The sequence below is a fragment of the Spirosoma profusum genome (assembly GCF_014699005.1).
Lineage (GTDB): Bacteria > Bacteroidota > Bacteroidia > Cytophagales > Spirosomataceae > Spirosoma > Spirosoma profusum.
Window position 1 is genome coordinate 1 of the sequence record NZ_JACWZY010000035.1, and the last position, 57671, is coordinate 57671.

The window sequence follows — 57671 nt, forward strand, 5'->3', positions numbered from 1 at the left end:
TGAGTCAGTATGAATTCGTTTGGCAAAACAAAGTTCATACTTCATTGGGGGTATTTTGTTAAACCTTAAACAGGTTCTTTATTTAAAATCCAACAACCAATCGCAGACTTGGAATTACTTTTTTGAAAAATCCATTCATGTATACTTCTGTTTGAACCTTAAACAGCCAATTCTGGTAAACAGTAGAGCCAAGTTTAATGGTATTCGAATCGAAGTAATTTCCAGAGCGATAAACAGGAACGCCGACGTAGAAAGAAGCGATATGCCGGTTGAAATTAGTGGTTCGGCTGCCTTTGTCCTTTCGGTAAAACGAGACGCCTGCATGAACAAAATCGTTTCGGAACGTCTGAAACGAATTGTCGGCCAGCGGCTGGAAAAAGAAATTGGACGTATAGCCCACGAAATAGCCAACCTGCTGAAAGCGATTGGGAACAATTTCCAGATCGACATTAAATGAAGGAACCCACTGGTTGCGAATCAGCCCAACGCCAATACCCGGGTGAAAGCTAAGAAACGGCTCTCCCTTGAGTCCTGGATTTCGAAACGTTGGCTTATTATCAAAGCTTTGCATCAACGTAAGCGCGTATCTGGGATTGGTCAGGTCGTGCTGTTTGTACTGGCGTATTGATTCAAGCGCCTGCTGCACTTTCGAATTAACGCCACCTGAGTTCAGCAATCGATTGATATCCTGCAGGCTATTGACCATTAGATACACCGCAAAATCAGTTGGAATGGCTTTCGTTGTAGCTGATACCCAGGCAATTTGTAACGTATCCTGCTGCGTCTTCACCTCAACCGGATTTTCGCCATCCCGAAAGCGGAACGACGTAGCAGGCTGGGGCGTGTAACGTACCGCCAGATCCCGATTGTCCGCATTCAGCTTAAGCAGCGCATGAATGGCCCGCGTAGGAGTCAGGATAGTATCCTCAACCTTTCGGTAATCGGCCACAAACAGACGTAGCACGGAGTCAATATTCTGGTGCGCCCGCGCCTGAACGTACTGATCGAAGCCAATAATCATCGTGTTACGTTGTCCCAGGTCAATTTCAACGTGACTTATGCCAATAAATTTCCGTCGGGCACCCGGTTCAGTTAAGTGATTTCCGGTTGATTGAGACAAAGCGATTTCGGCCGTGCTCAGCAGAAGCACGGTAAATAAGCAAAATAAACGCATGGTTATTGGTTCGATTTAGTCGTTAAAGGCATGATTAAAGTGGGCTGGCGACTGTCTGCTACGTTGCTTTCACGTCGTCCAGTACCCATCCGAACAAAATTGTCAGTGTGGTAGAGCTGCGGGGCGGCTTCTTCCTCAGCCCGTAATTCATTCTCATGCATCACCTTAAACCGCCGTTTCGACGTAGTGCGTGCTACGTTCGGTTTTGGTGGTTCAGGTAGCTTCTCCGCAATCGTCGCTACGTTCGCAACGGTTACAGCGTCAGGCAGCGTAGCAAGGGTCTCTGCTGGCGAAGTTGCTGGTGCTACGTCGATTGATTGAGTTGAGGCAGTTGGCTGGTCAGTACTATATTTTCGTTGCTTTTTGGGCTGCGATTTTACCGCGAAAATTGGTTTCGACGTAGTAAATTCTACTTCAGAATCAGGCTTTTGGGCGGGTGTTACCACCTTGCGCTTAAATTGATACGTAGCAACCTGCTTCTGAGTACTGTTGGGTTGATTCCACGCAAACCAACTCCAGATAAGTCCGCTCAGGCAGGCTGCAGCAACCCACCACGTCCAACCAATCCGGCGACGTACCGGCGTTTGCTGGAGTTCTGGACGTAGCTGTGCCCACAAACGCTCCGGATCGAACGACGAACCGGGTGGTGGCGCATCAGGAAGTTGACTCAGCGTTTGCCGAATCCATTCGTCAGGCGTTTCGTCGGTTTTCGGTTTCATAGCCATTTTGAAGTAACCAGCTTTGTAATAAAGCGCGTGCTTTGCTCAACTGTGATTTTGAGGTGTTTTCGGAGATACGTAACTGCTCGGCGATTTCGCGATGCGTATAGCCTTCAATAGCATATAAGTTAAATACAGTTCGATAACCGGGCGGCAATTCACGGATTAATGCGTAAATACGTTCGGCATCCAGTCCGGCATCGGGTAAAGGCACTACGTCGGGCACAACATCTGCATCGTCATCAGCGTGAAAAAGGGGCAAATGCCGGTTCGCACGCAGATGTTGCAAGGCTTCATTCACTACAATCCGCCGAAGCCAAGCCTCCAGACCATTATCGTCCCGATACATAAAGGCATCTATTCCCCGAAACGCTTTCAGAAAGGCGCTCATCAACACTTCTTCGGCTTCCGGTTCATTCCGAACGTAGCGCAGACTGACACGAAACAATCGATTGGCGTACTGATCGAACAGCCGTTTCTGGGCAAAAGCATTACCGCGCTGGCACTGTTCGACAAGTTGTTGCGACATAAATCTCTGCTACGTTCAATGACAGAAATGCCGGTTTGTGGAAAAGGGTTGCCTGAGACGAAAAAAAGCCACCGTTCAGGAGGCAGTGGCAACTTATTAACATGCATTACTGGTTTTTTGTCATCCTGACGCAGGAAGGATCTTAAGATATCCTTATTCTCAGGTTTAGATACTTTAAGATCCCTCCTGCGTCAGGATGACAAAAACCACTAACTCACGCTAGTCCATCGGCACGGCTTCAAGAATTTTTGGCTCACGCGCATCATAACGTGCCCGCGATTGCCTGATCTGCTGGCTATGATCGTTAGCCCATTGCCCCAATTCAATGACCTGAACCAGTAAGCTGTATCCCAGATCGGTTAATTCATATTCCACTCTCGGCGGGATTTCAGGATACACCCGGCGGGTAATCAGCCCGTCGCGTTCCAGCGAACGTAGCGTAACGGTTAGCATCCGCTGCGAAACGCCGTTGATACGTTTCTTCAATTCGTTGAAACGTAGCACTCCAGCCGCTCCCAGATGAAAAATGGATAGGATGGACCATTTATCGCTGAAACGATCCAGAATAGTTCGGGTTGGGCAGTTTTCGGATGGGCCGTCGCCATCACCCAAAATATTTTTCAACTTTTCTTGTATGATATCTTCCTGATTATCAACAATAGTTCTGTTCATGTTCCTGACGCACTAATAAATGCCTTCTTGTGTAGACCTCGGTTACTAAATAGTTTTGAGTTACCAAAAGTAACTAAAGAACAAATATAAACTGTAAAATCATGATTGCAATAACCGGAGCGTCGGGCCACTTAGGAAAAGCCACGCTTGATTTTTTAACTGTAAAAACGAATGCTGATTCACTTGTTGCCCTTGTCAGGAATCCTGAGAAAGCTACTGACTTAGCCGCCAAAGGCATACACGTTCGTCAGGCCGATTATGGCGACTACGCGGCTTTAGTCGCTGGTTTGGTGGGTGTCGATAAACTGGTGTTGATTTCGAGTGACGCACTGGGCGACGAGCGTGTTCAGCAACACACCAACGTAATCAACGCGGCCAAAGAAGCGGGCGTTACGCATATTTTCTACACCAGCGCCCCGAATCCGTCGCTTGATGCGCTGTTCACCCCCGCTATCGACCATTTTCGGACCGAAACCCTGATTAAAGAATCGGGGCTGACCTACACCTTTTTCCGGAATAACCTGTATCTGGACATTCTTCCACTGGTCATTGGCGACGCTCCGCAGTCGGGTAAGCTTTATTACCCGGCTGGCGATGGCAAAGTCAGTTTTGTGCTACGCGCCGACATTGCCGAGGGTTTAGCCAACGCGCTGACGAGTGAAGGCCACGAAAATAAAGTCTATGAAATCGGATCACCCACTGCCTGGACGTTCGGCGATATTGCCGCAGCCGTGAGTGAGTCGGATAAATCGGTCGAATACGTCGATATTCCAGCCAGCGCCTACGAGGCTGAACTGGCTAAACACTTACCTGCACACGTAGTCGGCGTGTATGCCGGCATGGCGAAAGGCATTAAACAAGGCGATTTCAACGTAGCAGATTCATCGCTGGAAAAACTCCTGAACCGTCAGCCAGTCACTCTGGAGACGTACCTGAAAAGCCTGAACGTAGCGGTTTAAGCTGAGCGTTTGTGGTTTATTACTTTCTATCTTGACTTCCCGGGAACGTAGCGTTTTCGGGAAGTTTTGCTTTGTAAAATAATTTGAGGCTCAAAGAAACAATCTGAAAAAGAGTGTTTTTGTCCTGCTGAGGTTCTGTTACAATCGTAAATTGATAAAGTGCTACGTTGCATTTTCTTGATTGCAAGATCCCCTTAATTCGCGTATTCCTGCTTATTTTCACGAAATCGTCCGCTGACACTTCATTTACTACACTCATCTTCGATGTACCGACGTAACATTCTACTAACTCATCTATTTTCAATCCTGACAATCGTTCTGGTTGTAGTTACTGCTCAGGGGCAACCGTTTAGCAAGGCCGACGTAGCACGTTGGCAGCAACAGGCTAAACAAATCACCATTACGCGCGATACGTGGGGCGTTCCGCACATCAGCGGCAAAACCGATGCCGACGTGATTTTTGGTGTACTCTATTCGCAGTGCGAAGATGACTTTGCCCGCGTCGAAATGAATTACATCGATGCGATTGGGCGGCTGGCAGAAGTAGAAGGTGAATCGGCATTGTATCACGATCTGCGGGCGAGGCTGTTTCTGGATTCGACGCAGGCCATCGCGATCTATAAAAAAAGCCCGGCCTGGATGAAAAAACTGTTGAATGCGTTTGCAGACGGCACAAATTATTTCCTCTATACGCATCCCAATGTAAAACCCCGCTTGCTGACTCGGTTTCAACCGTGGATGCCATTGATGTTTAGCGAAGGTAGTATTGGCGGCAATATTAGCGTGGTATCGACCGAACGGCTGAAAGCGTTTTACGAACACAACAAATTCACCTCGTCTATCAACGATTTCGACAAATACGAAAATGACCCCGTTGGCTCGAATGGTTTTGCGATTGCTCCGTCGAAAAGCGCGACGAAAAATGCGATGCTGCTCATCAATCCACATACATCGTTCTACTTTCGGTCGGAAGTTCATTTAACCAGTCAGGAAGGATTGAATGCATACGGAGCTGTTACATGGGGGCAATTCTTTATTTATCAGGGCTTTAATGAGTATTGCGGCTGGATGCACACCTCTAGCGGAGCCGATTCGATGGATGAGTATCTGGAAACTATCGAGAAAAAAGGAGACGCTTATTTTTACAAGTATGGCGCGGCTGTCAAGCCCATTCGAACGCAAAAAATACGCTTGCCGTACAAATCAGACGCGGGTAAGCAGTACAAAAATTTCACGATGTACTGGACTGAACACGGTCCGGTAGTAGGAGAGAAGGATGGCAGATGGATTTCGGTTGCGATGATGAACACGCCCCTGAATGCGCTTGAACAATCGTACCTGCGCACGAAAGCCAAAGGCTACGAAAGCTACAAAGAGGTGATGAAACTGAACGGTAATGCCTCAAACAACACCGTCTTTGCCGACCGCGATGGAAACATCGCTTACTGGCATGGCAATTTTATGCCCAAACGCGACCCGAAATTTGACTGGAGCCAGCCGGTGGATGGAAGCAGCGTGGAAACTGCCTGGAAAGGATTACACCCGGTCGAAGAGATCGTACAGGTACGTAACCCGGCTTCGGGCTGGATTCAGAACTGTAATTCAACGCCGTTTACGGTATCGGGTAGCAGCAGTCCGGCCAAAACTAATTATCCGGACTACATGGCTCCCGATGGCGAGAATTACCGGGGTATCAATGCGGTACGTGTGTTAAGCCAAAAGAGTAATTTTACACTCGATACGTTAATTTCAGCCGCCAACGACCCACGTTTGACTGGTTTCGATGAGTTGATTCCGGCGTTGATTTCAGCCCATCAGCGCGTTGCGAGCGAATCTGGTAAGGACGTAGCAGAAGCGATTCAAATTCTGAAAGACTGGAATAAATGCTACGGTACTACGTCCGTCGGTACTACGTTGGGTATTTTCTGGGGCGAGAAAATACAGAAGCTGGCCCGTGGTCGCGTTCCGGCCAACCAACGACTGGATTTCCTGAGTTTTACCACGTTCGTCATTGAGAAAACAACACCTCAGGAAAAAGTTGCTACGTTGACCGAAACGCTGGCTGAGCTAACCCGCGATTTCGGTACGTGGAAAACGCCCTGGGGCGACATCAACCGATACCAACGCCTGACCGGCAATATTCAGGAAACTTACGACGACCAGAAACCCAGCATTCCGGTTGGTTTCACGGCTTCGACCTGGGGTTCGTTGGCGGCCTATGGTGCGAGAACGGCTCCAAACACCAAAAAGAGATATGGCTACGTTGGCAACAGCTTCGTGGCAGTGGTAGAATTTGGCAAAAAAGTAAAAGCTCGCTCCGTCGTAACGGGCGGTCAGGACAGCCGCCCCGGCGATCCACACTTCACCGATCAGGCTCCGTTATATTGCGAAGGCAAGTTCAAGGACGTACTGTTTTATCCCGAAGACATCAAACGGTACGTAGCGAAAACGTATCATCCAGGCGAGAAATAACAGGCTAGTTAGTCAGACTGGCGAGTAACGGCTTACCGGCTAATGCCTGCATCAACAGGAACGTAATGAACAGGAAATAGAAAGCTGCCAGCAGAATAACATGACTGGAACGGCGGGCAACGTAGTAGGCAAACAGCGGAAGCAACTGAAGCGCGTGCATCCCGAAAAAGTGCGCCACACGCAAATCACCGTAACGCGTACTCCAGTTCATGACGGGTAAGCCGGGACCACCATCGGGCGCGCCAATCGTGTGTCGCAGTTTAGCCGCCATTACAAACCCTTCGAAAGCAAAAATGACAAATAGCAGGATTCCAAGCCGGATCCCCCACAGATACGCAACGTCGATCTGTTCGGGCTTGTGCCTGAAAAATAAATAGCCAATATACGCTGTCCAGATTGTAAGAATCGTAATGGCAGCACCCATCACATCGAAAAGCCGGGCATCTGCAAACGACGAAATATTAAAGTGCGATAATTTGCCCAAAGCTGCCTGGGCCGTAATGATTAGCAATTCGATGAGCATCGCATTGATTACCACCCAACTATAAATCCGGACTTTGTTACGTTGTGGAAGCAGCCCAGTAAACCAGCCCATTGTCCAGGTAAAAATGGCAATCGAGACAAAAAATTTGCCGGGTTTAATAAAGGCATTAATGCCCAACACTTCCGTGTGAGTAATTAGTGTTAGTATCGTGCAAACGATGGTACCCAGCAGACAAAACCAGCCAAAATAATAAAGCAAAGAATTCCGGCTCTTGAGCGTAGTTAAAAACGAGTTCATAGCTATTCAGCAGTTGTCAGGCCGATAAAGTTCGGGTACGTATCAAACGTATCAGCCAATACAGGAGAAGGCCAACGGGGCCAAGCATGAAGCAGAAAAACAGCGGAATTACCGTAAACCAATGCGGAATACCTTTCTCTTCCGCATCCCGAATAATGACCGAGCCGGCCACCAGATCAAAAGCCAGATAATGCACCCAGCCAGCGAGCATAACCCCATTACTACCCGTAGAAAACAAGTTTTTAACCCCCGGCAATGAACCAAATGAGCTAAAATCGATGGGACCATCGCCAAACAAATAAATGATATAAACCACGCCTAAACAAACCGGAATCAGGTAAGATCGCATCAACCATTTAGTTACAAACCAGCGGGGCGCAAATGCCATGAGCAGCCATTGGGGTAATACCAACGTATTAGCCAATTGAAAAACGACATCGGGAGACATGGTGATAAGGGGTTTGGTGTAGCGCGGGTGGAAGCCCGCATTTTTAGTTACAACCTGCGGGCTTCCACCCGCGTTACGTTAACAGCGGCAACGTAAACAGTAGCGCTCCAAGCGCAAACAGGGCAGTTAATACGTGAATAAAGAGCTGATTATAGGGTAACAAAATAAACTGTTCAAGGGTACGTCCTAGCCAGAATAGGGCCATGCCCGCCAGAAAAACTTGTCCTATTTTCGTGCTGAGTAATTCATCGGGAAGCCAGAAACAGAGTACGGTACTGAGCAGAAAAACATGAATCAGTCGCAGGTTTGAAATCTGAATGATGGCTCGTGTTGATACGCTGCTTGTTTTTAGGTCGTTTTTCCAGTCGAAAATCCTCCAGAAGAACGCGTGAAAAATCGCGAACCCGAGGCTATGTACACCGCACAGATACACCATCACCGTCCCACTCATGCTACGTTAGTTTGGTACTTTCGCCTGGCCCAGCACACGTAGCAGATTGCCGCCCCAGATTTTGGCGATATCCGCTTCCGAGTATTTGCGACGTACCAGCTCAACGGTTAGGTTTTCAATTTCGCTGACATCTTCCAGGCCATTCACCCCGCCACCACCGTCGAAATCAGAGCCGATACCTACGTGGTCGATACCTGCAATTTTGACAATATGGTCAATGTGGTCAACAATGTCGGATAAACTGGCCCGCTCCGATGCGTACACTTTCGACACGGAATCGCTTAGGGCCGTGATACGTGCTTCCATGTCGGCCGACGGTACTTTTCCAACGCGTGACATGCGTATTTTGGTTTTGGCCGCCCGGTGCGCATCGGACGGCTTCTTCAGATAATCACTCACAAAATTCACCTGAACCACTCCGCCTTTCGCAGCAATCGCCTTAATCATATCGTCGGTCATGTTACGTGGAAAATCGCAGATAGCCCGGCAGTTGGAGTGCGACGCAATCACTGGTGCTTTCGAAAGGGCCAATGCGTCATAGAACGTACTATCTGCTACGTGCGATACGTCGATGAGAATACCCAGCCGATTCATCTCGGGCACCACTTTTTTGCCGAAATCGCTCAGACCGCCATACATCGGGCCATCGGGGTCGGTCGAGGAATCACCGATGAGGTTATTGGCGAAGTGCGTCAACGTAATGTAGCGGCAGCCGAGGTCGTAATACGTTTTAAGGAGCGACAAATCGTTCCCAATCGGATAGCCATTTTCCATCCCGATAAACACCGCCCGTTTGTTCCGTTTCTGAATCCGATACGCATCGGCGGGCGACGTAGCGAGTTCGGCCTTATCGGCATGTTTTTTCAAGGCCTGATGAATAAGCGAAAACTGGTTCAGCGCGTTACGTTTCGCATCGGCGTGACCTGAGTCGGTACGTGGCCCCTGCGACGTATAGACGGCAAAAAACATGGCATCCATGCCTCCCTGCTTCATGCGTGGAAAATCAATCTGCGAAGCATCGCGTTTGGTATCATGTGCCGTCCCCACATCGAAACCGGCTTTCTGCATCATGATTGGCGCATCGGCATGAGTATCGAGGGTCAAAACGCGCTGGTGAATTTTGCGGGCTTTCGCCAGAACAGGGTCTTCTTTGCCCGGTGACGGTGCTACGTTCGCGTTGAGGCCAAGTAATACGTAGAAGATGTAGGGAAGCATAATCAATCAAGTTGTAGCAAGGAAACAGCCTAAAGTCGAAACTACGCATTGGGCGCTGAAATGACAAACTTTCGGTGAACCTCTACCGTTATGGCATTACCTTTGCAGAACTAAAGAGCGAAAGAGTGAATGAGTGAAAGAGCGAGCATCCAGCGTCTTTTATTCGCTCTTTCGCTCATTCACTCCGCTTCGGCGGTCCGATTTCGCTCTTTAACAATGGCAGTTGTTCCTTATAAAGATAAAGATACGTCGAAGCGCGAGCAGGTGGCGGAGATGTTTGACAACATTTCGCCCAAATACGATCTGCTAAATCACGTATTGAGTGGTGGTATCGACATTCTCTGGCGTAAACGGGCCATCCGTGAACTGAGGCAATTCGCGCCTAAAACTATTCTGGATGTTGCTACCGGAACGGGCGATTTTGCCATCGAAGCCCTTACCTTAAAGCCGCAGAAAATCGTTGGCGTCGACATTTCGGAGGGAATGCTGGCCATTGGGCGGGAGAAAATGAAGAAACGCGGTGTTGATTCGATTATCGACCTTCGGCTAGGTGATTCAGAACGTTTGCCCTTCGCAGACAATGAATTCGATGCCGCCATCGTTTCGTTTGGTGTACGCAACTTCGAGAATCTGCAGACTGGCCTGACCGATATGTATCGGGTATTACGTCCGGGCGGTGTTTGCGTTGTGCTGGAGTTCTCGAATCCGCGACAGTTTCCTTTTAAACAATTATACGGGTTTTATTCCCGGACTATTCTGCCGCTCATTGGGCGTGTAGTAAGTAAAGACTCATCGGCCTATACGTACCTACCCGAATCGGTGCAGGCTTTTCCCGACGGGCCCGACTTTCTGCGCATCTACGAAGCTGCCGGATTTACCAATACGAAATGGATACCCCTTACCTTCGGCATTGCATCGATTTACATAGGTCACAAGTCGGCTCGGCCATGACAAATCGCTCCGCGATTTCAAGACTGAAGCGAAGTCTGACGATACTCCTGTTTTTGCTGGTTCATCTGACAACGTATGGGCAAAACTATAAATACGTAGTAAAGCACCTGGAGCGGTACGACGATAAACTCATCCATTACGGATTTTTTTTTGCAGCACCAGTTACTCGTTTCACTGTCAAGTACAGCCCTTCGTTTATCACTGCTGATTCGGCGTATCGCATCTATTCACCAAACAAGGCTAGTTTTCGAGTGGGCTTTGTGGTCAATGCGTTTTTGAACGACCGCTTCGATTTACGACTGACGCCCTCTGTCTCGCTCTTCAGCCGGGAAGTGCAGTATGATTATCCGGGCGGAACATCCAAAACCGAAGTGCGCGAATCGACCTGGGTTGATTTACCTCTGCTGTTTAAATACAAGTCGGAACGACGTAATAATTCACGGATGTACCTGCTGGCGGGTGGTTCCTTTAGCATTGAGACAAACGTACGTCGGAAAGAAAACCAAGGCGCTAGCCGACTCAGTACGGGTACCACAGATTTGGCCATTGAATATGGGATTGGTTTTGAGCAATTTTTTGAGTTCTTCAAGTTTGCACCAGAACTACGTTTTTCTCATGGCCTTTTGAACCTTTATAATCCGACCAGCAATGCAGCTGGTATCGGTATTAGTCGGTTATCCACTCATACGGTTACGCTTTACCTGAATTTTGAGTAAGCTAGGCATAGCTTAATAGTCAGTGGATTATAAAAAATAAGGTTTTTTTTACGTAATCTCTTGCAAAAAGATGTCGCAGTCTGCTATATTTGCACTCCCAAACACGACCGCGGGATGGGAGAAAAAGGGAGTTTAGCTCAGCTGGTTCAGAGCATCTGCCTTACAAGCAGAGGGTCGGCGGTTCGAACCCGTCAACTCCCACCTGATTATCAAGTACTTACGAGATAAAACTTGTAAGTACTTTTTTATTTGCACAAGATTTGCACAAGAATTTTCGAGGGTGACTAAAACTACAAATCGCGACGATTTTTCTGCTATCAACGGTTCATCTATGATAAGGAACTAGGGTGAGGCATTCTTTTCGGCTGAACCCGCTAATCTTAAAATCCTGTGGGCCTTACGGCCCGTGCGGGTTCGATTCCCGCTTATGATACTGATTATCAATAGATTACGCAAATTTCCACGTAATCCATTTTTTGTTGGTACAACATAAGTACAACAAATTGGGGATCAAGATTAATCAGCTGTGATCCTTTTTATACTGCATCACACATTCCTTCGCTTTATCTGCATACATTTCACCCATGGGAATCTCTTGTCTATTTGACAGAGTAAGGATTTTTCTTGACTTTTGAAGTCCATCTATATACTTCATGTTAGCAATAAAACTCCGATGCACTTGTACAAAAAGTTCATTTGAAAGCTTTCCTTGGAACGATATTAGTGACTGATGAACACGAAAAGGGTTTAGGCGTTTGGTCGTAAAAATCTCTACATTGCTACCTTTTGCTTCTACATATATAATTTCTAGTTGGCTCAAAGGATATTCTTTGTAGGCACCATCTTCCAATACCTTGATAGTTACTAACTCATAATTCTTTAATGGTCTTTGCTGTACGTAATTGAAACTATTAATTACTTTATGAACAGAACGCATAAAGCGCACATAATCATACGGTTTCAGTAGGAAATCAGCTACTGCATCGTGCTCCCAGCCATAAACGCCGTATTCACTTCCTGTTGTTGTCATTACAACCTTGATGTGTGAATATGCGGATTGGTTTAGCGCCTCAAGTATCTCCAACCCTGAAATTGGTTTCATCTTGATATCTAAGAATATCAGATCCACATTATTAAGATTCATAAGTGCCTGAAGAGGATTTATGAATGTATTCTGCAATTTTAATTGAGGAGTATCCTTTATAAAGCCTACTAGGTGAGTGATGTCTGATTCATCATCATCAATAATGATAGTCTGAATTTGTTTCATAGCAATTCTTTTAGAGATCGATTACCAAAATAACAGCATAGTGCATTGATCCGTCGAGGATCGTCAATTTATGTGCGCCTGGATATTCTATGTTTAGGCGAGAGCGAACATTTTGTAGGCCTATGCCAGTTGATGATTTTTGGCCTTTATCGAGCAAGGTCTTTTTATTTTGTACGCTAAATGTCACTTTGTATGATTCTACAACGAGATGAATTTCTACTGGATTTTGAGGATCATTGATTTCACCATACTTGAAAGCATTTTCAACAAATGTTACCAACAATAGTGGGATAATCATGATAAAATCGTAATCTCCCTGCTTAGTAAAATTAATAAACAATGGCTTATATGATGTCTGCTTACTAAATTTGATAAAATTTTCAATATGTTCTAATTCAGATTCTAAATGAATTACGTGGCTTGATTCATCTAGTTTGTTGGGTTTTGCTGCATCAAGAGTATAACGAAGAATGTCAGATAACAAGAGAATAGATTCAGAAAATCCTTTTGATAAGGATTTACTTTCTGCGTACAAGAACTTAAGGCTAGCAAAAAAAAAATGGGAGTTAATCTGACTGTTTAACAGTTGAAGTTGAAATTTCATTAATTCGTTAATCTTTGTATTTAACTGCTCTTTACTTGTCAGTAGTTGAATTTGATCCATCAGCATTTCATTTATTTGTTTACTTAGCTGTTCTTTTCGAACTATCTCACGTAGTTTCTCTCGATTAAGTTGATTTGAACGTTCTGCCGTTGCAGCTAAGAATCCGCATAATGCTAAGAATATGTTCATAGGAAGTATTTCTTTATTGATTACAGCTTCAGTGAATTGGGTATTCAGTTCTGGACCAACAATGCTTTCCAAATAGGTAACGCAAACAACAATAGAAGTTAAAATCAAAAAGAAATTCTCCTCATCTCTTCTATAACCTTTATTAATCTTAATCTCTTTTCGTACTTTAAATTGTTTACGCATTGTTTTATAAACATATTCCCGATTAAGACGAAGCAGCATCACTCCATAAAGTATTATTAACGAAAGCCCAAAGTAAAAAAACTTCTCAATTAATGTTTTACTGAAATGATTTTCATTGAAAATCCATATAGTCAAATAAATCCAAAAAACAATGTGAAAAATATAATCTGGATTATGGCTTAGCCATCTATTGATTCTTTTACAATGAGTAACATACCATCGAGCCCAGTAATTGGATTTTGTTCCAAACTGACAACCGATATAGGCAATATTAATTATGTATAAACTACACCCAATTAATATGAAGCTTATCGTTAATGGGTTGATTATAAAATGTAACCATTCAAAACTTCGTGAGCATACTGTCTGAATAGGATCAATTATATATTGGTCAATTATCGGTAGTTTTAAGAATTTTTGATTTGGCGCCTGAATACTTAAATTCAAGATACCTTCATGTATTATGAAGTGAAGAAGAATACCGGCTAATGACCACACAATGACAGGGCCAAAAGCATTCCTAAATATTTTTTCAATCTGTTCCCGTTGTATCAACGGATGGAATGATACAATAAAAAAAAAGAAGTTGTGAATAATAAATAGTCCTGTAATAGAAGCTAATAACCAAGCAACAAGCACATTAACTTGTTCCTTTTGTAATAATGAAAATACTACATATGTAATTATTGATATATGAATAAATAGTATTAATATCAATAAAAACTGTAAAGCTATTTTGGTATGGATAGTTATCGATTTCATAAAACGGTCGAAAATAAATATTTCGAACATGTTTAGCTACAACTTAATGCAGATACCTTCATATAATCCACGAATTGTCATTTTGCTTCTCAAATAATTGCCGAATCCTCTATTTCAGGGGACTTATGGACGAATAAGCTATTTCAGATGATGAAACGTATTATGTGGCCTGCTTCAAACCGTCTGCATAATGTGTTTTGGAGTAATTTGAAACCTAGCGAGGTTTGTGTCAACGAATTAGTCAACATTCTAATGGAAAGACGATTCAAAACTTAATAATTTAATACAACCCAATGAATCCATTGTATTCCGCATCGCCACCTAAAAAAGCCAGTAATCGAAATGTTGGTTTGATTGACTTTAAGTATCGTTTACCGCTTCTCATAAGTCAACTTAATCCCTGAGGATTCCATATGTGGCACCTCATTGACATTGAATAGAATATCACCAACATGGTTAGCTTCCCTTGTATCAAAAGCAGTCTGAATAAAAACGGATTTAAGAGTACATGTAATATTTTCAAAATTTAACATTTTATCGCTATGTATTTTCACACAAGACTCGAAGCAGAGTCAACAATCAGCAATGATCCCAAGGATAAGAAAGCTAAGCGCGAGATACTCTTCGGAACTGCGCAAACAGTCTTTGGTTTGGTTACCGGAAACCCTGTTGATATCGCCAAAGGGTTCTTCAAAAGCATTCGCCCATTCTTTCGTTAAAACTTGTATCAACTCAACTACAAAACTCCAGCGAGGCTTTTGTATAGCTTGTATAGCAATGAGTTATTTTAAGTGTTTCTATCTTTCACATAAGCTTTTGCTTGACAAGCTTAGTACTTTTAGTGTTAATTAAACAATTTACAGCAAATAATTATGAATCTCTTCAAGTCAGAATGCCCCAATTGCGGAAGTTCAGCTCTACTAGAAATTCTGCCCCATGGCTCAGATGCTGAAAAAGCTGTTCACACAGTTGTTCACCATGCTGCTCATCACGCAAATCACCTTAGACATGTTGCAAACCGAAATCCTATAGCTGCTGTTGGTGTTTTAGGACTCGCAGGAATTGCGCTTTTAGGCAATGCGTTTGTGAGTAAAAAATTTAAATGCAAAAGGTGTGCTCATTCATTTAATGGTTAAGTTTAGGACCGTATTGCTGATATGGTCTAACAAATTAAGACACTGCAAGTGCTTACTTTGCAGAGTCGTGAAAGAACAAAACGCAACACACCAGCTTCCCTTTAAAACGAGTTTGCTCGAGGGATCATTCGTAGGAATTCAAGACTGAAGCTCTACGAATGATCGCCAATGAGCGTAGTATACTCCAAGTTGCTTAGGCACTGGACGTAGGGGTGCTCAACAGATATACGTTAGTGGCTTGGCAAAAACAAAATCCGCTGAGGGAGAAGTAGATGGAAAATAGTCTGCACACTCACAATGAGGGTGTTTTCACCATAGTTAATGAAAGCGGAAAAGCAGTTCTTGGAGGTATCTTCATGTTAATGTATTTATTAATACAAAAACCAGCTAATGTGTGAAGTATACCTTGCATATTACTCGGTAGAAAATTTTCAAAAGCGAAACGAAAATACAACACTTTACGATTATGCATCAATTTAACTGGTTACGCGTCATAAAACAGCCCTTGATTCATTCTAACTGGAGGTATTGTCTATCTGTAACTCCGTTTCTACTATTGCTGGGTTGTGCTTCAAAACGAGAAGAGCCTGTCAGTAATAACAAGCCACAGAATTTCGCTGGCAGTAAACAAGAATACGGCATAACCAGCCAAGGGGAGAAACTACTTCTGCCTAACAAAACTGAGATATCACTTATGTTTGATTTCAATGGGCATGGGGCTTTAATAGAAACTTCTAAGAAAAAAATATTTGGCCTTATTGATGGAGGGCTTATAGTAAAAGATATTTTATGGGAGATTAAGGACGACAGTTTATATATCGAAGAAATTGTGCCAAGTGGGGAAAACAGAAATGATGCCATTGGTTTTAAAAGAACTGTCATAGGAGATAGTCTCATCTTAGAAAATGTAGCCACGCTATACACACTGAAATATAAAAATGTTATAATGCACAAAGCTGCCAAAAAACCAGATGAAGGCGAGATTGTATCGACGCTTGTAAATAATACTTATATTTCCATTATAAAGCAAGACTTTAATGATGAAAATAGTGCTGAAGAAATTAAAGATAAAGTTTTAGGTAGCGGTCTTAGCAATGATATTATCAAGGGTTTTGAAGCTGCGGCTGGTCAATTTACTAAGTCAACTATAAGCTTTTATCAAGATGGCCTATATATAAATCGAGATGAATTAGTTGACCCGGAAAAAGTACTCGGTGGAAATAGGTTGAGTACGGCTTATGCAGGAGCGTGGAGTGTAAAGGGGAAAGATTCTCTTTACTGCTGGCCAAACGGAAAAGAGATGCCAGGTGAGCTTGCTAAGTCCTACCGTTTCAAAATTGTGCCTTTTGACAAAGGGATTATATTAATAAATGGCAGCCCAAAAGCGGGAGTACTTTTTGTTTATAAAAAAGTGGAATACATTCCTGTTCAAATGCCAAAGTCTTGAATTGTGCTGTGGTTGAGTTGCTGATTAGTTCTGTAAATCCTTTGCGGCTCCATAACCATTGCTGGCAGGCTAACTTTATCTATTTTAAGATCAAGAATTGGCGATGGTGTTATCGCTCGCACATGTTGAATGACTATTCAAGGTATTATTTAACATGGGAACCTAAGTGACTTTTTTTTATCAAATATATTTCTGCTAGTAGAGCTATTTTGCTCTAAAAAGCCTATGGAGGTCATTTGTCTAGAAGATGAAGCTTTTTATGTGTTGGTTGAACAGGTTGTTGCTCGATTAAAGGAGAGGCAAGGTCAGGAAAAAGAAAAATGGCTTTCCGATGAGCAGGCCATGCAACTTCTCAATATCAAATCCAAAACGACCTTGCAGAAACTACGGGACGAAGGGCGGATACGATTTTCGCAACCCCAGAAGAAAATTATTCTCTATGACCGAGAATCAATTAGGGCCTATCTTGAACAGAATGCCAAAAACACCTTTTAGCGATGGAAGACGAGGAAAAAGTAGATCCTGATTACCTCAAAGGGTTTAACGAAGGTTATACGATTGCCCAATACATGCCGGAGCTAGCTCAGAAATTAGCTGCAATTGATAACGACCAAGTACGACTGGCCGGCTTTCAGGATGGGCGCAAGCAATATCAACTCGAACAAACCAAAGACCGTTTGCCATCTTGGCTCAAAGGCGACCGCGCTTCTAAAAATCCCAATCCACCGACGAAAGCCAAAGATCGGGACATCGAACCCGACAAAGATTAATCGTATCGGTCCGAGGAACGCGTATTGGGGGTATCCCAACTAGGCATTGCACGAACCAGCTCCGCATCATATCTGGAAGGACATGGCCAAGATGGTGGTTGGATAGCTTGCCCGAGCTCACGGATAACAAATTAAACTGGTCGCGGATGACGAGTGGGGAAGGACGTTGCAGGATTTTACGTTGCTTGGTAAGCCCAGCCAATACCCGTTACTTGAAAACCGGACGTTAAAGCCTGACCGCATGGTAGTAATGGTTGTCTCCCTCGTCGTCAAATTCCTCGCTCAGCGAAAGTCCGGATGCACTTAGCAACGCCTTGTATCGCTCCGCGCCAAGCGATATCGATTCAAGTTCGGTAATGGCATCGTCCCATCTCAATTCTTGAGCAGGTGCCGTAAAGAGCAGCTTGCCGCCAGCCTGCAGCGCATTGGCCATTTTTTGAATCGCCACTTCCTGTGTTTCTACCGGCAAAAGGAATACGAGCCCCCAAGCAATTATGGCATCGAACTGCCGATTGAAAAAGGAGGAATCTTCGACGGCTTCACAGGCGACGGGAACAGTCGGGAAGTTCTGCTGGAAGAGTTGAAGCATCGACGGTGAGGCATCAATCCCATAAACGGTCAACCCTTCATCGACCAATGCCTTCGTAATGGGCAGGCCTATCCCACAACCCATATCCAGAACGGTCGCATTTGGCGGTAGTGACCTTGCCCAGTGCCGAACGGATGGCGCACCGATTCCATCAATGCCCTTGGAGCGACAGCGAATGAATGTGGCCGCGTTGTGTTCGTATCCGTTTGATTTGTCCATTGGAAGTTAGTCAGTATGTTGAGAAAAACGTCTGATCACAAAGAGGGCGCATTTGTTCTGTGTCTGTTTTCATGACACAAGGGTAGGAAATAATAGAAAGCGCGTCTGGAGGGGTTGGTCGGACGGATACGATTAATCGAGCCTTAGTCACGCTCCATATCTTTCCCGCGATCAGGTGATTTGTCGGTCTTTTCGCCCACTTTGCTATAACTTAAGCTCTGCGAAAACCGCATCGACATGGAGATGGGTTTTGTGTCGGCTTTTGTTTGTTCTTCTTTTTTAGGCTCCGTTTTTGACGCTTTAAACATAGTGTCCATATAGTCCTGCGACCGCTCCATGTCTTTAGGCTTGCTGTGATAGCTGTTTTTCTCCTTCGCATCCATCCGTTTGAACGGATTGGGATACAGTGACTCACGAGCCACGTCGCGGACCTGACGAGCCGTTTTGGCATCGGCTTCTCTGACCTCCTGTTCAACCTGAGTAAACGTATCGGCTTTCAAATCCGCTTTTTGCTGTTCTATAGAACCGATTGTCCGCTCACGATTAAAATAACGGGGTTGTGTAAAACCCGGCGGCTGTAATCTGGGGGCTGGCTTACTGTTTTGAGGCACGCTTTGAATCTGTTGATCGAGCTGTTGAATCCGCTCCTTTGTCGCAGCCACTTTCCGGCCCAAATGGGCGTATTCGGCTGGATAGTTCTTATCCTCACCATTTTTCTTTTCCATACCTCCTTAAAGCTTGACGTTCACAACGATTATGCTAATATAACCAGAAGCCTGACCACTTTGGCGACGAGGTTCGAAAAATGAACTGGCGGCAAAAGATCATTGACGAAAACTATCAGGGCAATGCCGACCGCTTTGAGGCTGATTTCGCCGATGCCGTGCTGGAAGGGCGTAAAGGCGCAGTTCGTTGGGATGATTTGGTCACTGATGCAGTGATACTCCCAGACCTGAAACAGAAAGCCCAGGATCTGATTGATCAGTATTTAGGCTACTTGCCTGGGGATAGTGTGATTATGCCCTTCGAGCCCTATCTACGGGCGCTGCTTAACATGTATTGGCAGCATCAACTCCATGAAGACGATTTTATCGAGCAATTGGAAGCGCATCTCAAACTTATCCGCAATGCCGACATGCGGCATAATACGTGTCTCACTTACGATGAAGCTATCTATCAAAACTATGATAAAACATTTGCGCCTTATGGCTATGCGGTGAAAAGCAGGCTAACACGATTTTTGGGATATGAACCAAAGCTCGAACATTCGTTGATCGCTGAAATGTGGATGCGCAATGTCATGGCTCATGATGAAATTCAGTTGCCTGAGACAATGACACCGGTCGACTGGAAAGCTATTACGTTGATTAAATATCGTGAAGTGTTATTGGAACGAGGTCAGACTGCGGCTGACGCTTCGCCGTTTCTATGGCTGGCGACAGAATAATTTTTACAAGGATTATCCGCCCATAGAAGACAGTTGCTTCTCATTTTGGGCACTCTCAAAACTGTCTTCATGAATAAACTCGACTACCACTTTTTTTTGTTCCGAACCAATGCATGAAGCAAAGAGGATAATTTCTTATCCAGAAATTTGTTCAGGAGTAAACGATCATTAACCCCTGTACACCAACCGCTCTTTTTCAATATTTCTTCATCTGTAAATCCCTGTTATACAGGGCCTCCCGAATTGCCATTAACCGAATTTTGAGCTAAATCTGTTCAAAAGTAATCCATCGTTTACTGCTGAACAGAATCACGGTTAACCCACTATGAAACAGGCCATTGCCTACTACCGCGTGTCTACTCATCGGCAGGGACGAAGTGGATTAGGACTCGAAGCTCAACAAGTTGCGGTAGCCAATTATTGTCGGCTCAACGGATACGATCTGATTACTGAAATTATAGAGGTCAAATCCACCCGCAAACAGCAGCATAGGCTTTTACAAGCACTGGACCAGTGCAAACACCTAAAAGCCACATTGATGGTGGCTCGATTGGATCGGTTAGGACGAGACGTTGAAAAAATTGCGCGACTAGTCAAATCCGATGTCGAAATCGTAGTAAGCGATAACCCCCATGCCAATCGGTTTACCATCCACATTCTGGCTGCAGTCGCCGAGGAGCAACGGCAGCGCATTAGTGAAACCACTAAAGATGCTTTGAAAGCTGCCAAGAAACGAGGGGTCGTCTTGGGCAAACATGGGAAGACATTGGCGAAGCGAAATAAAAAGGCGGCCGAAGAGTTTGCGCACCAACTTTCACCTATGCTGCGGAAACTCAACAATCGGGGCTTTACCACCGTGCGGGCGCTGGCTCAGGAACTCAACAAGCAGGGTATCCCGACGTTTCGCGGCGATAGCCAGTGGCACCCCAGTACGGTTTGTGCGTTACGAAATCGACTTAAACAGACAGAAACAATGAAAACGTTACCGACTATGACTCTTACGAATGAACATGACCTTCTCTTCGATGATCACTCTTTACTCACGGGTGTATTAGGCAAGGATGCCTTGAAGGTTTCCGCTATCAACGCTAATTGCGACTGTTCAGGTTACTATCCGACTGAAGATGATGAAACTATTGATCCCCCACAAATCACCGCATCTGCTGCTACGACCTATTGAGCAGGGCTATTCCTACGTCGTCAATTGTGCCTATCCGCATTCGTTACGTCTGCTAACCAAGGCTCAAGTGGATATCCTAGTGGCTGTCGATGGGTATTCCACTATCTCCACGTTGAGTGATCAGCTCTCCATTACCACGACCGTTTTAGAGGCGTTTTTTCAACTTCTCTCGCAAACCGAAATCATTCGGTTTGATACCGAGTTCGGCAAACCTCAAAAGCCTAGCTCTCCTCAATCGCTCAATTTCTGGATTCATACCACCAATCGCTGTAATCTGGCTTGTAGCTATTGCTACATCTCGACCTTGAACACCACCGAAGGTATGTCGGAAGCCACTAAACAACAATTGCTGGAGAAGGTAGTGGAAACGGTCGTTAAGCGAAAGCTCAAACATATCAAATTCCGACTGGCCGGTGGCGAACCCTTAACCCAATTCAAATCCTGGAAAGCGTTTATCCCAGCCATACAGCACCGATTAGATGAAGTCGGATGCCGTTTTGAGGCCTCCTTTATTACCAACCTGACCATTTTAACCGACGAGATCATCACATTTTGTCAGCAGCATGGGATTGGCTTTGGCATTTCGCTGGATGGGGTGGAAGCTTATCATGATGTCAGTAGACCCTTCAAACAGGGAGCGGGAAGCTTCAAACGCATCGACCAGCATTTAAGAATGCTATTAACTCACCAGATTCCGGTGACGGTCAATACCGTGGTCAGCAATCAGAACCTGAAGGGACTGCCTACGCTAACCCGCTATTTGATTGAGCTAGATGTGCCGTTTCGCTATTCGATTGTCAAAGGTGAAATGCTTGACGCCGAGCTTTTAGAAAACTACCTCTTAGAATCTTATGCACTGATGGCGGATGCTATTCAGGCTGGGTGGCAATTCTCCCGTCGTCATCAATTCTGTGATCTAAAACCTCATGAATTAGGCTTTCAGACCTGTGCGTCTGGCTTTTCCGGTGGCGCCATCTATGTCGATGGGACCCTCAACTATTGCCATGTTCACTTTGGCGATGAGAGCCAAGCGTCCCACTCCATCTTCACCCCTGAATTAGACTTGGTGGATATGATCCAGCAGGGCAGTCATGCCGAAGACAATCGGTCGAACGACTGTAAAGCTTGTCGGTACAATGCGGTCTGTACCAGTGGCTGCCCCGTCTACCGGGTGAATGGCAAAGATCCCCAGTGTAGTTTATATCACCGCATCATTCCGTTGCTATATGACCTACAGGCCAAGGAACGGTTGAAGGCACTACGCGACTTTAAGATCCTTTAACTCCTGCTGAGTATCCTTTTGTCAGACGTGGATGGGAAAGGTCAGGTTGAAAATGACAGGGGATGTAGCGGTTGTGATTTCGTGGTTGGCCTTGTTGGCCACTCTCTATCAACTCTACCTCCAACGAATCCATAATGAAAAATCACTCAAACCATTGGGGCAAATTGATGTGGAGGACCGCCAGGGTCATTTCTATGTGTACGTAACAAATAAAGGCATGGGACCGATGCTCATTGACCAGCTGCTTTTTGTGAAGGATGGCAAAACATATACTACCATTGATCCATGTCTGAATCTGGTTCGCCAGTCCTACACCGCTATTAGCGTGAATGAAACCGTGCAAAAAGTGATTTTACCCAATGGGCATTTGGTCATTTTTGAAACTCGATTAGAAAAGAAAGAAGAAGATAGGCAACGAGTCCGACAGCAGTTAAGCGCCATTCGATTGAAAGTCGCCTTTCGCGACATCTACAATAATAAACTAACCATCGAACGCGATTTGCACTGGTTTTTAAGATATGATCTAAAAGAGGGGCAGATGTAGTGGCTGTTTTATGCTATAAGTAGCCTCGTTGTAGGCATTTTGGATGCTCTATACAGCGCACCATAAGCCAAGCTTTTACGGTGATAGCCTGCCAGCGTACAATCTTGAAGGCCAATAGGGACCCTATACGGCTTTTTTATCGAAGTCTTAAAATTATCCTTGCAATTATAATACTACATGTTATAATTGCAAGGATGATAACCCGCGAAGCCCAACTCGAAATTGCTCAGCTCCTGGAGGAGTTCCCAGCTGTTGCCGTCCTCGGTCCCCGTCAGGTCGGCAAAACAACGCTGGCGGAAACTATTGCAAACTCGTTCAGTCCCGATCCGGTCTATCTTGATCTGGAGAGTCCTACGGATCAGGCTAAATTACGTGAACCCGAAGCGTATTTTGAGTTGCACAAAGGCCAGCTCATTATTCTGGATGAAATCCAGCGGGTGCCGGAGTTGTTTGCCATTTTGCGGGGTGTCATCGACCGGCGACGCCGACAGGGATACAAAACCGGCCAATTTCTCATTTTGGGATCGGCATCGCTTGATCTCTTAAAGCAAGCCTCCGAATCGCTGGCTGGTCGGATCGCCTATAAAGAATTATCGGGTTTAACCGCTACAGAAATCATTTCTCCAAAGACTGGCGATCAGAACAGGCTTTGGCTGCGGGGCGGATTACCCGACAGCTTTTTAGCCAACACCGATCCGGCCAGTCTGCGCTGGCGGCTCAACTTTATCAGTACCTATCTGGAACGGGATGTGCCACAATTTGGTCCACGCATTCCAGCCACGACCTTACGGCTTTTATGGACGATGCTGGCCCATAACCAAGGAGCTCAATTGAACCTGGCTCAATTAGGCGCCAGTCTTGGTATTAGCATACCGACGACCAAACGTTATATCGAACTGCTGGAAGACTTGTTGCTGATCCGTCATCTTCGTCCGTGGTCTGGCAACATCGGCAAACGGCTCGTCAAAGCGCCCAAAGTCTATATTCGCGATAGTGGCATTACCCATGCATTACTCAACCTGACGAACTTGGATGATTTGTTAGGCCATCCGGTAGTCGGAGCCAGTTGGGAGGGGTTCGTTGTGGAAAACCTGTTATCCTGCTTACCCGTGGGTGCCACCCCGTGGTTTTACCGGACCTCGGCGGGCGCGGAAATTGATCTGGTTATCGAACGAAACAGTCAGCAGAAATACGCTATCGAGATCAAACGTTCGATGGCTCCTGCGCTTTCCAAAGGTTTTTATCTGGGCTGCGAAGATATTGGCGCAACTAATCGGTTTCTGGTTTATCCAGGTACAGAGCGTTATCCGATTTCCAAAGATGTGACGGCGATCTCCCTGGTCGATATGATGCAGGAACTCCGCAAAATTCAGTAAATAACGGAGTTGGTCCGTTAGACTATTTTGCATTTGTCAAGTTTTTTGATCAAAAAACTTGACAAATATCAAGCCATAAGCTATCATTGACGAATGACCACCGTTTCGGCAAAGATCATGCAGCAGATCCAGCAATTCCCTGAGGACATGAGCTTTGGGTATAGTGAACTGGCAATTGCCCGTCAGGATTTTCTATCTGCTGCCAAAGCATTAGAACGCCTACAGAAAAAAGGTCTTATCCGCAAATTGGCAAAAGGTCGATTTTATAAGCCCAAACGCACACCTTTTGGCGAGAAAAAACCGGATGAGCAGCAACTGCTAAAACCCTATCTATATAAACAAGGCAAACGAATCGCTTACGTTACTGGCGACTATCTTTTTAACCAACTGGGCCTGACGACCCAAGTACCAGCCGTGCTAAAAATAGCCAGCCGAGGACAGCGCATCTTTATTAACGTGGGCGCCATCAAAGCAACGGCAGTTAAAAGCTATGTGGACGTCACGGATGATAATTATCAGATGCTGGGTTTTCTGGATGCAATGAAAGATCTCAAACAAATCCCAGATATCGATATAAAAAATGCCGTAGCCATTTTCAAAAACAGGATAAGGCAGCTCAACCAATCACAACGTCAGGCAATGATCGACTGTGCGTTGGCTTATCCGCCACGGGTTAGAGCCTTACTAGGCGCTGTGTTGACTGCCTTGAACCCAAAGAAAGGGATCAGTAAACTTTCGGATAGTCTTAATCCACTCACAACGTTTGACTTAGGCATTGACGATACGCTCCTGACAAGTGCATTAGCCTGGAATATCCGATGAACCTACACGAGAATCCTGAACTTTTCGCCGACGCGGTCACGATCATCGCTCAACAGATGAATTTGTCCGAAATTTATGTGGAGAAGGATTATTGGGTAGCCTTGGCCCTACAGCGCATTTTACCAGCACCATAGCTGAGTTTGCCATTTTTAAAGGCGGGACAGCCCTATCCAAATGCTTTTCCTTTATCAACCACTTCTCCGAAGATATCGACTTGATGCTTGTCAGAAAACCCTATTTGTCGGCCAAACAATTAAAAGAGCGTCTAAAAGGGATTAGTCATGTTGTTTTGAAATTCTCCCTGAAATCGAGGTAATCGGAGTTACGAACAAGAAGGGTATGATCCGTTTTGCGGATCATACCTATTCAAGAGTATTTACGGGTGACTTCGGGCAAATGCGGGATCTAATCATCCTAGAATCGAGTTGTCTGGGAGCATTGGAGCCAACTATAACCGGACGGGTCAGTTTATTTGTTTATCAGATGATGCAGGCAAGTGGGCAGGATGCAATAACCCGCCAATATGACTTGTTGACATTTGACATACGAATACTAGCGCCAACACATACCGTGTGAGAAAAGATCATGAGCTTAGTTCGTTTTTCCTATACTGAAAAGCCACTTGTGGAATTGCGGAATAAGATTCGACACGTTTATGATCTACACCAACTGCTAATGCAAGAGGATATTTCGGCTTTTTTCGATTCAGCTCACTTTAATGCGATACTGCGTAAAGTAGGTCAGGACGACGAAATCAGCTTTCGCAAAACAAGGACTGGTTATACCTGCATCAGTCGGATGCATTGGTATTTTTCGGCTTGGACCGTGTTTGGCCAGAAATAAGGAGTATATATAATAGCTATTTCAAAAATTTAGTTTTTGGTGATTTACTGACTGACAAACAGGTCTTTCAAACCTTGCAGCGAATTAAAGAACGATTAGCATTAATAGACTGGATAGTCGGGAAAGCCAACTCTTGACGCGAAAAACGAATTTTAATTCGGCCAATTAACACAAAGTAACTTGATTATCATTCTAGGAGGGGATGATGCATGTTGGCTATTGTTATTTCAATTCTGGCATTACTGGCCAAGTTTTATCAACTTTATCTCCAACGGGTGCATAATGAAAAATCACTCAGGCCACTAGGTTAGGTTGATATAGCGGACTATGAGGGACGAGTAGCTGTTAATATTCGCAATATTGGCCTGAGCCCGCTCATTGTTGATCAGCTTACATTCATAAAAGATGATCACATGCATGAGCCTGTTGACAATAAAATGAAACGGGTCATTTTGCAAAATACACATCTCATTGTATTTGAATCGAGCCTTGAGCAGGAAAGCGGAGTGGAATTGAATCGGATTCGAATTAAGTTAAGTCTAATAGCTATGCAAGTAGAGGGGCTGGATTTTAGAACGTGTTGGGAAATTTTATTTGGTTTTATGGAACTTGGGCTAACTAACTGCCTGGGAAACGCTCTAAAGCAAGAATTGGCAAAAGAAACTATGAACTTCAGTGGTAGATACCCCCTCTAATTATTCCTATTGGCATCCTGTAAATTTATAACGCATTGGTAATCAGAATAAAAAATCCCCAACAAGCTCTTATGGTAACAGGTTGATGAAAGAAATTTTCAGTGATTTACTAGATATTCGATAAATGTCAAATCTATTTTCTAGACACTGGGATTTGCACTGAATAAAATAACAGATCTTTCAATCTAATTGCTTTAGAGTAATTGAGAAATACTGTTATCTTTCTCAATAAATCTGTTAAACGATGAGGCTAAATGTTTATTCATTTTGTATAGACCTGTAATTTTCTTGTATAAATTACATTCAACTATAAAATATAATGGAAAATAAGCTGAAGCATTTAGAATTTATTCAAAATATAATTGCTCGTTTTAACAGTAATTGCTTCTTAATAAAGGGATGGGCGGTAACGCTAGTAGCTGCTTTATTTGCCTTAGCAGCTAAAGATGCAAATGAGCGATACATGTTTGTAACTTACATATCTACTATTATTTTTTGGCTTTTGGACGGTTACTACTTGAGTAAGGAGAGACAATATAGATGTCTTTATAGAAAAATTGCCGCTGAATCTGATACAGACTTTACAATGGATACGAGCAATTTTGCTAAGGGGCATAATACTTGGTTTTTCTCGCTTTTCGCTCAAGCTATAATAGTTTTTTATAGCTTCTTAATAACAATGCCCTTGCTATTGATTTTGATTTTTAAAAATTAGCAAAGTATGCCATCATCTCTTCAACAACGCCAAGTATTATTTATCAGTCATGCTTTACCCGAAGAGAATGAATTTGTGCTCTGGCTAGCCGCAAAGCTAAGAAATGAAGGTTATGATGTCTGGTGCGAATTAGAACAGATATATGGTGGAGAACATTTCTGGAAAGAGATTCAAGAAGTGCTTCAAACCAGAGCCGTTAAAGTGCTATTAGTAGCCTCTCAAGTTTCAGTGATGAAGGATGGGGTACGAGATGAGTGGGATTATGCATTATCTATTGCTCGGGCAAATAAATTAAAAGATTTTATTATTCCTATCAAATATGATGATGTTAGCAGCAATGCCATTATAGGCCTGACTAATTTAGCCATGATTCAATTCCAAAACTCATGGGCTCATGGTTTTAAAGCATTACTTAGAAAGTTAGATAAGGATAAAGTGCCTAAAATTCAAGACTTCAATCCATTGTCAGTAAAGCATTGGTATTTAAATCGCTTTGCAACCACAAATACTGTAATTAATAAAGAAGAAACATTCTATTCTAACTGGGTTGCGCTACCAAAGTTACCTCCTAAATTGTTTTTGCATGAGTACGCAACTGAGGCGCAAGCAAAGCAAGTAGTTAGTTATATTCAAGAAAAACTGGATTTTCCAGTTGCTAGACATCAGAGATATATCTTAGCTTTTGAAGAAAAACTACCGCTCATACACGTTATTAATACAACTAGTGAATTATTTGGATCAATTTTAATTGAGACAATGAAAAGTTTAGAGATATCTATACGCAAAATAAAAAAGCGAGAATATAAATCAGAGACATTTCCTACCACACAGGATGCGTCCAATTTTTTAGTTCAGCTTATTCAACAGTCAGTACATAACTTTTTAGCTAAACGAGGTTTAAAAATTTACGAAATGGCCAATAGTAATCTATGCTATTTTTATCAACAAACAGAAAATACTGATCAGAAAATTAAATATCTACATGGGCCAAAAATAAGAAAAAAACAATTAACAGGGACTTATAACAATACCGCTGTATGGCATTATGGCGTTAGTTTTATAATGCGAATTCAACCCTTCCCTTTAATAAGTATTAAGGCTCACTTACTTTTTTCTGACGATGGAATGACAATTTGGGAGAAAAAAGACTCCATTCGATCAGCTCGTCGGAAGAAAGGAAAGAGAATGTTTAATGCTGAATGGCGGGATTTGTTACTGGCATTTTTAGCAAGTTTGACGGAAGACCAGAAAGCATTTGGAGTTCCAATTACAAGTCACGAAAAGCTTTGGTTATCCGCCTCACCGGTTATTTTTAAAAGCGAGAAAGGATACCAAGATCCTAAGGATGAAGGCCGTTTGAATCTTCTTGAAGCAGCAGAAGATGAGGATGACTTTATGGATGAAGACTTTTATACATTTGACACCGAAAGGGCATTGTCTGAATTAGAGTCAGATAGTCTCCATAATGAAGATATAAATCTCACTGCTGGTGACATTAATGATATAGACTATGAAACCATATAAGCTGAAAGTATTACCCGAGCCAAGACTCAAATTTGCATACAATCAAAAACTAACAGATCCACGCGATGGCCTAACATTATATGGTCCTTGTGATAAAAGTCGAGCTAACAATTTTTCAGTTGGGATTATTGGCACTTTGGATGGAATGAAAATCTTCAAAGGATGGATGAATACAATACAAAAGCCTGTAAGCCATCCAAAGTCAGATATAGCTAAACCATTTTTCCCAGGTTTTGAAGAAGTTTACGGGATACAGTTTGATAATCAGAATTACGTAGAGCTGAACATAGATCCGTCAACATTGCAATTACTCTTTCGGTACACAGACGATCATGTTCGAATAGCTAATATTGTTGATTTGTACGTTGATGAATTAATTCGTTATAAACAAGAGGTAGAGATACCAGTTAGCCTTTGGTTTGTTATTATCCCTGATATGGTCTATCAGTTATGCCGACCAATGTCTAAAGTTCCTAAAACTCAAAATAGCTTGAGCGTAGGAATTAAAGATATTCACACTCGCCTTAACGAAGGTCTATTCGAAGATGAATCGCTTAAGCGCATGCGTTTAGCCTATAATTATGAAAAGGATTTTCATGATCAGCTAAAAATTAAGTTGCTTTCACATGGTATTTTAACACAAGTTATTCGTGAAGGAACGATATCTAAGAAAGAGCCCCAAATAAAAAATGGTAAGATTAAAGAAGAACCAAATTTTGAAACAGATATCGCCTGGAGTTTAACCACATCTATTTATTATAAGGCTACTGGTCTGCCGCCATGGAAGCTAGCAGACATTCGAGATGGTGTTTGTTACATTGGTTTGGTTTTTAAAAATGATGATCGCCAACAAGACCGCAAAATTGCTTGCTGTGCCGCTCAAATGTTTTTAGATTCTGGAGACGGCCAAGTTTTTAAAGGAGCCGTTGGACCTTGGTATAACCCTGAAACAAAGGAACATCATCTATCTAAGGCGTCGGCAAAAGATTTACTTAGTAAAGCTTTATCAGCTTATAAAGCTAGCAACAATAGTGTGCCGAGAGAGATATTTATTCATGGTAGAACATTCTTTAATGATGAAGAATGGGGAGGTTTTCAAGAGGCAGTAGGAGACGCTAAATCAGTGATAGGAATCAGAATTACCCATGAGCATACATTCAAACTATTTCGAGAGAGTAAATTTCCAGTTATGCGAGGGACTGTATATGCTAAAGATCATCGCTCAGCCTATCTTTGGACAAAAGGATTTATTCCACGTCTACAAACTGTAGTAGGTTTAGAAACACCGAATCCGATTCAAATTCAGATTATGCGAGGAGAGACAAATATTTTTACTGTTTGCCGTGATGTCCTTGCCTTAACAAAACTGAATTATAATACATGCAAGTTTGCTGACGGTGTTCCTGTAACGTTAAAGTTCGCTGATACAATTGGAGAAATACTTACAGCAGGCCCACATGAAAATCTCAAAGTTCTGCCCTTTAAATACTATATTTAAATAATGAATGTAAAATCTAGTTCCAGGTTTTAACTAGTTTTATAAGCAAGAATATAGGTTAGAGGTATTGAGCTTAGAGTAAAAATACAGAGGAGAATAATCCGTTGGCATGTATTATATTCTGTGCTGTAGAAACAAATTATATATAAGGTCATTTATGGGTAAACAATGAAATGTTTGTACATAGATGTCTAGCAAATCATACCACCAAGAAATAACTTCAGGAATTTATTGATCGGATTAGTAGTAGATCGAGATTCAGTTTTTTATAAAATTGCAGTACAATAATCCTAAATTTTAGAAATATACTATAAAATAACAATAGATGGCAGCGTCCTATCAAATTGTAATATTGGGCGATGGACCCAAGAAAGACCTTCGTAAGGATTTGGTCAAGAAAATTAGAGATATAGGCTTGTCTGTCAAAGATCACATTGCTTTTTTAGAGGCTGCTGATGTAACCAAACGGTCAAAAATACAGCCAACAGTTGCAGTATTTTTTGGTTCAAATAAGCTTCACAGTAATGAAGAAATTAATGCTATTAACACTCTAGTAAAAGATGAAGTTATAGTCATTCCAGTAGTTACAGATTTAACTCGCTACAACCAATTAACTCCTTCTTCATTACACCTAATTAATGGAAGCTTATTAAGCGATGAAAATGGAGGTATTGAAGCAATATCCAACATGGTTTTGGAGGCTTTGAACCTGCTAAGGAGAACTCGTAAGTTGTTCATCAGTTATAGGCGTCAGGAATCATCAGCAGTTGCCATTCAACTCTATGAACATTTGCATCGTAATGGTTTTGAAGTATTTATCGACACAATTAGTATTAGGCCAGGTGAGCCTTTTCAGGAAGTGTTATGGCATCGCTTGAGTGATACAGATATAGTGGTACTCCTAGATACCCCCGGTTTTTTAGACAGTAGATGGACTCGTGACGAATTAGCTAACACATCGGCCATGTCAATTGGTATCTTGCAATTAGTATGGCCTAGTCATAATCCTGATGATAAGTCGTCCCTATGCAAAAAATATTATCTTGAAGATACCGACTTCAAAACCTCTGGGGAAGGAGATAATAATATTCTTACAAATGCCGCTGTTTTTGCAATCGGTAAAGAAGTGGAAAGCCTTCGAGCACGTTCGTTAGCTGCGCGATATAGTAAAATAGTTGGCAATGTCGGGCGTGTTGCTGAAGACTTAGGAATAGAATTAACAGTACAGGCGGAACGATATGCTATTGTTCGAAAAGGAGCTAAGTCCGTTGCCGTTATACCAACAGTGGGTGTACCGGAAGCACTACGTTATCAAGAAATTGCTGAGTTGTTAGAAGCTATTCAGGACAAATCTATATCAGAAGCGTATCTTCTTTATGATCATATAATGATTCGCAATCAATGGTGTAGGCACTTGGATTGGTTGGATAGCCATTTGCCTGTGAAATCAATTCGCGTGTTTGATTCAGAAATATGGCTAAAAAGACTATGAAGCAAGCTATTTTTTTGTCAGCTAGCGTTCCTGATCCACGAAGGAATGCCATCTATTATCAGACTGCTGACGTGACGGCTATCCGTGAGGCAGTTATAGCTTTGGCCACGTTTATACTTCCCAAAACAACTTTGATTTGGGGTGGGCACCCTGCAATTACGCCGATGATCCGGGCGGTAGCTGAGAGCATCGGAATTAATGTACAGGAACGAATTATCCTTTACCAATCCCTATTTTTCAAAGCGAATTTCCCAAAAGATAACAAATCCTTTGCGAAAATTAGACGCATACCACAGTTAGAAACCGAAAGTGAAAGCTTGGCTATAATGCGTCAAAAAATGTTTTCAGAGCATTCTTATGCAGCAGCTGTCTTTATAGGAGGCATGGAAGGTGTCGAGGTTGAGTTTAATCTATTTAGACAATTTCATCCTCATGCTTTAGCTCTTCCTTTAGCTACTACAGGTGCCGCAGCTAAAATTTTATATGATCAGAATCGTGAAAGCTTACCCGAGAGCCTCAGCAATGAGTATTCCTATTTCTCATTGTTTCGTCGTCTGATTCAAATTGGTTAGTTATACTGTAATCCTCACCTATCTGAAAAGATATGACCCTACATGAATACCAATCAAAAGCAAAAGCCACAATACAAAAATATAATTCAACCGATCAGAAAAACTTCTTCATGGGTTATTTAGGCTTGGCAGGTGAAGCAGGATCAGTGCTAACAACGCTTAAGAAGTTGATCCGAGATGGCGACGGATTTGGTAGTTTTAAAGAGAAGTTGCAGGAGGAACTAGGTGACGTATTGTGGTATATATCTGCCATCGCGTCGCACTATGACTTTTCATTAGAAGATATTGCACAACAAAATCTGCTTAAGATATATGATCGCTTTAAAGAACTCGACCTGTTGGATATCCCGCGTTTTGATGAAAAATATGAAGAGCAATTCCCTGATTCATTTGTCATCAATTTTATTGAAGAGCCGGCTGAATACTTTTTGACCGTCAAGATGGTTTGGGAGAATGATACTACTGGTAAATCGATTGAATTAGGAGATCCTCTGACAGATAACTCGCGGGAGCCTAACGACTACAGATATCATGATGTCTTCCATTTAGGACACGTGGCGTTCTTAGGTTGGTCTCCCGTGCTTAGGCACTTAATGAAGCTTAAGCGTAAGAGCGATCCCATCGCTTTAGATGCAGAAGACAGGGGGAGACCTCAAGTGGCAGAGGAAGCTATTACATTAATCATTTATAACTATGCTAAAGGCAATAAGATGCTTCGTGCAAGCGATAGAATTGATACTGAGCTGCTTAATAGTATTAGACAGTTGGTTGTCGATCTTGAAGTGTCGTCGGTGACTTCATATCAATGGGAGAAGGTGATTATTGAATCGTATAGAGTGTTTCACCAAATTGTTGAAAACAAGGGAGGAAAAGTATTAGTCTCCCCTAAGCAGAGGCAATTACTATATTTAGGTAAATAGCGATCAAGCTAAATACGTTAACCGCTTTAACTAAACCTCCTCATGCCTATTCACTTTATAAAGCTGTCAAAACCAAAAAAATCGGCAGTTTATAGCTTCTACTGGCATTTCGCTGTTAAGCGTCACAACATTTTTATCAAACGTCTGACAAACCCATACGGCCCTTGGACTGATGATTCAGCACTCCGAGATAATCGATTCACCAATATTTTCAGAGCCTCTGACCGTGTAAGTCAATATCTAATTGATTTACAGTACAATGAAGAGGACGTAGCTCAAATATTTTTTAAGACTATCCTATTCAAAATTTTTAACAAGATTGAAACGTATCGCTACCTTGAACGGGAGCTTGGTGACGTTCACTTTTCATCATTCTCGCTTCCCAGGTACGATGATCTATTAACATTACGGATGGCAAATCGACACACAATTTATTCCGCTGCATATATCATGCCCTCGGCTGGACGTGTATTCGGACATAAATTTAAACACACTAATCATTTGGCCCTATTAGCGCAAATGATGAAAGATAGAGTATGCGATACGGTAGTCGAAGCTAAAAGTTTAGAGGAGGTATATAAGATTTTGCTGTCTTACCCATCTTTTGGTAGTTTTTTAGCATTTCAGTATACAATTGATTTGAACTATAGCTCTATAATTAATTTCTCTGAAATGGATTTTGTGGTAGCTGGTCCGGGGGCAAAGAGTGGAATTCTGAAGTGCTTCGATCAACTTGGCGATTACACTTATGAAGACATCATTAAATTAATGGTAGAGAGTCAAGAGGAGGAATGCGAACGATTAGGCTTAGTGCTGCCTACTTTATGGGGAAGAAAGCTACAGTTAATTGATTGTCAGAATCTGTTTTGTGAGGTAGACAAATATTTGAGAGTCATCCGCCCTGAATTAAACGGCTCAACAGGTCGAACCAGAATAAAACAAAAATATACTTTTTCTAAAGGGCCTATTTCATTATTTTTCCCTCCTAAATGGAATATTAATCATAAACTCACACCACTATGCTTGACTCAGGCAAACGTCGACACGTTTTTATAAGTCATCACCATAAAGATGATGAACATGTTGATAACGTTACGAACTTACTTCATAAAAGAGGAGATGACATAAGAAATAGCTCATGGCGTCAGCTTAAACCGGAAAACCAGCAACGTCTTAAGCAAAAACGGGTTAGTGACGAAGTCATTAAGCGCTATCTTAGGCGGAAAATTTCTTGGTCTGGAACGGTCGTTGTTTTGATTGGAAGGTACACACACACACGGCCTTGGGTGGATTGGGAGATCGAAGAAGCAAACAGACAAGGAAAAAGAATAGTAGGGGTGTACCTACGTGGTGGTACGGAAGCCGATGTACCTGAAAGTTTGAAAGATCATGCTTCTGCAATTGTCAATTGGAACACTAACAGCATCCAAAATGCTATTGATGGAGAAAATGTATTCCAAACTCCTGACGGCTATTTGCGCCCAGCACCATATGCGATGAATTCGTCAACTTGCTAATGTCAGATGCCCAACGTCTATATGTATGTAGTGGACCGTGATTACGGCTTCGCTCCTAACCCATTTCATGGTTTTTGTACATTGGCAACTTGTAAACCCAGAATAAGAAACGTAGCTAGACCTGATGATTGGGTAATTGGTATAGGGGGGGGGAAGCTCAAAGCTACTGGAAGGTGTATCTTCGCAATGAAGGTTACGCAGACGGTGACTTTTAATGAATACTGGACCAATCCACATTTTAATGATAAAAAACCAGTCCCTAATGGAACCAAACGTATGTTACTAGGGGACAATATTTACTATCAACAGGAAAATGGTCAATGGAACCAAGCTCATTCACATCACAGTTATCCAGACGGGTCAACAAATATTCATAATTTAAACAGAGATACAAAATCGAATAAAGTTCTTATCTCTAATCATTTTTATTATTTCGGCAGATCGGCCCCGATAATACCAAAATCTTTACTTACTCAACTGGGGTTCAAAAATGCCATTGGCCATAGAACTTTTACACTTGAAGACGCAAGAGAAATAATTTTCTGGCTAAATCAGGAGTTTAAATATGAAAAAAACCAAGTTATTGACAATCCATATGGTTTCGATAAAGGGATCACTTTTTATTCTGTGAAAAACAATACTGTTACAGTACGCAAATAAAATATAAATTTTAGAAAGATTTTAAATTAAAAGGCTAATTAGACTTAACTAGATAATACGTTAGTATATTCTGAGTTTATAGCTTCAATAAGGCTAAAATTTTCCAATTATAAATTGGAAAATTTTAAAACATTAACTTGTCGAACATTTCATATTATTTTAAGAATTTATTTAAGATAATTTCTTTTATAAATTCTTCACAAAATCTATTAGCGGCCAACTTGTTAAGATTTGGATCAGGCATTAATTCACCTTTATGAAAGCTTAGAATAGATTCTAATGGTGTTCCTTCAAGATTATATTCTTCAATGTAAATAATAATTGAGAATGCAGGATTTTTAACTTCTCCATTAATTCCACAACGTTGACGTATAATTGGGATTTCTGTTTCAATAATAAAGTTTTTTTCGTCAAAATTCATATAATCATTACTTACAAATATTATATACCCATCTGCCTCATAAAACCGTTCAGATATTTCACTACTCCAAGTTTGATGTCCAGAGAGTTCTCGGTCATACCAAAGATTAATAAGACTACGTCTAGATATAAGCTTCTTCGTAAAATACTCAACATAATGAAAATCTTCTTGTGCATAAGAAATGACCAATTCTTTAGGTCTTGATTGCGCAACATTATTATATAAGTTAAATGAAGAGAAATTAGTCGGCTTAATTTTAAAATTAACGTTATCACCTATCTCTTTCCACGTATAATTATCAAACGAAAAATCTTTCAGTAAAGAATATATTTTGTAATCATCCATGTTAATATCTAAATACATGGTAATTGTATTTTTATCTAAATCTCCTTCCATTATCAAATCACCATCTTGGTCTGGTAATTTAATATAAAGTCCAGTCCGCCAAATACTGATTTTATTAGTTTTATTCCCCCATTTAGAAATTAATTTCTGTATAAAATAATACGGTAAAAAATCAATATTTTGAACAAATATTCTCCAAGGGTTATTTGGGTTTGTGATAATATTGCTTATCAAGTCTGATCTTTGCGCTGGCAAAAACTCAGGAAATACATAGTAAATTTCGTTTGCAAGTGTATCGTAATCCTCAGTATTTAATGCAATTTTATAAATTTCATCTTTGAGAGGAAAGCATATTCCACAGACTTCCATGAAGTTTAAAAACATTAGCTTTTCATTTATAGTATAATTCTTTTGCGTGAAGATATATTTAGCCTTAGTAAATCCATTGCTTAAATTTTTGAGTTGATCGTGTAATTTCCCTTTTGCATCTAAAACATAGTAGATTGTTGCTATAGCCCAATCCTGATCGACAATAGCATAATACTGATTACTAACAGGTTCCTGCCTAAATAATTCTCTATAAAGCTCTTTATAATGTTCTTTGAAATCTATTTTAAATATGGTCCCTGTATAATGTAAAAAATTCAATAAAGTCTCTTCGGAACCAGGAAGTACATGATATTCTTTACACAAATCTTGAAACTCTGTTTTATTAAATGTTCTCTTTAAATTTCTTGTTTTCTTTTGTAAACTTTTAATATGTTGCTGAACATTAGCCCAATTTTCTGGGATTTCCATCCCATAATCTGGGATTTTTATCACATTATCTAAAATGTGGCTTCTTAAAGCTCTAATTCCGATTCCTTGTGTTGCGCTAACCTTTGCGACTATAAAATTTATTCCATCTTCATTTTTCTCAAAGAACTCCTGCGTATCTGATGGAATTTTTTCCCCGTTATCAATTTTATTAAAAACTATTATTGTGGAATCTAATGTAGCGCGATTTTTTAACATTTCAAACCAGTACATTAACTTTATATTTCTATTGAAGTTATCCGTTAAACGATCTGGAGTATAAGAGAGTTGCTCTGAAATTGCATCAAATACGATTAATTGAACAGACCAGATGTGTAAAAAAGCTTGATGAGTTCCATGGTAAATTTCTTGCCCACCAAAATCAAAAATCTCACATTCAACTTCTAACTTACCATCACTTATTTTCAATGCATTTCTTATGATGCCATGAGTAGAGGGCTTATCATTCATACAAAACCCGTTTTGTAGTGCATCTACTAGGCTAGATTTTCCAACATTACTGTTGCCCAAAACTATTAACTTTACTATTTGGTTTCTACTATACCCTTTTTCTAAACTTTCAAACCAAGATGTGACTTCAATAGCACTGTTATTAAAGGGACCACCAATCATGTAATCAGGTAAATTAATGATCATATTGCCTGATAACAATAAATTTTTAAAATTATATTTTATTTTTGGTAAGTAGTTTATTCGATTATTCTGCAAATCGATTGATTTTAAAGAATTTGGAATTTTTTCAATTTTTTCAATTTTGTTATTGTTAAGTGATAAGTGTTCAAGATTTATAGGCAGATTTTCAATTTTTTCAATTTCATTTCTCCCCAGATTTAAATATTTTAAATTTAGAGGCAAATTTTCAATTCGAGCAATATTATTATTGTATAAATTTAAGGTTTCTAATTTAGAGGGTAAATTCTCTATAATACTTACTCTATTTCCTCCTAAGTTTATTGATAGTAAAGATTCAGGTAAGTTCTCTATCTTAGAAATATTATTTCCACTTATAATAATTGATTTTAATGAACTAGGTAGATTTTCTATTTTAGAAATATTATTTCTTGATATAAAAAGGGTTAATAAAGAATTACAAGAAATTAATTGGTTTGGAATAGAATACAAGTCATATCCATCTAGATTTAATTCAGTGAGCTGCTTTTTCTCAACATTATCTATTAATTCCTCTATTATATTTTGTAAATCTTTGTTAAATTTCATGATTCATAATGCTTGAATTAATCTTCAAGCTAGAAATACTTTTAAATGTGAAATAAAAAGTTTTTAAGATAGCTTAAACTGACACTAGGCTATATAGTTGAATAGGGCTAGGTGTCGTTTGATACCGTTGATATTAAGTTTGTATTTCTTATGAAAGGCGAAACGTCCTTACCTTCTTTTCGAAGATCAAAAGGATTTATTAGCCTACTGCATCAATGGTCGTCAAACCCAGCGAAGTTACTCATAGCAACAAGCTTTATATCATTGCACAAATACTAATAATGAGTACAAATATCTTTGAAAGTCTAATAAAAGCTAATAATGTTTGGGGTAGAAAATGGGGTAAATAAAAAAAAGCCTTTCATAAGTTGAAATTTATCAAGTACTAATATTGTGAATCCGAATCCCTTCAGCAGCACCAGGAATATATTCCCATTAAACTTGAATAATAGAAAAACCCTTGAAATACAGGAATTTTTCGCGTATGATGGTCTAACCAAAACTAGCTAAACCCAAGACTGTATTGCTGTTTTTGGGGTAAAAAAGCGGGTAAAATTATTACCCATAATATTTTACCCCACTTTGGAGGTTACCATGTCGCTCTGCGATCTCGACTGTCGTCACGCCAAACCCAGAGACAAAGCTTATCGGATGTTTGATTCCGGTGGTTTGTATCTGGATGTCATGCCAACCGGTAAACGCATCTGGCGCTACCGTTACAAGTTTCATGGCAAAGAGAAATTGCTCACTATTGGCTCTTATCCCGCCAATTCCTTATTGAAAGCGCGTGACAAACGCAATGCGGCTCAGCAAACCTTGGAAACTGGCATTGACCCTTCCCAGGAAAAGCAGGATCAGAAGAAGCTGGCTCGCTTCAAACAGGCACAAACCGTTGAGTTAGTCGCTTTGGATTGGCATCGGTATACCTATGACACATGGACACCTAAACATGCCAGCCATATTCTCAACCGGCTCAAGCAGAATGTTTTTCCTTTTATCGGCAATCATCCAACTGCTTCACTGACAGTTCAGCACATTTTAGCTTGTCTGCGAAAAATTGAAGATCGAGGAAGCCCGTATATGGCTCGGCGGGTCTTGCAAATCATGGGCCAGGTGATGCGTTACGCTGTCATTACCGGGCGAGCTGAGCGGGACATCACGACGGATTTAAAAGGAGCTTTGAAAAAATATAGGAAAGGCCATTATGCCGCTATTTCGTCAGATGAATTACCGGGACTGATTAAAGCCATTGAGAAGAACAAACCTCGCTTATTCCCTCAAACAATTTTCGCCATCAAGCTGATCATGTTGACGTTCGTGCGCACCAGCGAACTCATCAACGCAACTTGGAATGAATTTGATTTGGAGAGTGGTTTGTGGATTATTCCAGCCGAACGGATGAAAATGCGGGTTGACCACCGAGTGCCTTTGTCAAAACAAGCGATCGCCATCCTGAGGGAGCTACAGGAACTGTATGGCAAAGCAGGTTATATTCTCCCGAGTTCGGTTCGGCGTGACAAACCCATCAGTAACAATACTATTTTGAAAGGATTAGGCCGATTAGGATATGAGAAAACTATGACGGGGCATGGCTTTCGGGCGTTAGCAATGTCGACTATTAAAGAAAAACTTGGCTATCGCCATGAAGTGGTGGACCGACAGTTAGCGCATTTACCTCGAAGTGTAGTTGACCAAGCCTATGACCGAGCGCAATTTTTACCCGAACGGATGAAGATGATGCAGGAATGGGCTGATTACATCGACAGGCTTAGCAAAAACTCTTAGTTAGAGTTACTGAAACGGCCTAGGCTTTTGGAGTGGATAATTTGGTGCTTTCAGTTGTCCTTTTGTCCTTATCGAACGCGGTAAGTTAGTTCTGATTGGAGATCAAAATGTACTGACAAATTTGCTTGCCCTTATCTGAGCGTTGAAGCATACCAATTTCCTAAGTACAATCAATTGAGATGGTCTGGTTGTGACGGATAGTTGAGTTGCTTAACTGGCCGTCACAACCAGACCGTCTCATTACATGTAGTTCGATAAAAAGGCCTTTCAACGTTTGAAAGGCCTTAGTAAATCATATTTTACATCACAATTACTGAATTCTTTTTCTTACAGGGTATTTCAGGTTGACACTGTTGTTGCTATCCTTATACATTTTATTTTCTCCTTTAGGTCTTAATTCTTTTGCCAGCTTTAATTCCTTTGCCACTTTCAGCATTTTTTCAGGCGTCGGATTGAATTGACTTAAATCGATATTAGCCACACAAAGTTTAAATACATCCATCGGGTTGATCTTATAAATATGACACAGCAGCATAATTGTAGGTATCGTTGGCATTGCTTCCCCCTTTTCTAGATATGCCACCCGTGAATGGTGAACACCCATCAAATCTGCTACCTCCTGCTGGCTTAACTCGAGCGCTTTCCGTGTAGCCCTAAAGAAATCGGCTATTACGCGAGCTCTGACTCTCATACTCTCTTCGCTAATCTCAAGAAAATCTATTCTTGAGCCTCCGGTTTTCGTAGCGGCTTCACTATCTACTTCGCTAGATTTCTTTTCCATTGTGTTTCAGAGTTGAAAATTATTGGACGAACATAATAAAAAAGGGGGCCCGGTAGTGCGTCCGTTAATTAAGCGGACATCTCCGGGCCCCCAATTTGGCTGCTTACTTTCATTTGTCGCAACTGTGCCTGCATATTTTGAAAATAAGAAACCCCTGGAACCCGGCAAACTCACACAGTAGGAGTTTGACAGATAACAGGGTGTTTAGTCCTAGTGATAGGCAAACTTGAAATTGCCTATCAGCTAAGATGTTGATGTTTGGTTCATGTAAAGTTTCGGGGTTCATATTTTGTTGTACTCGTTTTGACCGAATTCATTTATCCTTTTGTACACCACTCTCATAAATTGCTCGAAGGAATCCGATAAAGAAATTTCCCTCACTTCCCGGTTCATCATCCATAAAGTAATCTTCCAGGATTTTGATGAAACCTTCAAATGCAGCAAAGAATGCAGCTTTAAGCCCGACCTCTGCCGCTATTTTACCAACTGATTTATCGTCTTTCAACTTGTTTCCTTTCGATGAGTCGTCCTTTAAATCTTCACCTAAAAAACCTTCATCTTTGCGACCTTCGTCACCGGCATTTACTTCGAACAGAAGGTTAGCCGTGAGAAACTTCTCGAAACGAAACCGATACAACTCATTGTAGAAGTCTAAATACACAGTTCTTAGCAATTCATTTTCTGTATTTAGAGCCGCTTTTAAAGTTAATGATAAAGAGCTCTGAATTGCCGATCCCAGTGCGTGGTAACTTTCTATTGTTACCTTGTCTGGGTTAACGTCCTTTAGATGGTTAACTAATTCTTGCAGTGGTTGCCCATTTAATTCTGAATTGTTATTCAGTGTCGACAATCCTGCCATAGCAGCCTTAGTTAATCCCTTCTTTGAAACAAGTTTGCGATCTGATTTCTCCAACAGTTCTGCTGCTTTCAGTAGTTCAAGAGTTTTCGGATCGCCCAAGCCTCCATAAGGCTTATCTTCAGCCTTCTTCCTTTTCCTTTTTTCCGGCTTTAACCCTTCGCCGTCTTCTGCTAGTGCCATAAACGAAATAGGTTTTGAGATTGATTGAATAATGAAAAAACATGCTGAATTGAGGTGAATTTTGGTTAAGTGACACAACTCTTATCAAATCTCGATATAAATATCGAAAAAGCAAATTTTATTCTGATTATTTTGAGAAGAAGGAGAGAATAATTTAGTATTTACGAAAATATGATATTTAATATTGAAATAATATATTTTTTCAATATTAAATATTTTTTATAAATTAATTTAATTAGCTGTTCTACAATTAATTATATAACAAAAAGGAGATACTATAACTCTTTTGTTGTTTTCAGTGCATATAGAGTAACATACTCTTTATCTTTACTGATGCGATAGAACGATATCCACCTAAATCATTTTCACTAAGTCGGTTGAAAACTCGCCATACAATGCATAATGTCGCTTGTCTTCCACGCAGTAATACGGGGCCCTAGCTTGTAAGGCTTCGGAAACTGCCCCGAGCGACAACCATTCCACCAAGTCGCTTTGCTGACGGGAATGAGTTGAAGTACCTGATCCAATCGTAAAAATCCTGATAGTTGGCTTGTTGTTATTGTGGCGTCAGACATACGAAGCCTCCCTATAAATGATCAGCAAATAATTTAATCCTATCAGCAATCACAGCAAATTCTTGTCTATCAAGATGTTGTTAAGTCTGATTACGGCTAGATAAACTCAAAACGTGATGACGCCATCTTTTGAGTTTATCTGACATTAATAGGACGAATTTCCTATACTTCCGCCATTTCTCCTGTTATACTGTGATTATATTCCTAATCAGAGTTGATTCGTATGAGGAGGAAGCGATGCAAACGAAAGATGATTCATTAATCGACCGCCGAGAAGCCGCTAAATATCTCAGTGTTTCGCCTGGTACTCTAGCCGTCTGGGATTGCACGAAACGCTATGACCTGAAGCCCAGAAAAATCGGCCGTGCTGTGCGCTATCGCCGTTCAGATCTGGATAAATTTATCGAGCAACAACTTCGACGCTGAGTCAAACGCCCATTCATTTCCGCCATTTTTCGAGGAGATCGCCCGTGAACATCGATCAGGCGAAAACGGTAGCTATTGTCGAAATTCTAAGCCGACTGGGTATTCACCCAAAACGTATTACGGCGGATAAAGTTTTATACCTGTCGCCCGTCCGAAATGAAAAAACACCCAGCTTTTGGGTGTATACCAAAACCAACCGTTGGCACGATTACGGCGACGGGCGAGGTGGTGATACGGTCGATCTGGCTTCGGCCTATCTACAATTTACGCGGGAAGCCCATACGGTTGCGGATGCGTTACGTTGGATTCGTAACATGGGAATGGCAACGTATGCGATGGCACCAATCCAACAACCCACCGATCACCTGACCAATGACGATGCATCGTTGATCCTGAAATCGGAAAAACCGATCCAGCATGTGGGGTTAATCCGCTACCTTGAAAAGCGCGGTATTTCGCTTGATATCGCCCGTCGCCATCTCAAAGAACTCCGCGTTCAGAATAAGCGGACAGACAAATACTTTACTGCACTCGGTTTTCTGAATGAAGAAGGCGGTTATGAACTCCGCAATCCGTTCTTTAAAGGTTGCTTACGTCCTAAGGCTATCAGTTTTGTACGGGGTCGAGTACCCAAACCGCAAGGCATCCATCTCTTTGAAGGCTTCATGGATCATCTGTCCGCCGTTTGCCAGTTGCGCGGCAACGGCTTGACAGATGATGTCATCATTCTCAATTCGTTATCCTGTCTAAAAGACATCATTCCCTACATCCAAAATTATGGCTACCAGGTCCTGTATAGCTGGATGGATAACGACGAGGCCGGGGTGAAGGCCACCGCTACGCTGACCGAATTTTGCCAGACACAGTCCGATTTGCGCCATATACCGATGAACAAAGTTTATGCTCCACACAAAGATGTCAATGCGTGGCACATGCATCAACGCAATCTGACGCTGTGAAGAGAGGCTGGGATGGCACAGCTCAATGTTCAATCGCTCTTTACGGTCAACGAGGTTGAAATCAGCTATCGCAATAAATCGCCCTATCAGGATCGGATTCAAATCACGCGCTCGCTCACCGCTTACGAAATCCTGCGGACGGCCTGGGATGAAAACAAGCTGGAACTGCTCGAACAATTTAAAATCCTGCTGCTGGATCGCAAGAATAACTGTCTGGCGATTTCCGACATTGCCACGGGTGGCATGACGGCTTGCATTGTCGATCCGAAAGTCATTTTTGTTACGGCGCTCAAGGCTAACGCATCGGGTATTATTCTGGCGCACAACCACCCCTCGGGAAACCTGCAACCCAGCGAACAGGATTTAGCGCTGACCCGCAAACTCTCCGAATGCGGCAAACTGCTGGACATTGCGGTTCTCGATCACCTGATCGTGACACCCCGTAATTACTATTCCTTTGCGGATGAGGGCTGTATGCCGCGCTGATGGGGCACCTTGGTTGGTACTCGTACTCAGGTTCGAGATTGTCTGCGGGTTTGTACCCGACGCCACTCGCTCACCAACCACAATTTTCCCCGGCCTGTCGGTCTTCCTCGCGAGACAAAATTCTGGCCGCGCGACGTTCGCTGGTTCGCTCGCTATGCCGTCGGGTTTTCAGTCCCCATAACCTCGAACCCTGGAGCATGATACATGACCAAACCGATTTCCCCCAAAGCCAATCCCGCAAAACATCATCCAACCGCCATTCCTGAGGCGCCCCCTCAAGACGATATTTACGCCCGTGTCACTGCCAAGATCCTGGCCGACTTGGAAAACGGTGATCTGACCTGGCGCAAGCCGTGGAATTCCGATCATCTGGCCGGTCAGGTCATGCGCCCGCTGCGCTGGAATGACATTCCTTATACCGGCATCAACACGCTTATTTTGTGGAATACGGCCAGTGAAAAAGGCTTTACGTCACCGTATTGGATGACCTTCAAACAGGCCACCGATATGAAAGCCAACGTCTGCAAAGGCGAAAAAGGCACCCAGATTGTCTATGCCGACAAATTCACTAAGGAAGAGGAAGACGTCAATGGTGAGCGCAAATCCAGCCAAATACCCTTTCTCAAATCCTACACCGTCTTCAATGCCGCGCAAATTGATCGACTGCCTGATGCCTTCTACAAAATACCCGAACCGGTCGTTATCCATCAACAGGAGCGTCATCCGAAGCTCGAACACTACTTTGCTCAGACGAAAGCCGATATTTATACCGGCTCCAAAGCGTGTTACACGCAAAGCACCGACCGGATTCAAATGCCGCCGTTTGAAAGTTTTGAAACGGCTATGCGCTACTACGCGGTGTTGGCTCATGAAGTGACGCACTGGACGAGACACCCGCTGCGCTTGAACCGGGACTTCGGACGGAAACAGTACGGCGATGAAGGCTATGCTAAGGAAGAATTGGTAGCCGAACTGGGAGCCTGCTTTCTGGCGGCCGATTTAGGCTTTGAACCCATGCCTGAAGAACACCACGCAGCCTATATCCAGTCGTGGCTCCAAGGGTTGCAGGATGACAAACGCCTAATTTTCACAGCCGCATCCCACGCGCAAAAAGCCGTCGAATACATCCACACCTTACAACATTCTTGAGGAGGCCAACGACATGAGCGCATGGTTTGACCTATTGGTAGACGTTTGTGGCATCATGGCATCGACACCTTTCCTGGGTTGGTTGAGTGGTGATGGCAGCTTAGGTCAATCGCTGGTGACGACGCTTATCCCTCCTTTTGGTCTTCGCCCAAAAGTCTCGTACCGACTTCGGCCAAAAATAGACACTCCGCCGATGGCTGCGCATCGATTTTTGGCCTGCGGGGAGCTGTCCCCCTCGCTTGACCTCTTTCCGCTTCCATCATCAACCAAACAGAAAAGGAGATCTGATGATGACTACCCAAACTGAAACCAACTCGAAAATGCCAACTCACACCATTTATGTCGTGGAGGCCAAAGAAGGAAATGCAAAGTCTGACTGGCATAAAGTCGGCGCTGCCTGGGAACACGGCGATGGCGAAGGCATGAGTTTAGCCATCAATACGCTGGGAATCGCTTATCTAAAGTCTAACGGATCCGATACTACTTTATCGGTCCGTCGCAACAAATCACCAGAATAATCAAGCCAGCCGGGTGGAACGCTCTCCACCCGGCTTTTTTATTCCTCTTTCTTTTCCACCATGATTTCCACCACAATGGTATCCGCTTTGTCTTCGTCCAACACGTAGCGCGGGTCCATCGCGACAATCAGGCGGGGTATATGCTCCAGTAAAGCCATAAACAAGGTTTCAAGACTGTATCCCAACAGGAAGATGCTGTGTGAGGTGAAATGCAGCCTGATTACGTTTTTTTCGCTGTTTGGCTCAAATTCACCGGCCAGCAGATAGGCGTAATTGAGAAAGAAACGCCGACCATCCGGCCAACCCAGACACAGATTGCGAGGATACCCGGTGGCGGAATAAACTTCCGCTTCACCGGCAGTTGAGCTGTCGTCGGGGCGGGTTGGATGGCCGTCCCGCATCTGGTCGAAACGCAGTTTAAAGCCCTGGTTCATAATCGCGATCTTTAGCTTTGGCTGGCGCTGGTTTTTGAACGTCCTTTACGGGTGCTTTCTGCTTGGGATTTTGGCGGACCCCGTCTCGGATGTGCTGCTGAACATACTCCTGAGGCCGGTTTTTCCGCCGGACCAATTCCAACGCCGATTGGCGATCTCCCAGGCGAGCGGCATAGTCCAAAAGCTGCTCTTTATCATCGGTATAGATATGAACCCCGTTGCGGCCCCGCGAGACCGACACGTAAAACTGTTTGGCATCGGTCCCGGCAAACGTGCCTGACGGTTGCGAGATGAACACTTCGTCAACGGTCTTGCCTTGCGAAGCGTGGGACGTAATGCAATACGCATGGGTTAGGTGTCTGAAATCGGTGGGCAAAGTGTAATGCGCTTTGCTGATGCTGTTGCGCAACACGATCTCTCCGCTCTTACGGACGGACTCTACTTCCAGCAATTGGCCGTTATGAAGCCGGTTTTTTCCTTCATCAAACCCGTTGCGGGTAATCCGCACCTGATCGCCACGTGCTAAGGTGATCCGGCTTTTTTGGTACAGCTCATAATCTCCGCTTTTATCCATTGGCAAGAGTTGCGTATGCTTCAAGTCGTTGCGGATCAAAACGCCTTTGTCCGAGCTACGGGCAACTTCCCAGACACTCCCGCGTTTAAAGCCCGGTCGATTTTGATTGAACTGAATCACCTGACCTTCCTTCAGATTGCGCCAATCCCCTTTTTGTGCCTGGGTCATATTCAGATTAGACAACCGAGTGGTTTCGAATTCTTTCTTGCCAAGCAGCCCGCTTGCTTTCATTTTTTCGCGCAGCGCTTTGGTGACTTCCTCACTTTGCTGGTGCGTCGGCGAAACGACCAGGGCAGACTTTCCCTGCCGAATAGCGGCTACGTAATCGTTGACGAGCGCGTCATTCGGTTTCATCGGATCGATGGCCTGAATAGCACCCATCTGATCCAACGTTTGGAAGGCTTTGCCAACATCACCCTTGGATAAATCGTCCACCGCCGAGCGGTACTGCTCGTTGCGTTGCCGGTAAATTTTACTGACCTCGGCTGTTTTGATGTTACCAACGGTATTGAGTATGCGTAAGGCATCGCCCCGCACGACACTGGCGTGCTGGCGGGTATCCCCACCCAAAATCAGTCGGGTGTTTTTCTCGTTTGCCAACTCAAGCAGTGCTTTCATATCGTGGGTGCCGAGTAAACCGGCCTCATCGACCCACAACACCTGACCGGTCAACTCGTTTTGAAGCTGTTGATCAGCCAAAAGTTTGGCGACGGTTTCCGCTTGCTCAAAACCTTCCTGGCGTAACACGTTGCGGGAGGCTTCCGACGTGGGCGCCACGACGGTAACTTTCTTGCCTGCCTTTTCGATCCAATCGACTGCTTCGCGCATCAGCGTTGTTTTACCTGACCCGGCGGCCCCTCGGATGATCGATACCTGATGGGGCGTGGTCAGCACATGACGGACCGCTTCGGCTTGCTGACCATCGAGTTTCAACTCCGGTGGGGTAACGTATATGGGTTTGAATTTGCCTTGTCCTTGGCGGGCCAGCTTCACCATTTGCAGTTCTTCATGCAGCACCTGCCGCGTGGTGGACATGGTCCGGCCTCGGTCCTGCACATGGATCAGTCGCTGATCAGCCTTAAAGCGTTCGGTGGTTTCATCCAGTGTCACCGACTGATGACCGATACTGTGCCGATAGGCGGCTTCCAACAAACGACGGTCTTGCAACACTGAGGCCCGCTCAAAGCCATGCAATAATGCATGATCGACACAGTGCTCGGGTAACAGTTCGCTGCGCTCTTTTTCCGGCGCAAAGCGTACCAGCCGTTTGCCTTCGCCTTTTTCACCGGGACCCAGTTCATCGACTTGTCGTCGCCAGTCGGCTTTCAGTTCGGCCATCGAATTGCCTTTCTGCTTTTTGGCGCGGGTACGAGCCCCCAGTTCACCCAACTCTTGGGGATTTGTAATTCCTTTTTCTTTTGCCACGCGCCCGATTTCGTCGGTGCGTTTGGAAAACAGATCGATAACCCGCTGCGGCACGCCTTCGACTTCAAAGGATTTATCGGTCCGGCGGATCTGATAGCCCATATCCATCAGCCGATCCGATAGCCGTTTGTGAAACCGGGCCTGGTAATACGGCATATCCCGTTTAATATCCCGAAACTGTCCGGCCTTGACCTGCTGCTCAGTTTCGTCCCACGTGGCATTGAACACAAAGCAGTGGGAATGTAGGTGCGGATCGGGGAGGTGACCGTCTACGGGTCTGGCCGTTTGGTGGGTGAAATCAGCCCATAGTAACTCGCCCGTTTCGCGCTCCTCACAAACGCCGTCCTTGCGCACCCGCGTTTTGGCATCCCGCTCGATATCCTGCATGGTCTGCTGAACGACCTCTTGAAACGCCGTTAGAATATGGTCGTCTTTACCCAGCCCATGCAGGATCGAAACGGATTTAGGACAGTGGAAATTAAGGTCGTAGCCGACGGTCCGGTCGTCCTTGTTTCGGGGCGTCAGTGGCTGGCCGGTTGTCGGATTTTTGTTGTCGCAAAGCGCAAAAAAATTCTCTTTTGTAACGCTGCCGGTAATGTCTATACGTTGGGCAAGTTTTCCTTGTAATTGCCCACTCAATTCCTGATCTTGTCCAGACAAATAATAATCGGTCTTCACCAATGATTGTGAAAAATATGATTTGGCGTGAGCGGCCGAACTGCTTTGAATCATGCGGATCATGAGTAGAAGGATACATTAATTGGATCACACACCGATTGACTTTGACGTCACGTTCATCAGGAATAAAGTGGGTGAACACTGCTCAAAGCTGTGCTCAGGGAGGAGGCTGATTTGGTTAAACGTTTTGCATCAGACCTCTTCCCTAAGCCCTGCTTAGGAGGCTACATCGCGACTACGGTTTCTTCGTTTTCCACAAAGGTTTCAGCGAGTTGTCGCCGGGTTTCCGGGTCAGCCGGACGACGACCATAGAAATTGAAGCCCCGCGTTTCGCTCGGATCACGACCATCCACGAACGCTTTGACTAACTCTTCGTTGCAGATTATTTCATCGATTTTGTCCATGACGAAATTGTCGCCCTGATGGTAAGCCGCTTGATAGCTGATTGAGTAGACAAGGCTGCATACAATCAGTAAAATGCCTAGTTTCTGCCCCAGTATGCATAACCCAATGCCGATAAAAAAGAAAAGGGCGGGTTCTAAAAGTGTCTCGATCGTACGGATGTTAACGGGCTTACCGTTTAATTGCGTCATTAGAAATCGAGGGTGAATATAACCAGCCGAAAGGCTGTAACGAGCAAAGTCAAACACGCCTGGTTCCCGTTTAATCTCATCATGCCTTTTGAGACACATCACCAGATAGAACCCCAGATACACATACCAGCTTAAGTTATGCCAGAGAATATTCGACATGCTAAATTCAAAACTGTAATACGGGTTAATATGTGAATACACGTAGGCGAGGAAAGCTCCAAAAAAGGGTAACCAAGCTGTAAAGAGTAAGACACTAATTGCCGAGTATAGGGAAAAATATCTCTGGCCAAAGGACTTTCTGATAAACACCTCAAGCAGTAATCGAGGACCAGAACTGAATGCAAAAATGAGATTGAACCAGAATTCTTTGAAGGCGTTTCGCCGTCTGATCACCGTGCGGTAATACATGTTCTTTTTCATGGGTAAAATAAAATTAAAGTGAAAACTAGGTTATTTAAAGCTGATAATTCTGATTGAAGGTTAGCTTAAGATGATTGAAGCCATTGGCGAAAACTTCCCCTTGGCGGTGAAGATATCCATCGACCAACAGGTTATTTTTCGGCCCCCCGCTACGAAGTCGAGCAAACTCTTCGACTCTAACCAATCGTTCTAATTTTAATGAGCGGCCGCGCGTTTGCGAGAAATTCTGGGCAACAGTGACACTTTCAGTAGCATCTTCGAAGAAAGCGTCTCCGATGAGTTTGCTACACATCTCATTGGTCAATTCATCGCTATTGCTATGGAATAGCTTCGTGCCGAAATTGCCTAATAAGCTACGAACCCGGTACTCAGCCTTTTGCCCACCCATCACTGAATAATAATTAGATACTGACTGGGTTACGAATACCGTGGCAATACGACTGCTACGTGCCGTCGTTAAAAACAGGGCATCGCTTTCCGTGAGGAGGTTCTGTGCCTCGTCCACAAAGAGAAAGCACGGTCTGGACTTCATTTGTACATCCCTTTGCTCCCAAGCCCTGGTAAACAAGAATTTGCATACCATCTGGCAATCGCGCCCCGCTTTGTGATACCGCTTTGTGGGTAAGTTGATAACGACTATTTTTCCTTCATAGCAGTCTTCCGGTGTTACAGTAGAAGGATAACGACAGAACAAGGAGTAAAATGGCTCACGCAATAAACGATACAAAAAACCTGAACAATTTATCTGTACGATACTTCGGGTCTTTTCCGCTAATGGAATAAATTCATCCACAAAATACCTATCCACAAATTTTAAGATGCGAGCGTCTGGTATGGCTTCAACTATTGCCATTTCGTAAACTAAATCATCTTCAAAGCGAGTTTGATCTTGTGGACTCAGAGTAGATAACCATTCGGCGATTTTCGCGTTTACATTGACCCGAGCGGCCATAAATGCACGGTTAAAAGCTTTCGCTGGATCCTCTGGGTCCCATGATTCATTTGCTTTGGGAATTGATTGTACAATTTCGTGTATGCCTTGGATGGATATTCTGTTGTAAGCAAGTTTGACTAAATCAATTGTATTTGTCAGCAGAAGTGCCAACTGCTCTCGCCAGAAACTATCATCGCTTCTACCTGAATCTTGTGCCTGACCCGCTTGTATCACTTCATTCAATACTTCAACAATGTTATCGGTCGCGGCCAGCTCGCTTGTACCATGTCCAGATGCATGGTCAATGATATTGAACGAGTGTTTGCATTTTGGCTCAATAACGATTAAATCGTTCTCCCGCCCGGTCATTTGGCAGTAGGAACGCCAGATATCCACTTCATCTGGCTTTACAGTCAATACTAATCCCCCCATGCCGGCTTGCAAGAATTTTAAAGCGACGAGCCGACAACTAGCACTTGACTTCCCACTGCCCGTAGAGCCAAAAATTTGCAGCCCCGAACAAGCATTTCTCAGGGTCCAAAAGTCTTTACCGCTTGAGGAGGAAAATTCAATTAGAGGCGTTTCTAAATCAAACTGTTCCATAATGTGATTTTTTAAGGATGTCACCATGAGAAAGACGATTTTAGAGATACGGACAAGTTGGTCACCTGCCCGTATCTTTGAAATCATTGACAATACAATGCCAGGGCCGAAAATTTGGATTTTCGGTCAGATGCGATTCATTAGACCCGGCCACGCCGGTCATCTCAGCAATAAAGAGTTACAGGAAAGCCATTTGATGAAATGGACAAGGTACCGCTGTCCGTTTCAAATGGATTGTTTATTGATGGTGGTCGTCCGAACCGTATTGTTTATACGTTCCCCAACCATAAGGCTTAACGAAATCCCGATCTTTGGGATCGATCAGCATTTCTTTTCCATCCTTGACAATGATGTCAGGATCGCGGCCAGATGGCTTCCAGCCATCCTGACGCATTTTTTCTTCTGCACTCATGACTTTGTAGTTAAAATAAAATTGGAAAATTCGGAATTTGACGGGTTCTGACTCCCGATCCATTCGTGCACGAATGAATATCTTTAGCAGGTAATCTGCCTTGTGAGATATCTTATCTGATCAATTAATTACCGGCGTAGCGAGTCACTGCCCAGGAATGTATAATCCAGTGGCTTCGCTAGTTCTCAGTACTGGTTCCGTATCCAGTCGTATGCGAGTTGGTTTCGTACCTCGCTATTCGATGACTTGGGCTCCGTCTGGCAGACCATGAGGATTGTGAATGTTTGCTATACTTTTCATGATTTATCATCGGCTTGTAATTGTTTACCAGAGCTTCTAGCGACCCAAGCTTGCCCCGTAGGAGGACGATTGATCAGAATTAATTCACCACGATATTTCCAGCAGATAACTGGCCCCACAAGAATTTCCATGATTGTCAGCTTTTAATCAGTCAAATAGTAGGCTCTTCTTTGACCGTCACGATATATCAAAGCAAAATCTACAATCCGTTTTTGGGCCTTAATAAGAGCCATAAATACTTTGCGGCTATTCATACGAATTTCAACGGCTTTCGCAAAATGCATCTCTTTCAGAGTTTGGAAATCAACCGGAATTTCGATCGCGAATTTTGTATTCGTGCCCAGAGTAAAACTGTCACCTGAATAGACAGAAACTATCACAAAATCTTCGCCAATATTTTCCTGAGAATAATTGCTGGAAACACCATCTATTCTTTGTACAGTATTCGGATGATGCAAGTCCCAGTCTACTAAAAATCTATCCGTTGAGATACCTTCATTAATACCATTTAGATTGTCCCCATAATAATTCGGAACATAATCTTCGATGTTCGCTCCTAGCTTTTTGATATATAAATTTGCATTGATTGATTCTAATGGATCAAACGTCCATTTTATAGTGCCAATACCTTGCTGTATACTTAAAGCCCGGTGTGCCTTCATAATTAAAAAGCCAATGTTACCAGACCTACTATTAGGCTTTACCCCGAGTGCATGTAGATAATGATTCGCATGGAGATTATCATTTAAGGCTGGGATCGTCTGGCTGAATCCCAAAAGTTGATCTTCATCATAACAGCCTAAAATTAATCCTCCTGTTTTGCTGGAAGCAAGCAGTATATGAGATGGTAAACATTCCCGGTCGGAAAAACCCCATATCTCTTTTTGCAAGCCTACAATTTCATTTAAAACATTTATTGATGTAATTTTAATAATTTCCATTTGGAATTGTTAGTTTAAGTTTCTCAAAAAATATTGTTTTAAAAGACTTAAAGGAAAGTGCTCTATTTTTATTAACGTGGGAACTATTTTCTGCAAATTATAAAGTTCCTCGTCAATTAAAACACAGTAATTTCCAGCCATTTCAGCATCCACTATTAGCGCTTTTAAAGTTCCCAAATTTGAAAAGAATTGAATAATACTCATATATAACTCAGCATCAATTGAACCATTGATCACCAAGTGTTGCCGGAGCCTAACCCCACAAACTAAACATTCTGATCGTACTATATTTGCGCACAATTTAATACTGACATTGTCCAGAAGACTGATTCTATCAATAATTTCTTCAAGTCTCCCTAGAATGGCAATAGATTCAGTAAAATTCTTTTCGTTTTTCATGATAATAGTGATAAAAAATTCATTGATGAGTTTCGATACTTTTATTACTTACTCTTGCAGGTAGTTTAAGTTTACTTTTTAACCTATCTTATTAAAAATTCACAATTAATTTTAAGACATTTATTGATAATCTTGATAATATATAAAACCATCTCTAATTTAAATTAATATATTTCATAGCATTAATTACTAATTGCACTTTAAAGAATCATTTAGAAGTAAAGCACTTTTTTGTTGACATGCTTATTACCCGCAATTATGCTTAATTCATGTTTGATATACAGATGGAGCTACAAAATGCCAAGAGTAGATATAGACAATTGGGAAGGCTATGTATCGGATTTTGTTGGATGTAATGATCCTATAGGATATTTGTCCGCGACAAATGATGCAATTGGTGATATAGAGCAGATATTGCAAGGCTCGCCGGACTTTGAAAATCTTACATATAAGCTCACTGCCTTTATTGAGGAGCGCAAAAAATTTACTGAATACGGATTCGATTATATGAATACGGGTAAATTCGATAAATTTATAGATCCTAGAGATCGCCATCGTTTTCCTGCTTTAGGTCGTTAGATTTGGTAGAACGAATTATGCTGCTAAGTAAAGCGAGACTTTTGGTTTCAATTTTTTTTTCTTTTTTTTGCTAGTATCAATATTCTGAAAATTTAACTGCCTAGATTTATGAATCTAAATATAGTTAAACCGCTAGCTGACTATTTGTATAAAGTTGTTCACAGGAAGTATACAAGTATACTTTCTGTAGAGCGTATACCTATTCCCACAAAGGTTGATCCTTTATGGAGGCTTATTAATGGAAGAACTAACGAGTTATATTTCAACGAGCTTATAGCGCGTAATAGCGGTATGCCTTACGATTATCTTTATAAGAAAATACTTCATGAGGCTCCTAAAGGAGTTATTACTGTCACCGATGAAATTGGGCAGGAGAAAGTATATTATGGGTGGGGATTTAGAGATTATTATCTAGAAGTATTGTTAGATTTTTTAGAAATTAAAGATGGTAGAGTTGTGGATAGATTTTTCATTTTTTGTAATGATGAATTAAAGAGTGCCAATAATGACACTGATTATATTAATGAAGAAATAATAAAAACACAGTTTGATAACGTATGGTCGCACTTGCAAAACACTAATAGTAATTCTGAGAAAGTAGATAAAGAAATATATAATGATATCTTGCAAGAGTCGAAAAAGTTGAGAAGTATTTATATACCAAAACTTAAAAATACTAATTGGTATTTCTATTTTCACGACAATGATGCCAACCGAGGAGAGATTAAGGAAGGAGCGTGGCTGTTGGTACAATTAGTATTTAAATTCCTAGAAGAACAAAACGGTGACATTAAAGTGGAAATAATTAATACAAAAGGCCCTATACACAATGATTATCGTGGCAGGACCGAATTTGTTAATTCTAGTGATAATATATTGTCAATTATTTGTAAAACATATCCTTTTTACTCAAGGTTATTAAATCTTAGATTGAGTGTGGGAGAAGGTGACGGCAATTTATTCTTGGGACAGTATTTGAACCAAGAAACAGATAATCATATAGTCAGCGGCAATTTTGTTTTAGAGAAAATCGAAGCCGTGAGTAGCGATTCAGATCTACTGCCCAAAGTATACCATATTCCTACCATTTCTGAGGAAGATTTTTATAAAGTTGATCATCATGGTATAAGTCAATATATAATTCAATATTTGCGTGATAAAGAGAAAAGCTTAAGAAGAACGCCTTTTAGTAAGAAATATAATATTGATGGTTTGGCTGATTGGCTCGAAAAAAACCGCCGAAAATAATTTCAATGTACTACATTTATCCGCTTCAACGCATCTATATAAAGAAAACATTAGATTCGACGTACTATTTCTATTCCATTTGTATTTTGGTGCCTAAAGTATCGTCGGCTATTGTATTATAAACGTGTAAATAAGTCCGTAATATTTTTGTTTGGTCAAAATGTTGATTGACAGTCGATTATAGGTATATTTCCATTACATACTTACTCATGCATCAATAATAAAATTGTTCTGCAAACCGATGATTGGGTAATATCGAAGTGTCGATAATGCACTTTATGCGCACTTATGCCTCCAAAATTCTTTCGTTATAATTATCCAAAATATTGACCGGCAGTCCTTTCAGATAAATTTCAGTGGTTTTTAGGCTGGAGTGGCCCAGCATCGTGCTGATCGCCGTAAGTGGGATATCATGGAGCATGGCTTGGGTAGCAAAAGAGTGCCGACTCACATAGCTCGTTAAATTGGAGTCTATCCCACACTGAGTGGCTAATAGCTTTAGTTTTTTATTGTACCGCTTCCTGGCCCATTGAATATCCTTTTCCCGAAGGGTAGGAGAGTCTCGTTTCAAAATCGGGAATACAAACTTGGAGTTGGGGTTTTGCTTGATATAGTGCCCCAATATGCCTTCAAGCTGCGGTGTAATCTTGATGTCGTATAGCTTGCCGGTCTTTCTCCGACGATACCTGATGCGGCCGTTCTCGATACTGCTTTTTTCCAGGTAAGCCATATCCGCAAAGTTCATCCCGTACATCATGTAACTGGCTAGAAAATAATTGCGGGTATTAAAGCAGAGATCGTTTGGCGAGAGATCTAGTTCAATAATCTTTTTCAGCAACTCTCCATCCAAAGCCCGCTTATCTGTTGGTGCACTCTTGATCTTATAGTCCTCAAACGGATATTGCTCTTTATCCACCAACCCGGACTTGATAGCTTTGTTATAGATAGCTCGGATGGCCCGCATATAGACCGATAAACCATTGAGGCCATTTCCCTTGCTCTTGTGGTGAATCTCGAATTTGGACAGAAAATCATAGGTAATCTCCTTAAATAGCAAATCCTTTCCTTTTCGGTATTCTTTCAAAACACTAATCAAGCCTTTGTATGAGCGGGCTGTGCCAATCCGATGCGTTTTTACAAGATCATCCACACATTGATTGGCAAACTGAAAGAATGAGCCTCTGGCCTCCTTCTGGGTGATCCTGTCTTTCAGAGACGTGATGGATAACGTTTGAAGCGTCCCTAACTCATGAAGTTTGAGAATAATGTCCCTGGCCTCAGTCTTTACCTTCTCAATCTGATTGTTCAGCCGAGTGACTGAACTTACGCCCGTATATGTTTTCTTGATAGAACGTTTCTTCTCATCCCAATCCTTTTCTGCGATGCTGATTCCAATAGGGATGGACGTTGTTTGTGCATTATGACCCAACCGCATAATGATCGGATAAGTGCCGTCCTTTTTGGCACGGCGCGTATCTAGGGAAATCACCACGTTCGTATTCATGATTTAAAGATATAGAAAAATTTGCACAAGATTTGCACAAGAAAACTGTATTCATAAGGTTTTTTATAATGCTGATATATTAGTAATTGACTGATAATGAGAGTTTTTTAAATCATATAAATACAGATGAATACAATAATCCTGTGCCTTACAAGCAGAGGGTCGGCGGTTCGAACCCGTCAACTCCCACTACTAAAAATCAAGCACTTAGCAGAAATGTTAAGTGCTTTTTTGTTTTTGGTTGAAACGTTGGTTGAAACAAGTATTTATTAAGACTGGGGACAGGAATTGGGGCAGGTACTATGAAACCGATGCGTTTAACGTGATTGAGGCTAACAGACCCCGTACCGGCAAATAACGGCCAGCCTATTAGCTAAAATTTAAGCCGGGGTAGTTGGCCCAATCGCAGATGTAACGTCAAAAAACGGGGCTAACCCGGCTTTCGCTCTAAGCACGGTATTTTTATACCTATGCAATACTATTTGAATAATTTATTGCTAATAATCAGATAGTTAATATTAGAAAATTAGTAGCTACTACAATACATATTTACGGATTTGCTTCACCTACTCGGTGACTTACTGATAATTTCCCACTTTTATAAAGCCAGCTAATTGATGAAACCAAAACGATGAGCCTGCGTCATAGCCTTGTGTTTATCAAATACTCATCACTTATGCTGACCATACACATCGACGAACGAGACCCCAATCTGCTGGCCGTCCTATTTCCGACCGACCTGCTTGCCAACGACCTCATGAGGAAT

The 57671-nt window shown here is 42.5% G+C and carries 61 protein-coding genes and 2 tRNA genes (1 of these 63 running past the window's edge); 39 read left to right on the forward strand and 24 right to left on the reverse strand.

The window, feature by feature from the left end; genetic code table 11:
• Positions 1-82 precede the first annotated feature (82 nt).
• The 4 genes from IC229_RS28705 to IC229_RS28720 all read right to left on the reverse strand — a co-directional run bounded on the left by IC229_RS28705 (position 83) and on the right by IC229_RS28720 (position 3094).
• Positions 83-1174: a hypothetical protein gene (locus IC229_RS28705; protein WP_190891396.1), complete on the reverse strand. Its 1092-nt coding sequence runs from the start codon at positions 1172-1174 to the stop codon at positions 83-85.
• 2 nt (positions 1175-1176) lie between these two features.
• Positions 1177-1893 carry a hypothetical protein gene (locus IC229_RS28710; protein ID WP_190891398.1) on the reverse strand — a complete coding sequence of 239 codons (717 nt, stop codon included), beginning with the start codon at positions 1891-1893 and terminating at the stop codon, positions 1177-1179.
• Positions 1865-2422: an RNA polymerase sigma factor gene (locus tag IC229_RS28715; RefSeq protein WP_190891400.1), complete on the reverse strand. Its 558-nt coding sequence runs from the start codon at positions 2420-2422 to the stop codon at positions 1865-1867. The genes IC229_RS28710 and IC229_RS28715 overlap by 29 nt, the downstream gene beginning before the upstream one ends.
• 219 nt (positions 2423-2641) lie before the next feature.
• Positions 2642-3094: a winged helix-turn-helix transcriptional regulator gene (locus IC229_RS28720; protein ID WP_190891402.1), complete on the reverse strand. Its 453-nt coding sequence runs from the start codon at positions 3092-3094 to the stop codon at positions 2642-2644.
• A 101-nt stretch (positions 3095-3195) separates the two neighbouring features.
• On the opposite strand from IC229_RS28720, the gene IC229_RS28725 reads away from it, so the two are divergent.
• Together IC229_RS28725 and IC229_RS28730 are read left to right on the forward strand one after the other, a co-directional pair.
• Positions 3196-4053, forward strand: a complete 858-nt coding sequence (locus tag IC229_RS28725) for an SDR family oxidoreductase (protein ID WP_190891404.1) — start codon at positions 3196-3198, stop codon at positions 4051-4053.
• A 264-nt stretch (positions 4054-4317) separates the two neighbouring features.
• Positions 4318-6525, forward strand: a complete 2208-nt coding sequence (locus IC229_RS28730) for a penicillin acylase family protein (RefSeq protein WP_190891406.1) — start codon at positions 4318-4320, stop codon at positions 6523-6525.
• A 4-nt stretch (positions 6526-6529) separates the two neighbouring features.
• On the opposite strand, the gene IC229_RS28735 is transcribed toward IC229_RS28730, so the two are convergent.
• From IC229_RS28735 to IC229_RS28750, 4 genes are all read right to left on the reverse strand, one after another.
• On the reverse strand, positions 6530-7306 hold the full coding sequence (locus tag IC229_RS28735; RefSeq protein ID WP_190891408.1) for a hypothetical protein: 777 nt from the start codon (positions 7304-7306) through the stop codon (positions 6530-6532).
• A gap of 16 nt (positions 7307-7322) precedes the next feature.
• Positions 7323-7754: an ABA4-like family protein gene (locus IC229_RS28740; protein ID WP_190891410.1), complete on the reverse strand. Its 432-nt coding sequence runs from the start codon at positions 7752-7754 to the stop codon at positions 7323-7325.
• A gap of 73 nt (positions 7755-7827) precedes the next feature.
• The gene (locus IC229_RS28745; protein WP_190891412.1) at positions 7828-8205 is read right to left on the reverse strand and encodes a hypothetical protein; all 378 of its coding nucleotides are present in this window, start codon (positions 8203-8205) and stop codon (positions 7828-7830) included.
• A gap of 6 nt (positions 8206-8211) precedes the next feature.
• Positions 8212-9420, reverse strand: coding sequence for a dipeptidase (locus IC229_RS28750; protein ID WP_190891415.1), 1209 nt, complete (start codon positions 9418-9420; stop codon positions 8212-8214).
• A 216-nt stretch (positions 9421-9636) separates the two neighbouring features.
• On the opposite strand from IC229_RS28750, the gene ubiE reads away from it, so the two are divergent.
• The 3 genes from ubiE to IC229_RS28765 all read left to right on the forward strand — a co-directional run bounded on the left by ubiE (position 9637) and on the right by IC229_RS28765 (position 11288).
• Positions 9637-10371 (forward strand): bifunctional demethylmenaquinone methyltransferase/2-methoxy-6-polyprenyl-1,4-benzoquinol methylase UbiE, encoded by a 735-nt coding sequence (gene ubiE / locus IC229_RS28755; protein WP_190891417.1) that lies wholly within the window; start codon positions 9637-9639, stop codon positions 10369-10371.
• Entirely contained in the window at positions 10368-11087 is a 720-nt protein-coding gene (gene porT / locus IC229_RS28760) for a type IX secretion/gliding motility protein PorT/SprT (RefSeq protein ID WP_223834247.1), read from the forward strand. The genes ubiE and porT overlap by 4 nt, the downstream gene beginning before the upstream one ends.
• Before the next feature lie 126 nt (positions 11088-11213).
• A tRNA-Val gene (locus tag IC229_RS28765) sits at positions 11214-11288 on the forward strand.
• 319 nt (positions 11289-11607) lie between these two features.
• Here IC229_RS28765 and IC229_RS28770 read toward each other — a convergent pair.
• Positions 11608-12357, reverse strand: coding sequence for a LytR/AlgR family response regulator transcription factor (locus IC229_RS28770; RefSeq protein WP_190891420.1), 750 nt, complete (start codon positions 12355-12357; stop codon positions 11608-11610).
• A 10-nt stretch (positions 12358-12367) separates the two neighbouring features.
• On the reverse strand, positions 12368-14095 hold the full coding sequence (locus IC229_RS28775; RefSeq protein ID WP_190891422.1) for a sensor histidine kinase: 1728 nt from the start codon (positions 14093-14095) through the stop codon (positions 12368-12370).
• Between the two features lie 542 nt (positions 14096-14637).
• On the opposite strand from IC229_RS28775, the gene IC229_RS28780 reads away from it, so the two are divergent.
• The 5 genes from IC229_RS28780 to IC229_RS28800 all read left to right on the forward strand — a co-directional run bounded on the left by IC229_RS28780 (position 14638) and on the right by IC229_RS28800 (position 17448).
• On the forward strand, positions 14638-14814 hold the full coding sequence (locus IC229_RS28780) for a hypothetical protein (protein WP_190891424.1): 177 nt from the start codon (positions 14638-14640) through the stop codon (positions 14812-14814).
• 153 nt (positions 14815-14967) lie between these two features.
• The gene (locus IC229_RS28785; protein WP_190891426.1) at positions 14968-15231 is read left to right on the forward strand and encodes a hypothetical protein; all 264 of its coding nucleotides are present in this window, start codon (positions 14968-14970) and stop codon (positions 15229-15231) included.
• 466 nt (positions 15232-15697) lie between these two features.
• Positions 15698-16678 (forward strand): hypothetical protein, encoded by a 981-nt coding sequence (locus tag IC229_RS28790; protein ID WP_190891428.1) that lies wholly within the window; start codon positions 15698-15700, stop codon positions 16676-16678.
• Between the two features lie 225 nt (positions 16679-16903).
• Complete coding sequence (locus tag IC229_RS28795) at positions 16904-17173, forward strand: helix-turn-helix domain-containing protein (protein ID WP_190891429.1); 270 nt, start codon at positions 16904-16906, stop codon at positions 17171-17173.
• A gap of 2 nt (positions 17174-17175) precedes the next feature.
• Positions 17176-17448 (forward strand): hypothetical protein, encoded by a 273-nt coding sequence (locus tag IC229_RS28800; RefSeq protein ID WP_190891431.1) that lies wholly within the window; start codon positions 17176-17178, stop codon positions 17446-17448.
• Positions 17449-17674: 226 nt separating this feature from the next.
• On the opposite strand, the gene IC229_RS28805 is transcribed toward IC229_RS28800, so the two are convergent.
• Together IC229_RS28805 and IC229_RS28810 are read right to left on the reverse strand one after the other, a co-directional pair.
• Complete coding sequence (locus IC229_RS28805) at positions 17675-18256, reverse strand: class I SAM-dependent methyltransferase (protein WP_190891433.1); 582 nt, start codon at positions 18254-18256, stop codon at positions 17675-17677.
• A gap of 143 nt (positions 18257-18399) precedes the next feature.
• On the reverse strand, positions 18400-18981 hold the full coding sequence (locus IC229_RS28810) for a hypothetical protein (RefSeq protein WP_190891435.1): 582 nt from the start codon (positions 18979-18981) through the stop codon (positions 18400-18402).
• Positions 18982-19061: 80 nt separating this feature from the next.
• On the opposite strand from IC229_RS28810, the gene IC229_RS28815 reads away from it, so the two are divergent.
• The 19 genes from IC229_RS28815 to IC229_RS28895 all read left to right on the forward strand — a co-directional run bounded on the left by IC229_RS28815 (position 19062) and on the right by IC229_RS28895 (position 35343).
• Entirely contained in the window at positions 19062-19703 is a 642-nt protein-coding gene (locus IC229_RS28815; RefSeq protein WP_190891437.1) for a hypothetical protein, read from the forward strand.
• 325 nt (positions 19704-20028) lie between these two features.
• Entirely contained in the window at positions 20029-20883 is an 855-nt protein-coding gene (locus tag IC229_RS28820; RefSeq protein ID WP_190891439.1) for a recombinase family protein, read from the forward strand.
• Positions 20828-22165: a radical SAM/SPASM domain-containing protein gene (locus IC229_RS28825; protein ID WP_190891441.1), complete on the forward strand. Its 1338-nt coding sequence runs from the start codon at positions 20828-20830 to the stop codon at positions 22163-22165. Before IC229_RS28820 ends, IC229_RS28825 begins: the two co-directional genes overlap by 56 nt.
• Positions 22166-22217: 52 nt before the next feature.
• Positions 22218-22709 (forward strand): hypothetical protein, encoded by a 492-nt coding sequence (locus IC229_RS28830; protein ID WP_190891443.1) that lies wholly within the window; start codon positions 22218-22220, stop codon positions 22707-22709.
• A 194-nt stretch (positions 22710-22903) separates the two neighbouring features.
• On the forward strand, positions 22904-24085 hold the full coding sequence (locus IC229_RS28835) for an ATP-binding protein (RefSeq protein ID WP_190891445.1): 1182 nt from the start codon (positions 22904-22906) through the stop codon (positions 24083-24085).
• A gap of 93 nt (positions 24086-24178) precedes the next feature.
• Positions 24179-24907, forward strand: a complete 729-nt coding sequence (locus IC229_RS28840) for a DUF6088 family protein (RefSeq protein ID WP_190891447.1) — start codon at positions 24179-24181, stop codon at positions 24905-24907.
• Positions 24904-25041 (forward strand): hypothetical protein, encoded by a 138-nt coding sequence (locus IC229_RS35465; RefSeq protein WP_223834253.1) that lies wholly within the window; start codon positions 24904-24906, stop codon positions 25039-25041. Before IC229_RS28840 ends, IC229_RS35465 begins: the two co-directional genes overlap by 4 nt.
• Entirely contained in the window at positions 24999-25223 is a 225-nt protein-coding gene (locus tag IC229_RS35470; RefSeq protein WP_223834248.1) for a nucleotidyl transferase AbiEii/AbiGii toxin family protein, read from the forward strand. The genes IC229_RS35465 and IC229_RS35470 overlap by 43 nt, the downstream gene beginning before the upstream one ends.
• Before the next feature lie 359 nt (positions 25224-25582).
• Entirely contained in the window at positions 25583-25750 is a 168-nt protein-coding gene (locus tag IC229_RS35475; protein WP_223834249.1) for a hypothetical protein, read from the forward strand.
• Between the two features lie 413 nt (positions 25751-26163).
• Positions 26164-26445, forward strand: coding sequence for a hypothetical protein (locus IC229_RS28850; protein WP_190891449.1), 282 nt, complete (start codon positions 26164-26166; stop codon positions 26443-26445).
• Positions 26446-26764: 319 nt separating this feature from the next.
• Positions 26765-27160, forward strand: coding sequence for a hypothetical protein (locus IC229_RS28855; RefSeq protein ID WP_190891451.1), 396 nt, complete (start codon positions 26765-26767; stop codon positions 27158-27160).
• Positions 27161-27166: 6 nt separating this feature from the next.
• On the forward strand, positions 27167-28684 hold the full coding sequence (locus IC229_RS28860) for a toll/interleukin-1 receptor domain-containing protein (RefSeq protein WP_190891453.1): 1518 nt from the start codon (positions 27167-27169) through the stop codon (positions 28682-28684).
• The gene (locus tag IC229_RS28865; RefSeq protein ID WP_190891455.1) at positions 28671-30182 is read left to right on the forward strand and encodes an argonaute/piwi family protein; all 1512 of its coding nucleotides are present in this window, start codon (positions 28671-28673) and stop codon (positions 30180-30182) included. The genes IC229_RS28860 and IC229_RS28865 overlap by 14 nt, the downstream gene beginning before the upstream one ends.
• A 325-nt stretch (positions 30183-30507) precedes the next feature.
• Positions 30508-31674, forward strand: a complete 1167-nt coding sequence (locus IC229_RS28870) for a toll/interleukin-1 receptor domain-containing protein (RefSeq protein ID WP_190891457.1) — start codon at positions 30508-30510, stop codon at positions 31672-31674.
• Entirely contained in the window at positions 31671-32246 is a 576-nt protein-coding gene (locus tag IC229_RS28875; protein ID WP_223834250.1) for an SLOG domain-containing protein, read from the forward strand. The genes IC229_RS28870 and IC229_RS28875 overlap by 4 nt, the downstream gene beginning before the upstream one ends.
• Before the next feature lie 32 nt (positions 32247-32278).
• Positions 32279-33166 (forward strand): nucleoside triphosphate pyrophosphohydrolase family protein, encoded by an 888-nt coding sequence (locus IC229_RS28880; RefSeq protein ID WP_190891461.1) that lies wholly within the window; start codon positions 32279-32281, stop codon positions 33164-33166.
• Between the two features lie 42 nt (positions 33167-33208).
• Positions 33209-34222, forward strand: a complete 1014-nt coding sequence (locus tag IC229_RS28885) for a nucleotide kinase domain-containing protein (RefSeq protein ID WP_190891463.1) — start codon at positions 33209-33211, stop codon at positions 34220-34222.
• Positions 34186-34683: a TIR domain-containing protein gene (locus tag IC229_RS28890; RefSeq protein ID WP_190891465.1), complete on the forward strand. Its 498-nt coding sequence runs from the start codon at positions 34186-34188 to the stop codon at positions 34681-34683. The genes IC229_RS28885 and IC229_RS28890 overlap by 37 nt, the downstream gene beginning before the upstream one ends.
• 6 nt (positions 34684-34689) lie before the next feature.
• Positions 34690-35343 carry an Nmad2 family putative nucleotide modification protein gene (locus tag IC229_RS28895; RefSeq protein WP_190891467.1) on the forward strand — a complete coding sequence of 218 codons (654 nt, stop codon included), beginning with the start codon at positions 34690-34692 and terminating at the stop codon, positions 35341-35343.
• Positions 35344-35497: 154 nt separating this feature from the next.
• Here IC229_RS28895 and IC229_RS28900 read toward each other — a convergent pair whose 3' ends face one another.
• Positions 35498-38143 (reverse strand): COR domain-containing protein, encoded by a 2646-nt coding sequence (locus IC229_RS28900; protein WP_190891475.1) that lies wholly within the window; start codon positions 38141-38143, stop codon positions 35498-35500.
• A gap of 594 nt (positions 38144-38737) precedes the next feature.
• Between IC229_RS28900 and IC229_RS28905 the strand changes: the two genes are divergently transcribed.
• The gene (locus tag IC229_RS28905; RefSeq protein WP_190891477.1) at positions 38738-39928 is read left to right on the forward strand and encodes a tyrosine-type recombinase/integrase; all 1191 of its coding nucleotides are present in this window, start codon (positions 38738-38740) and stop codon (positions 39926-39928) included.
• Between the two features lie 310 nt (positions 39929-40238).
• Here IC229_RS28905 and IC229_RS28910 read toward each other — a convergent pair whose 3' ends face one another.
• The 3 genes from IC229_RS28910 to IC229_RS28920 form a co-directional block, all read right to left on the reverse strand.
• Complete coding sequence (locus IC229_RS28910; RefSeq protein WP_190891479.1) at positions 40239-40709, reverse strand: helix-turn-helix domain-containing protein; 471 nt, start codon at positions 40707-40709, stop codon at positions 40239-40241.
• A 313-nt stretch (positions 40710-41022) separates the two neighbouring features.
• A complete protein-coding gene (locus IC229_RS28915; RefSeq protein ID WP_190891481.1) occupies positions 41023-41748 on the reverse strand; it encodes a hypothetical protein in 726 nt (241 codons plus the stop codon).
• A 368-nt stretch (positions 41749-42116) separates the two neighbouring features.
• Complete coding sequence (locus tag IC229_RS28920; protein WP_190891483.1) at positions 42117-42323, reverse strand: helix-turn-helix transcriptional regulator; 207 nt, start codon at positions 42321-42323, stop codon at positions 42117-42119.
• Between the two features lie 192 nt (positions 42324-42515).
• Between IC229_RS28920 and IC229_RS28925 the strand changes: the two genes are divergently transcribed.
• The 5 genes from IC229_RS28925 (at position 42516) to IC229_RS28945 (ending at position 45861) form a co-directional block, all read left to right on the forward strand.
• Positions 42516-42749, forward strand: coding sequence for a helix-turn-helix domain-containing protein (locus tag IC229_RS28925; RefSeq protein WP_317171656.1), 234 nt, complete (start codon positions 42516-42518; stop codon positions 42747-42749).
• 44 nt (positions 42750-42793) lie between these two features.
• Positions 42794-43708 (forward strand): toprim domain-containing protein, encoded by a 915-nt coding sequence (locus tag IC229_RS28930; RefSeq protein ID WP_190891484.1) that lies wholly within the window; start codon positions 42794-42796, stop codon positions 43706-43708.
• Positions 43709-43720: 12 nt separating this feature from the next.
• Positions 43721-44194, forward strand: coding sequence for a JAB domain-containing protein (locus tag IC229_RS28935; protein ID WP_190891486.1), 474 nt, complete (start codon positions 43721-43723; stop codon positions 44192-44194).
• Between the two features lie 204 nt (positions 44195-44398).
• Positions 44399-45343 (forward strand): ArdC family protein, encoded by a 945-nt coding sequence (locus tag IC229_RS28940; protein WP_190891488.1) that lies wholly within the window; start codon positions 44399-44401, stop codon positions 45341-45343.
• A gap of 320 nt (positions 45344-45663) precedes the next feature.
• Entirely contained in the window at positions 45664-45861 is a 198-nt protein-coding gene (locus tag IC229_RS28945; protein ID WP_190891490.1) for a hypothetical protein, read from the forward strand.
• Positions 45862-45899: 38 nt separating this feature from the next.
• Here the strand turns inward: IC229_RS28945 and IC229_RS28950 are convergent, their stop codons facing one another.
• From IC229_RS28950 to IC229_RS28980, 7 genes are all read right to left on the reverse strand, one after another.
• Positions 45900-46262, reverse strand: coding sequence for a hypothetical protein (locus IC229_RS28950; RefSeq protein WP_190891492.1), 363 nt, complete (start codon positions 46260-46262; stop codon positions 45900-45902).
• Positions 46263-46278: 16 nt separating this feature from the next.
• Positions 46279-49035, reverse strand: a complete 2757-nt coding sequence (gene mobF / locus IC229_RS28955; protein ID WP_223834251.1) for a MobF family relaxase — start codon at positions 49033-49035, stop codon at positions 46279-46281.
• A gap of 161 nt (positions 49036-49196) precedes the next feature.
• Positions 49197-49724, reverse strand: a complete 528-nt coding sequence (locus IC229_RS28960; protein WP_190891494.1) for a hypothetical protein — start codon at positions 49722-49724, stop codon at positions 49197-49199.
• 295 nt (positions 49725-50019) lie between these two features.
• Positions 50020-51522, reverse strand: a complete 1503-nt coding sequence (locus tag IC229_RS28965; protein ID WP_190891503.1) for a type IV secretory system conjugative DNA transfer family protein — start codon at positions 51520-51522, stop codon at positions 50020-50022.
• A gap of 238 nt (positions 51523-51760) precedes the next feature.
• The gene (locus tag IC229_RS28970; RefSeq protein ID WP_190891505.1) at positions 51761-51934 is read right to left on the reverse strand and encodes a hypothetical protein; all 174 of its coding nucleotides are present in this window, start codon (positions 51932-51934) and stop codon (positions 51761-51763) included.
• A gap of 443 nt (positions 51935-52377) precedes the next feature.
• Positions 52378-53175, reverse strand: coding sequence for a hypothetical protein (locus IC229_RS28975; protein ID WP_190891507.1), 798 nt, complete (start codon positions 53173-53175; stop codon positions 52378-52380).
• A gap of 9 nt (positions 53176-53184) precedes the next feature.
• Complete coding sequence (locus tag IC229_RS28980; RefSeq protein WP_190891509.1) at positions 53185-53574, reverse strand: hypothetical protein; 390 nt, start codon at positions 53572-53574, stop codon at positions 53185-53187.
• Between the two features lie 297 nt (positions 53575-53871).
• Between IC229_RS28980 and IC229_RS28985 the strand changes: the two genes are divergently transcribed.
• Entirely contained in the window at positions 53872-54153 is a 282-nt protein-coding gene (locus IC229_RS28985; RefSeq protein ID WP_190891511.1) for a hypothetical protein, read from the forward strand.
• A gap of 108 nt (positions 54154-54261) precedes the next feature.
• Entirely contained in the window at positions 54262-55401 is a 1140-nt protein-coding gene (locus IC229_RS28990; protein ID WP_190891513.1) for a hypothetical protein, read from the forward strand.
• A 286-nt stretch (positions 55402-55687) separates the two neighbouring features.
• Here IC229_RS28990 and IC229_RS28995 read toward each other — a convergent pair whose 3' ends face one another.
• Positions 55688-56905 carry a site-specific integrase gene (locus tag IC229_RS28995; protein ID WP_190891515.1) on the reverse strand — a complete coding sequence of 406 codons (1218 nt, stop codon included), beginning with the start codon at positions 56903-56905 and terminating at the stop codon, positions 55688-55690.
• A 98-nt stretch (positions 56906-57003) separates the two neighbouring features.
• Between IC229_RS28995 and IC229_RS29000 the strand changes: the two genes are divergently transcribed.
• Both IC229_RS29000 and IC229_RS29005 read left to right on the forward strand, forming a co-directional pair.
• A tRNA-Val gene (locus tag IC229_RS29000) sits at positions 57004-57094 on the forward strand.
• Between the two features lie 487 nt (positions 57095-57581).
• A protein-coding gene (locus IC229_RS29005; RefSeq protein ID WP_190891517.1) for a tyrosine-type recombinase/integrase crosses the window boundary here: on the forward strand, positions 57582-57671 show its beginning. The gene runs 1083 nt beyond the window's last position; the window shows 90 of its 1173 coding nt (coding positions 1-90); the start codon lies at positions 57582-57584; its stop codon lies beyond the right edge, outside the window.

Excerpts from the sequence above, each read along its gene's own strand:
- IC229_RS28705 (WP_190891396.1), bottom strand. The coding sequence starts at position 1,174 with ATGCGTTTATTTTGCTTATTTACCGTGCTTCTGCTGAGCACGGCCGAA.
- IC229_RS28710 (WP_190891398.1), bottom strand. The coding sequence starts at position 1,893 with ATGAAACCGAAAACCGACGAAACGCCTGACGAATGGATTCGGCAAACG.
- IC229_RS28715 (WP_190891400.1), bottom strand. The coding sequence starts at position 2,422 with ATGTCGCAACAACTTGTCGAACAGTGCCAGCGCGGTAATGCTTTTGCC.
- IC229_RS28720 (WP_190891402.1), bottom strand. The coding sequence starts at position 3,094 with ATGAACAGAACTATTGTTGATAATCAGGAAGATATCATACAAGAAAAG.
- IC229_RS28725 (WP_190891404.1), top strand. The coding sequence starts at position 3,196 with ATGATTGCAATAACCGGAGCGTCGGGCCACTTAGGAAAAGCCACGCTT.
- IC229_RS28730 (WP_190891406.1), top strand. The coding sequence starts at position 4,318 with ATGTACCGACGTAACATTCTACTAACTCATCTATTTTCAATCCTGACA.
- IC229_RS28735 (WP_190891408.1), bottom strand. The coding sequence starts at position 7,306 with ATGAACTCGTTTTTAACTACGCTCAAGAGCCGGAATTCTTTGCTTTAT.
- IC229_RS28740 (WP_190891410.1), bottom strand. The coding sequence starts at position 7,754 with ATGTCTCCCGATGTCGTTTTTCAATTGGCTAATACGTTGGTATTACCC.
- IC229_RS28745 (WP_190891412.1), bottom strand. The coding sequence starts at position 8,205 with ATGAGTGGGACGGTGATGGTGTATCTGTGCGGTGTACATAGCCTCGGG.
- IC229_RS28750 (WP_190891415.1), bottom strand. The coding sequence starts at position 9,420 with ATGCTTCCCTACATCTTCTACGTATTACTTGGCCTCAACGCGAACGTA.
- ubiE (WP_190891417.1), top strand. The coding sequence starts at position 9,637 with ATGGCAGTTGTTCCTTATAAAGATAAAGATACGTCGAAGCGCGAGCAG.
- porT (WP_223834247.1), top strand. The coding sequence starts at position 10,368 with ATGACAAATCGCTCCGCGATTTCAAGACTGAAGCGAAGTCTGACGATA.
- IC229_RS28770 (WP_190891420.1), bottom strand. The coding sequence starts at position 12,357 with ATGAAACAAATTCAGACTATCATTATTGATGATGATGAATCAGACATC.
- IC229_RS28775 (WP_190891422.1), bottom strand. The coding sequence starts at position 14,095 with ATGAAATCGATAACTATCCATACCAAAATAGCTTTACAGTTTTTATTG.
- IC229_RS28780 (WP_190891424.1), top strand. The coding sequence starts at position 14,638 with ATGTATTTTCACACAAGACTCGAAGCAGAGTCAACAATCAGCAATGAT.
- IC229_RS28785 (WP_190891426.1), top strand. The coding sequence starts at position 14,968 with ATGAATCTCTTCAAGTCAGAATGCCCCAATTGCGGAAGTTCAGCTCTA.
- IC229_RS28790 (WP_190891428.1), top strand. The coding sequence starts at position 15,698 with ATGCATCAATTTAACTGGTTACGCGTCATAAAACAGCCCTTGATTCAT.
- IC229_RS28795 (WP_190891429.1), top strand. The coding sequence starts at position 16,904 with ATGGAGGTCATTTGTCTAGAAGATGAAGCTTTTTATGTGTTGGTTGAA.
- IC229_RS28800 (WP_190891431.1), top strand. The coding sequence starts at position 17,176 with ATGGAAGACGAGGAAAAAGTAGATCCTGATTACCTCAAAGGGTTTAAC.
- IC229_RS28805 (WP_190891433.1), bottom strand. The coding sequence starts at position 18,256 with ATGGACAAATCAAACGGATACGAACACAACGCGGCCACATTCATTCGC.
- IC229_RS28810 (WP_190891435.1), bottom strand. The coding sequence starts at position 18,981 with ATGGAAAAGAAAAATGGTGAGGATAAGAACTATCCAGCCGAATACGCC.
- IC229_RS28815 (WP_190891437.1), top strand. The coding sequence starts at position 19,062 with ATGAACTGGCGGCAAAAGATCATTGACGAAAACTATCAGGGCAATGCC.
- IC229_RS28820 (WP_190891439.1), top strand. The coding sequence starts at position 20,029 with ATGAAACAGGCCATTGCCTACTACCGCGTGTCTACTCATCGGCAGGGA.
- IC229_RS28825 (WP_190891441.1), top strand. The coding sequence starts at position 20,828 with ATGATGAAACTATTGATCCCCCACAAATCACCGCATCTGCTGCTACGA.
- IC229_RS28830 (WP_190891443.1), top strand. The coding sequence starts at position 22,218 with ATGACAGGGGATGTAGCGGTTGTGATTTCGTGGTTGGCCTTGTTGGCC.
- IC229_RS28835 (WP_190891445.1), top strand. The coding sequence starts at position 22,904 with ATGATAACCCGCGAAGCCCAACTCGAAATTGCTCAGCTCCTGGAGGAG.
- IC229_RS28840 (WP_190891447.1), top strand. The coding sequence starts at position 24,179 with ATGACCACCGTTTCGGCAAAGATCATGCAGCAGATCCAGCAATTCCCT.
- IC229_RS35465 (WP_223834253.1), top strand. The coding sequence starts at position 24,904 with ATGAACCTACACGAGAATCCTGAACTTTTCGCCGACGCGGTCACGATC.
- IC229_RS35475 (WP_223834249.1), top strand. The coding sequence starts at position 25,583 with ATGCAAGAGGATATTTCGGCTTTTTTCGATTCAGCTCACTTTAATGCG.
- IC229_RS28850 (WP_190891449.1), top strand. The coding sequence starts at position 26,164 with ATGCATGAGCCTGTTGACAATAAAATGAAACGGGTCATTTTGCAAAAT.
- IC229_RS28855 (WP_190891451.1), top strand. The coding sequence starts at position 26,765 with ATGGAAAATAAGCTGAAGCATTTAGAATTTATTCAAAATATAATTGCT.
- IC229_RS28860 (WP_190891453.1), top strand. The coding sequence starts at position 27,167 with ATGCCATCATCTCTTCAACAACGCCAAGTATTATTTATCAGTCATGCT.
- IC229_RS28865 (WP_190891455.1), top strand. The coding sequence starts at position 28,671 with ATGAAACCATATAAGCTGAAAGTATTACCCGAGCCAAGACTCAAATTT.
- IC229_RS28870 (WP_190891457.1), top strand. The coding sequence starts at position 30,508 with ATGGCAGCGTCCTATCAAATTGTAATATTGGGCGATGGACCCAAGAAA.
- IC229_RS28875 (WP_223834250.1), top strand. The coding sequence starts at position 31,671 with ATGAAGCAAGCTATTTTTTTGTCAGCTAGCGTTCCTGATCCACGAAGG.
- IC229_RS28880 (WP_190891461.1), top strand. The coding sequence starts at position 32,279 with ATGACCCTACATGAATACCAATCAAAAGCAAAAGCCACAATACAAAAA.
- IC229_RS28885 (WP_190891463.1), top strand. The coding sequence starts at position 33,209 with ATGCCTATTCACTTTATAAAGCTGTCAAAACCAAAAAAATCGGCAGTT.
- IC229_RS28890 (WP_190891465.1), top strand. The coding sequence starts at position 34,186 with ATGCTTGACTCAGGCAAACGTCGACACGTTTTTATAAGTCATCACCAT.
- IC229_RS28895 (WP_190891467.1), top strand. The coding sequence starts at position 34,690 with ATGCCCAACGTCTATATGTATGTAGTGGACCGTGATTACGGCTTCGCT.
- IC229_RS28900 (WP_190891475.1), bottom strand. The coding sequence starts at position 38,143 with ATGAAATTTAACAAAGATTTACAAAATATAATAGAGGAATTAATAGAT.
- IC229_RS28905 (WP_190891477.1), top strand. The coding sequence starts at position 38,738 with ATGTCGCTCTGCGATCTCGACTGTCGTCACGCCAAACCCAGAGACAAA.
- IC229_RS28910 (WP_190891479.1), bottom strand. The coding sequence starts at position 40,709 with ATGGAAAAGAAATCTAGCGAAGTAGATAGTGAAGCCGCTACGAAAACC.
- IC229_RS28915 (WP_190891481.1), bottom strand. The coding sequence starts at position 41,748 with ATGGCACTAGCAGAAGACGGCGAAGGGTTAAAGCCGGAAAAAAGGAAA.
- IC229_RS28920 (WP_190891483.1), bottom strand. The coding sequence starts at position 42,323 with ATGTCTGACGCCACAATAACAACAAGCCAACTATCAGGATTTTTACGA.
- IC229_RS28935 (WP_190891486.1), top strand. The coding sequence starts at position 43,721 with ATGGCACAGCTCAATGTTCAATCGCTCTTTACGGTCAACGAGGTTGAA.
- IC229_RS28940 (WP_190891488.1), top strand. The coding sequence starts at position 44,399 with ATGACCAAACCGATTTCCCCCAAAGCCAATCCCGCAAAACATCATCCA.
- IC229_RS28945 (WP_190891490.1), top strand. The coding sequence starts at position 45,664 with ATGCCAACTCACACCATTTATGTCGTGGAGGCCAAAGAAGGAAATGCA.
- IC229_RS28950 (WP_190891492.1), bottom strand. The coding sequence starts at position 46,262 with ATGCGGGACGGCCATCCAACCCGCCCCGACGACAGCTCAACTGCCGGT.
- mobF (WP_223834251.1), bottom strand. The coding sequence starts at position 49,035 with ATGATCCGCATGATTCAAAGCAGTTCGGCCGCTCACGCCAAATCATAT.
- IC229_RS28960 (WP_190891494.1), bottom strand. The coding sequence starts at position 49,724 with ATGTCGAATATTCTCTGGCATAACTTAAGCTGGTATGTGTATCTGGGG.
- IC229_RS28965 (WP_190891503.1), bottom strand. The coding sequence starts at position 51,522 with ATGGAACAGTTTGATTTAGAAACGCCTCTAATTGAATTTTCCTCCTCA.
- IC229_RS28970 (WP_190891505.1), bottom strand. The coding sequence starts at position 51,934 with ATGAGTGCAGAAGAAAAAATGCGTCAGGATGGCTGGAAGCCATCTGGC.
- IC229_RS28975 (WP_190891507.1), bottom strand. The coding sequence starts at position 53,175 with ATGGAAATTATTAAAATTACATCAATAAATGTTTTAAATGAAATTGTA.
- IC229_RS28980 (WP_190891509.1), bottom strand. The coding sequence starts at position 53,574 with ATGAAAAACGAAAAGAATTTTACTGAATCTATTGCCATTCTAGGGAGA.
- IC229_RS28985 (WP_190891511.1), top strand. The coding sequence starts at position 53,872 with ATGCCAAGAGTAGATATAGACAATTGGGAAGGCTATGTATCGGATTTT.
- IC229_RS28990 (WP_190891513.1), top strand. The coding sequence starts at position 54,262 with ATGAATCTAAATATAGTTAAACCGCTAGCTGACTATTTGTATAAAGTT.
- IC229_RS28995 (WP_190891515.1), bottom strand. The coding sequence starts at position 56,905 with ATGAATACGAACGTGGTGATTTCCCTAGATACGCGCCGTGCCAAAAAG.